The following is a 57,671-nucleotide window of genomic DNA, read 5'->3' on the forward strand; positions in this document are numbered from 1 at the left end:
GCTCGCGGTTGCCGAACAGGTCTTCGGCGTGCCGTTTCCCGCCGACGCGGTCGTGGCCGAGGACCGGCAGAGCATCAAGGACTTCGCCGGAGAGACCGACTTCTCGCTGCCGTTCCCCTCCCCGCACGACGTGCTGGAGCAAGGAGACCCCACCCGCGACAAGGATGCCGTGGACCGGCTGATGGCGGCCTTCACGCACGAAAGCGGACTGAGCCCGCAACAGCTGGGGGAAAGGCTGCGCAGCCACCGGCTGACCGCCGCCGTGCTGGAGATCCTGGACGGCAGCCCCCGCACCATGGCCGACGTACTCGAAGGGCTGCCCCGGTACGCCTACCACTGGGGCATGGCCGTCCAGCAGCGGCCCAAGGCGGCCGCCGACGCCCTCGCCCGCTACATCGCGCTGCTGTCGATGGCCCGCGACCCGAAGGATCCCGAGCGGCCCCTGCTGTCGATCGAGATCCACCACTGGGTGCGCTCCGTGTCCCGGGTCCTGCGCGGAGTCGGCCCCGCACGGGCCGAGTTCCGCTGGGACGACGAACGCATCAAGCCCCTGGGTAGGCCGGTGCCCGAATCCAGGTCCGGTACCGATTCCGGGGCGGCGCTCCCCGAACCTGCCGACGAACGGCCGACGGAACCCGGCGACGACAGTGCCCCGCCGCCCGCCCAGACCTTCCTGCCTGCCATCTTCTGCCGCGAATGCGGACGCTCCGGATGGGCGGCGCTCTCCCCGGAGGCCGACCCCGCCACCCTGGACCTGGACGCGGGCCGGATCCGCCTCGCCTCGGTGGGACGGGACAAGCGGCGGGTCCGCAACATGATCGCGGCGACCGGCGCCGAAGCGTTCAGGACTGCCTTCGCCCGGGAGCCCGTCCGCAGTGGCTCCACCGTCATGCGCTTCGAGGCGGATTCCGGGCGCCTCGTCCCGCTGTCGCCCGAGACGGACTTCGAACCCGGGCACGCTGACTCCGGCACCCCACGGCCTCCGAAGCCCCTGCACGACGCCGCCTTCGTCGTCGTCGACCTGGCCGGCGACCGGGCGGCCGAACAGGACCGCTGCCCCGCCTGCCGCACCGTCAACAGCATCCGCTACCTCGGCACCGGACTTGCCGCACTCGCCGCCGCCTCCCTCACCCAGCTCTTCACCGGCGGCGAACTCGACAAGGACCTGGGCGAGGACAAGACCCTCCTGTTCAACGACTCCGTCCAGGACGCCGCCCACCGCGCCGGATACGTCGCCAGCCGCTCGTACACCTTCTCGCTGCGCTCCCTGATCGCCCGGCGCATCGACGAGGACACCCCCGTCGCGCTGAACGACCTCGCGGCGGACATCATCGAGGAGGTCGCCGACCGGCAGGACGTACGGGCCGCCGTCATTCCGCCCGACCTCCATGTCGTCAAGGGCGTCGACACCCTGCTGTCAGGACGCAGCCGGGGCTCCAAAGCCACCTGGGAGCTGATCGCCCAACGGCTCGCCTTCGCCACCACCCTGGAGTTCGGGCTCCGTTCCCGCCAGGGCCGCACCCTCGAACTCACCCGCACCGTCGCCGCCGACGTACCCCTGCCGGACACCGACGCGGTGGCGGCCCTCGTGTGGGAAGTTCTGCGCACCACGCCCGGTGACATCGCCCTGCCCGACGGCTCCGTACCCGGACCGGAACGCCTCGTCGGCTTCGTCCGGGGCCTCCTGGAGCGGATGAGGACCCGGGGCGCGATCCGCCACCAGTGGCTCGACGGATGGATCGACCAGGCCGGAGTGCGCCGCTGGCCGATCTGGGGCGGCCGGGCCCCCGGTATGCCCGCCTTCCCGCCCGGCGTCTCCGCGCCCGCCTTCCTGCTCGGCAGCCCCAAACAGGGCAGCGACGACTTCGACGTACTGACCGGGCGGCTCGGCTGGTACCAGGACTGGGCCGTCCGTGCCCTGGGGTTGCGCCGGGAAGCGGCCGGCGACTTCCTCGTACGACTGCTGCCCGCCCTCGTCGACCTGGACGTGCTGTCCGTACGCACCGCGGTTGACGGCAGCACCCGCGTCTACGGGCTCCAGCCCGGCCATATCCAGGTCCGCAAGCTCGCCGACGACGTCGTCGCGGATGCCACCGTGCATTGCGAGGACTGCTCCTGGCAGCAGGTTGCCCACCCCGACCTGGCTGATCAATGGCACGGCCAGCCGTGCCCCCGCTACCGCTGTGGCGGAATCCTGCGCACCGGCCGCGACACCGGGGCGGGCCTGCGGCAGAGGGACTTCACCGAGGACTTCTACCGGCGGATGTACCGCGACGCCGGGGTCTTCACCATCAACACGGCCGAGCACACCGGCACCCTCGGCCGTGCCGAGCGGGAAGCCGTGGAGAAGGCGTTCCGGGCGGGCGTACGGTCCCACTACACCAATCCGCAGGTCCTTTCCTGCACGCCCACCCTCGAACTCGGCATCGACATCGGCGACCTGTCGGCCGTCGTCCTCGCCTCCCTGCCCAAGGGTCCCGCCAACTACGTGCAGCGGGTGGGCCGGGCCGGCCGCTCCACCGGTAACGCGTACCTGCTCACCATGGTCGACCGGGGACCGCGCGACCGGTACTACCTCGACGACCCGACACAGATGATCGCCGGTGACATTCAGCCCCCCGGCTGCTTCCTGTCCGCCGTCGCGATCCTGCGCCGCCAGTATCTCGCCCATCTGCTGGACCTCGCCGGTGCCGGGAGGCTGCGCACACAGGACGGGGAAGGCACGGTTCAGCCGCTGCTCCGACTGGCCACCGCCCTCTTCGGCACGTACGGGTGGCTCGACGAGTTCAAGGCTGCCGCGCTCGCCGACGGACCGCGGCTGGTCGAGACCTTCCTGGGCCTGCTGCCTCCGTACGACGAGGCGCGCGGCACCGGCGTCAGCCCCGAAGCCGCCGCCGCACTGCGCACGTTCGCCACCGGCCGCCCCGGGGACGCGACCGACGACGAAACCCTCGCCGGCGTCCTGAATGAGGCAGAGGCCCGATGGGCGGAGCGGCGCGGCGACATGCAGCGCCGTATCACCGCGATCGACCGCGCGAACGCCGAACTCGTCGCGGGCGACCCCGAACACCAGCGGCGCGCACGCGAACTGCGCGCCGAACGCCGTGCTGTCGCACGACGGGCCGGCGAAATCGCCAGGGACACCGCGCACAACGCGCTCGTCGACTTCGGCCTGCTCCCCAACTACAGCCTCGCCGACACCGTTACCGAACTCGAAGCCACCCTCACCTGGCGGGAGACAGGGGATGACGGCCAGGAGACCTACGAGAGCAAGGTGCTGCGGTACGAACGCTCAGCCAAGCTCGCCCTCACCGACCTCGCCCCCGGCAACCACTACTACATCCAGGGCTACCGCCACCACATCACCGGCCTCGACATCGGCAGCCCCGAACGTCCCGCTTGGCGCTGGTGGCGTGTCTGTCCCGACTGCGGCCACGTCCGCGACGACAACGCCCGCCAGGACACCTCGCTCTGCCCGCGCTGCCGGTCACGGGCCATCGGTGACATCGGCTGCCTCCACCGGGTCCTGGAACCCCACCGGGTCCACTCCCGCGACGCGCGCGACGACATCCGGGTCCGCGATGACACCGAGGAGCGGCGGCGTCGGCACTACACGACCGTGGCCGCCGTCGACATCCCGCGCGACAAGGTCGATCAGGCCTGGGAACACAAGAACGCCGTGTTCGGGTGGGAGTTCAGCCGGCAGGCGACCATCCGGCACATCAACGTCGGTGCCTCCCGCGTCGAACCCGGAAACGGAGCCGGGGACGCCTTCGCCGGGCAGGAAGTCCGCCTCAACCCCTTCTGGGTCTGCGAGTCCTGCGGATTCGCCGACGCCGACGGCGGACCGGCGCAGCAGGACGCCCTGGTCCCGGTGAAGACCGCCTCGTACCACCGGCCCTGGTGCCCCAGGGTTCGGGAGGCCGCGCCGGCGGGCCAGGGCAACGGGGGAGTGCGGGTGCTGCTCGCACACCGGCTGCGCACCGAGGCCTTGCGCATCCTCATCCCCGCCGTCACCGCCCACACGCAGGAGCGGCTGGTCTCCTTCAAGGCGGCTCTCCTTGCGGGTATCGCACGTAGTTACGGCGGTGACCCCGACCACCTGGCAGTCGTCACCGACTCCGTGCCCGACCGGGAAGGTGCCGACGCCGAGGTTCGGCGTCATTTCCTCGTCCTGTACGACACCCTGCCCGGCGGCACCGGCTATCTGCACCGTCTCGCCGGGCGCGACGGGCTGCGCGAGGTGCTGGCACTGGCCCGGCAGACCATCCAGACCTGCGTCTGCGTCAAGGAGAACAGGCCGGTCTGCCACCGCTGCCTGCTCCGGCACGTCGCAGACAGCGAGTACGCGATGGTCTCGCGGGACGAAGCCCTCGACATGCTCGGTGAACTCTTCGGCGAGACTGGCGGGGACTGGGTGGTCAAGAAGGCCACCACCACCCAGGAGATCAGTCTCGTCCCGCAGTTGGAGAGCGAACTCGAAGCGCTGTTCCGGCGCGGGCTGCTCGCCTGGGCCGAGAAGGTCGACGAGGTGAGTGTCCGCACCGCACACCGGCCGGACGGCGAGCACGCCACCGTGCTGCGCTTCACCGCACCCGACGGCACCGTCAGCGGGTGGCAGATGGAGACCCAGACCGACCTCGGTTTCACCCGCCCCGACGTCGTCTTTCGGTCCCTCGACGACGACAAGCGACGTGTCGCCGTCTATCTCGACGGCTACCGCTACCACGCGAGCCCCGCCCACAACGAGATCGCGGGCGACGCCGCCAAGCGCACCCGGCTGCGCGCCGCACACGGGTGGCAGGTGTTCCAGTTCACCTGGGACGACGTACAGGTATGGACGGGGCGCAGCCCGGCCCCCGCCGACCCGGTGTGGCACCCCTACCAGAACACCGCGCAGAAGACGGCGCTCGACGTTCACCGGCGACTGCACGGCGGCGATACCCGCGACCTGCCGCGCTACGTATGGGCCAACCCCGTCGAACTGCTCATCGGCTACCTGACACGCCCCCAGGCACCGCTGTGGCGCTGCTGCGCCCAGAGTGCGCTTGCGGGTTTCGCCGCCGTGTCCGCGACCAGCAGGGCGCTGGCCGACGGGCCCGCCGTCGCCGAACGCATCGGTGACGCACTCGGCGGGAAGCGGCTCTCCGGTGGAAAGGGCGCCGTCCAGATCATGGCTACCCGGGACGCCTCGGGCTGCCCGCTGACTGTCGCGCTCGACCTGCGGCAAGGACAGGCAGGGGCCGTGTGGAGCGCCCTCGCCGTCCTTGACGACAGCCCCGCCGCCCTCGGCGGCGACGAGGCCGCTCACCGCAGGCGCTGGCAGGCCTGGCTGTACTGGACAAACCTGCTGCAGTTCCTCAACGACGGGGAAGGCGACGGCATCCAGCTGGCCGCAAGTAGCCTGGACGGATTCGACCCGCTCGAACTCGCCGTCACCGGCGGCGCGGGATGGCTCACCACACAGCGCCGGGTCCACGAGTCGACAGACGGGACTCCGGCGGCCGAGACCCCGGCCGCCGTGCCCGCCTCACGCGACGAGGCATGGAACGAGGTCATCGAGTACCTCGTCGAGGCCCCCGGGCTGCCCGAACTTGCCGCTGCCCTGGCCGACAACGGCATCCCCGCACCGCAGGCCGGTTACGAACTCGGCGACGCCGCATGGCCCGCCGAACTGGCCTGGCCACACCACCGTGTCGGCGTCGTACTGGCCCATCGCACCGGCGCCGACGGTGCCGTCGACCAGGACGCCATCGACCGTGACGAGGCCTACCGGCAAGCGGGCTGGTTTGTCCGCACCGCCACCGAGTGGGACGTACGGGAACTCGGCGACATTCTGTCCGCGCCGCCCGCACATGACCCGAACCACGACGAGGAGCACGACCGATGACCAGCCCCGCCGTGCCCGCGGAAGGCGTCACCCTGCGTCTGCTCGACAAGGCGGACCGGGAGATCGCCGAGCTCGATCAGAAGACCCTCGGGGCGGTGTACGGCTTTCAGCGCGACTTCCGCAAGGACCCCCGCTCCGGGGGCTTCGACCTCAGACAGCACACGGACGACGGACGCCTGTGGTCGGCATGGGTGGACCGCCAGGACCACACCTACCGGGCGCTGCTCCTGCGCCTGACGGACAACGACTGGCTGCTCGTCTCCGTCAAGCACCGGGAGCACATCGGCGAGCATGTCGACCGGCTCGCCTACGGCATCAACCGGATCACCGGCGCGATCGACTACGTCGACCTCAAGGACGTCGCGGACGCCGTGCCCGAGGAGACAGCGCCCCACCCGGACAGCCCCCGGCCGTTGTTCGCCGACTACCGCGCCGAACAGCTCGCAGGACTCGGGGTCGCCGAGCCCCTCATCTCCATCGTCCTGAAACTGACCACCGACGACGAGGTCCGGGGCCTCGCCACATACGCCCCCCGGCACACTGCCGAGGTCCTCCTCCGACTGCGGGACGGCACGCCGTACGAGCTGGTCAGGCAACAGGTCACCGAACCCGTTGCCGTCGCCGCGTCGGATCAGGCGTTCGACGTGGACGACTGGCAGGCGGCCGGTGAACGCTCACCGGCCGTCGTCATCACCGACGACGAGTCTCTGCAGAGCATCATCGAGGAAGGCAACTTCGGTCGCTGGAAGATCTTCCTCCACCCGACCCAGCGCAAACTTGTGGACCGTACCTACAGCGGCTCCGCCAAGGTCGGCGGCGGCCCCGGCACGGGCAAGACCATCGTGGCGCTCCACCGGGTCAAGCACCTGGTCGATCAGTTGCCGTCCGGCCACACCAAGCCGGTCCTGTTCACCACTTTCAACAAGAACCTCGCCGCCGACCTTCGTGCGCGGCTGCTCTCCCTCGGCGGCCTCGACACACTGGCCCGCGTGGAGATCGTCCACGTCGACCAGCTGGCGACCCGGGTCGTACGGGAAGCCGACCCCGGCAGTGCCAAGCGGCGCATCGACGACGGCCAGGCCCTGCGCGAATGGCGGCAGATGCTGGTCGAAGCCGGCGAGAGCCGCTGGGAGGCCGAATTCCTGAGCGACGAGTGGAACCAGGTGGTCCTCGGCCAGGCCGCACACACCCGCTCCGACTACTTCCAGGCCCGCCGAGCCGGACGTGGACGCAGCGTGAATCGTGCCGAACGGGCCCAGATCTGGCAGCTCACGGAACGCTTCACTCAACGCCTCGACCTCAAGGGCCTGGAGACCCACCGGCAGGTCGCCGAACGCGCGGCTCGGCTGGAGATCGCCCGTAAGGCCAAGATCGACGAGGCCCAGCAGACGAAGGACGACAACGGTGGCCTCGGCAACATCCACGTCGAATCCGGCACCGGCGCCTGGCTGCGTTACCGCTACCGGCACATCGTCGTCGACGAGGCACAGGATCTGAGCCCCGCCCACTGGAAGATGCTGCGGGCCATGGTCCCCACCGGGCCCGACGACATCTTCCTCGTCGGCGACACCCACCAGCGCATCTACGACAACCAGGTCACCCTCGGCAGCCTCGGCATCAACATCCGTGGCAGATCGGCCAAACTCACCCTCAGCTACCGCACGACCCGCGAGATCCTGGGCTCGGCACTCGGCGTCCTGGACGGCACGGAGTACGACGACCTCGACGGCGACACCGATGAACTGTCCGGCTACCGCTCCGTGCTGCACGGCCTGCGCCCCACCCTGCGCTCCGCGCGGAGCTGGGAGGAGGAGCTGGACCTGGTGGCCGACCAGGTACTTGCCTGGCACGACGCCCCCCGCGAATCGGTGGCGGTCTGCGTCCCCACGAACGACATGGTCACCCAGGTCGCCTACCGGCTGAAGCAACGGGGCATTGAGCCGACCGAGATCACCCCGGAAGGCCCGAAGAAGCCTGAGGGAGTACATATCGGCACCATGTACCGCTTCAAGGGCCTGGAATACCAGCGCATGATCATCGCGGGCGTCTCTGAGGGCCTGGTCCCCCGGGCGTCGGTGGACCAGTGGGAACGCACCGACCGCACCCGCCACAAGCGCGAACTGCAGCGCGCCCGCTCGCTGCTCTTCGTCGCGGTGACCCGCGCGCGGGACGCCCTCGCGATCTCGTGGAACGGAGAGCCGAGCCGTTTCCTGACGCCCTTGCGGGCGGCTGCCACCGATCGGAACCAGTGACCGCCACACCGCAGGACGTTGGAGCGGGATCACGCATCGGGACGGAGCCTCCCGGCCTCGGGCGTAAAGTCCCAAAGTCTCACGGGTGTCACCGCCCCTCGGTGAAACCTGCAATTACGCTGGTCAGGTGGGGTGCAGTGGCCCTTCGGGCAGGACCCGATCAGATGTCGCGGAAGATCTCGATCTGCGCGCCCACGGAGTTGAGCCGCTCCGCCAGCTCCTCGTAACCGCGGTTGATGACATACACGTTGCGCAGTACGGACGTGCCCTCCGCCGCCATCATGGCGAGCAGCACCACCACGGCGGGCCGCAACGCGGGCGGGCACATCATCTCAGCGGCGCGCCAGCGGGTCGGGCCCTCGACGAGTACCCGGTGCGGGTCCAGGAGCTGCAGCCTGCCGCCGAGGCGGTTCAGGTCAGTGAGGTAGATGGCCCGGTTGTCGTAGACCCAGTCGTGGATGAGGGTCTGGCCCTGAGCGGAGGCGGCGATGGCCGCGAAGAAGGGCACATTGTCGATGTTGAGCCCGGGGAACGGCATGGGGTGAATCTTGTCGATCGGCGCCTCCAGTTTGGAGGGGCGGACCGTGAGGTCGACCAGCCTGGTACGGCCGTTGTCGGCGGCGTACTCCGTCGTACGGTCGCAGTCGACGCCCATCTCTTCCAGTACCGCGAGCTCGATCTCCAGGAACTCGATCGGTACCCGGCGGATCGTCAGCTCGGACTCCGTCACCACGGCGGCGGCGAGCAGACTCATCGCCTCGACCGGGTCTTCGGAGGGGGAGTAGTCGACGTCCACATCTATGTGCGGAGCGCCGTGCACGGTCAGTGTCGTCGTGCCGATGCCGTCCACGCGTATGCCCAGTGCCTCCAGGAAGAAGCACAGGTCCTGCACCATGTAGTTGGAGGATGCGTTACGGATGACGGTCGTGCCGTCGTGCCGGGCGGCGGCCAGCAGTGCGTTCTCGGTCACGGTGTCCCCGCGCTCGGTGAGCACGATGGGACGGTCGGGCGTGACCGAGTGGTCTATCTGCGCGTGGTAGAGCCCCTCGGTCGCGGCAATCTCCAGCCCGAACCGGCGCAGCGCGATCATGTGCGGCTCGATGGTCCGCGTACCGAGGTCGCAGCCGCCCGCGTACGGAAGCTTGAACGTGTCCATCCGGTGCAGCAGCGGGCCGAGGAACATGATGATGGAGCGGGTCCGGCGGGCGGCGTCCGCGTCGATGGCGTCCATGTCGAGCCGGGCGGGCGGGACGATCTCCAGATCGATCCCCTCGTTGATCCACCGGGTCCGCACGCCGATGGAGTTCAGCACCTCCAGGAGGCGGTAGACCTCCTCGATGCGGGCCACGCGGCGCAGCACCGTACGGCCCCTGTTGAGCAGTGAGGCGCAGAGCAGCGCCACGCACGCGTTCTTGCTCGTCTTGACGTCGATGGAGCCCGAGAGCCGACGCCCGCCGACCACCCGCAGGTGCATGGGCCCGGCGTAGCCGAGCGACACGATCTCGCTGTCGAGTGCTTCACCGATGCGCGCGATCATCTCAAGGCTGATGTTCTGGTTGCCGCGCTCGATGCGATTGACGGCGCTCTGACTGGTGGCGAGCGCTTCGGCGAGCTGGCTCTGTGTCCAGCCACGATGCTGACGCGCGTCACGGATGAGCTTGCCGATGCGTACGAGGTAGTCGTCTGACATGACGAAAGGTTATCTCAGATATGAGATGAGACCTGGGGCGGGGTGGGCCGTTCGGGTGACGGCCGTGTGCAGGCACGGCAATGGTCCGGCCGCGAGCGCGTGACGAACGGTGCGAGTCACGGATGTGCCGTGCGTTCCATGCTCCACCGGGCTCGTCGGGACGGCGCGCGGTGTACGTCCGTCCGGGGTGGACGTACACCGGCCTCGGCCGGCCCCCGGGTCAGCCCTCGAAGCCGCCTTCGGCCAGGATCGCGTCGTCCCGCCGCAGGCGGTGCTTTCCCGCGCCCACCGCGCGACCGCTGTGTCCGTCGGGCGACGGGAGGAGTGCGGCGGCGAGACCACCGAACGGCCCGACCGGCCGGGGCGCACAGGTCCGGCGGTCACCGGACTGACGGCCACGGAAGCCCGGACTAGGCTCGCCCTGTATCCACGATGTCCGTGATGTCGATTTCTTCGGCGGGACGTGCCGCGGGGGAGAGTCCCACTCGCGCGAGGAGCCTCCATGACCGACCGTACCCACACCGTGCTGGCAGGCCTCGACGGCATCGGCTCCGATCTGGAGGGCATCTACAAGGACCTGCACAGACACCCCGAACTCGGCTTGCGCGAGCACCGCACGGCGAAGAAGGCGGCCGACGCCTTGCGGAACTTCGGCTACGACGTCACCGAAGGCATCGGCGGAACCGGGGTGATCGGCATCCTGGTCAACGGCGAGGGCCCGATCGTCATGGCCCGCGCCGACATGGACGCCCTCCCGGTGCGCGAACAGACCGGTCTGCCCTACGCCTCCACGGCCACGGCGACCGGCGACGACGGCACCGAGCAGCCCGTGATGCACGCCTGCGGGCACGATGTGCACGTGACCTGTCTGATCGGCTGCGCACGGCTGATGGCCCAGGCCAAGGACGCCTGGCGAGGCACCTTCGTAGCGCTCTTCCAGCCCTCGGAGGAGAACGGTGACGGCGCCGACGCCATGATCGACGACGGCTTGACGTCGAAGGTCCCCCGACCCGACGTGGTACTCGCCCAACACGTCCTGCCCTATCCGGCCGGCTATGTGGGCACTCGCTCCGGATCGTTCCTGTCGGCCGCCGACAGCCTGCGCATCACCGTGCACGGCCGGGGCGCGCACGGCTCCATGCCCCAGGCCGCCGTCGACCCCGTGGTGATGGCCGCGATGGTCGTCGTGCGCCTGCAGACCATCGTCTCCCGGGAACTGGCCGCCACCACCCCGGCCGTCGTCACCGTGGGCAGCATCCATGCCGGCACCGGCCCCAACGTCATCCCCGACCGCGCGGTGATCCAGCTCAACGTCCGTACCTACGACGACACCTCGCGCACCCAGGTCCTGAACGCGATCGAGCGGATCGTCGAGGCCGAGAGCCAGGCGTCCCGATCACCGAGGGCACCCGAGATCGAGAGGACCGCCACCTTCCCTCCCACGGTCAATGACGAGGCGCCCACCCGGCGCGTCGCCGAGGCGTTCGCCGCCCACTTCGGCGACGACGCGCACACCATCGACCTGCAGACCGCCAGCGAGGACATGAGTGAGATCCCCAAGGCGTTCGGCGCACCGTTCACCTACTGGGGCATCGGAGGCATCGACCCCGACCTGTACGCCGAGGCCGCCGGGCACGGGACCGTCGCCCAGGACATCCCGGTCAACCACAGCCCCGCCTTTGCCCCTGTCGTCCAGCCGACCCTGGACACCGGTGTCAGCGCGCTGACGGTCGCCGCCCTCGCGTGGCTCGGCAGGTGACCCGGTGGCCGGCGCCCCGCCGCGAATGGCGGTCGGCCGCGGTTGACCTGTCGCAGTGAAGGTTGAGCGATTCTCATCGAAGGCTGAGTGAGTGTGCGGCGGCTGGTTCGGCCTCTGGTGAACGTCGCGTTCGTGAGGGCGGTCTCTCGCTATGTTTCGCGCATGACTGATCACCGCTCGGTTGACGTTGCAGGGGTCCGGCTTGCTTATCAGGTCTCGGGGCCGCCGGATGCTCCGCCGCTCCTCCTGTTGCATGCTCTGGGGGAGGATGCTGCGGACTGGGACGTCGTTGCGCCGGTCTTCGCCGGTGGTTGGCGGGTCTATGCCCTTGATCTTCGTGGCCATGGCCGAAGTGATTGGCCGGGGGAATACTCGCTGCAATTGATGCGGGATGACGTACTCGGCTTTCTGGATGCGCTGGCTCTTGGCCGGGTGGATCTGATAGGGCACTCGATGGGTGGGATCGTTGCCTATTTGTTCGCCGAGGAGCATCCGCAGCGCGTGGGCAGGCTCGTCCTGGAGGACGTTGGGGTGCCGCGGCCCCGAAAGCAGTCCACTCCGACCAGGCCGGATGGAAAGCTGACGTTCGACTGGGAGATGGTGCTGGCAGTCAGGAGGCAGGTCGACACGCCCGATCCGGAGTGGTTGGAGCGACTCAGCGAGATCACGGCGGAAACCCTGGTTGTGGCCGGCGGTCAGGGAAGCCATGTCCCCCAGGCGGGGATCGCTGAGTTGGCGGGCCGTGTTGCTCAGGGGCGAGTCATCACAATTCCAGCCGGGCATCTTGTCCACCATGCCGAGCCGGAAGCATTCGCGGAGGTGGTTCTGAAGTTCCTGCGGCCATCGGGAGATGGCTGTAATGATCTCAAACCTGAGACAAAATATGCTGGTTGGGCCAACCTTCCGAATGGGAAGCAAAGGGTCGTCATCGAGGACTGTTGACGGAAAAGGTGCTGAATCGTCGTTAGTGAAAAGCAGCCTGCCTCATCGCGGACACTTGCTGCTTCACAAGATCCAGCGGCCAGCTCGGTCCCTTGCCCCGGCATGGCAACTACCTTGTTTCGGGTGCGCCTTTGTCGCTCGAATGCTGGTGGAGCCGTGCTTGTTTGCGCATGTGGTAGAGCTTGGTGCAGCAGGAGGGGGAGCAGGTCAGACGTATTTGGTTCATGCGGCCCGGTTTTAGAAGTCATCTCAATTGGTTAGTGCGCCTCGACGAGTGAGAGCCAGGTGCTGTTCGGTCCAGGCGCAATGGCTTGACCGTGATGTGAGACTTGCAGCATGGATATGGGGCGTGAGTCGCGGTGGGAAAAGGACGCAATGACGGTGGAGATCGTTTTTGCTCTGGTGACTGCCGTCGTGCTGGCTGCGGCGGTCTTTGCCGTCGCTCTGGCTCTCGCACTAGCTTTTGGCGTCTCCGGTCCAGCGTGGAAGGGCGCGTTGGTGGGGGGTGCGCTGCTCGGAGCGGCGGCCGGAGTGTGGCGTCTGGTGCGGGTGCTGCGTCGGTTCGACGCACAGCGCCGTAGAGGTCACTGACTGCGGGCCTCCTCCTTGGGGTCGGTAGCCTGCCGGCGTGGGGATTGTTCAGCGGCTGGTGCCGGATGAGTTGTGGGAGTTGTTCCAGCGTGTGGTGCCGGAGGCACCCTCGCGGCCTCAGGGTGGCGGTCGGCGTCGGCATGGCGACCGTGAGGTGCTGGCGGCGATCGTGTTCGTGGCAACCCCTGGGTGCACGTGGCAGCAGCTGCCCGCCGCGTCGTTCGGGCCGTCCGGGGCTACGGCGCACCGCCGGTTCACTGAGTGGTCGAAGGCCAGGGTATGGGCGAAGCTGCATCGTCTGGTCCTCGACGAACTCGGCTCGTCACCGCCCGAGCGGACACTGCGAGCACCGCCCGCACTTGTCCGGCGAACCGGACCAGATCGCCCACTCCGATCGCAGCCGGCCTCGACAGCCTGCGCATCTGGCTCCCTTCACCGCGGGTGCCCGGCCGCGGACGCAGCAGCAAGCCGGGGCTCCGACTCTCCGACTGAGGCCCGGTGGCAGTTCCATCCGATGTGTGCACCACCGTGCCACCGGCCAGCAAGGCCCCGCCGAGGTCAGCGCGTAGTACCCCGGTCCACATCAGGTGGAACAGCGCCGGCAGGACACGCAGGACGTCCCCGGCCTCCCTGGCTCCTGCCCGCAGCCCATGAGGCTGCCGGAAGACCTCCACCAGACGCTCGACGACGTCGGTCTCACGGCCGCACCGCCCGTGCCGGTAGCGGGCCAGCCACCGCAGATTCGCCATGAACACCGGATCCGGGACACCGACGTGCGCAAACTCCCAACCCACCGCCGAACAGGCCCGCTCGGTCGCGGCGAACGCTTCCGCGGTCCGCTCGTCGACATCGTCCTCGGCACGGACATCGGCCACCCGGGCGCGTCCGTCGGCCGGCCGTACGAAGTAGTCAGGCGCGTGCCGCCGCTTCTCTTCCTCCTCGCGCCAGTGCAGCCAAAACGGCTGTGTGGCGATCTCCACCACGTCCGGGGCGAAGTCCAGCAGGATCAGCCGGTCCCGCTCCAGTCACGACTCGTAGCCCACATGGCCGCCGGTGGTCACCGCGTAGTACCAGCCCGCGAAGCTGCGGTCACCTTTGTTCCACCGGTAACCCGCGTACGGGCGCTACGTCCTCGAACCGGACACCCCACTCGGAGCCCAACACGGTGCGACGACGCCGACCGCTGTCGAAGAAGTCCAGGTCAAAGGCGCCCAGCACAGGATCGACGTACGCGCGTACCGGTTCCCCCACCGTCTCCCCAGACAGTCAGCCTTAAACGATCACTCAACCTTCGGTGAGAAAACCCAGCGGTCACCAACCTTCGGTGACGACGCTCAACCTTCGCTGCGAGAGATCAGCGGTGCCCGCACATGACCGCGCTACGGTGATGTACTAGAGTTATCTCGACATCGAGATATATGCCGAAGGCGCACCGCAGTCCGCCACGAGGTAAGGGTTGCCTAACTAAGCCTTGCCTCAGCGGATGGTCGAGGGGCCGTAGGCGGCACCACGCGGCGCCCGCCGTAATGAGGCGCGGCGCGGAGTACGCGCACATTGATGAAGGAGACTGTCGTGTCGGCGAACAGCTTCGACGCCCGCAGCACGCTGCGCGTGGGCGACGAGTCGTACGAGATCTTCAAGCTGGACAAGGTCGAGGGCTCCGCGCGCCTCCCTTACAGCCTGAAGGTGCTGCTGGAGAACCTGCTCCGCACCGAGGACGGCGCGAACATCACCGCCGACCACATCCGGGCGCTCGGCGGCTGGGACTCCCAGGCGCAGCCCAGCCAGGAGATCCAGTTCACGCCGGCCCGCGTGATCATGCAGGACTTCACCGGTGTGCCGTGTGTCGTGGACCTCGCCACCATGCGTGAGGCCGTCAAGGAGCTGGGCGGTGACCCGGCCAAGATCAACCCCCTCGCCCCGGCCGAGCTGGTCATCGACCACTCCGTCATCGCCGACAAGTTCGGCACCAACGACGCGTTCGCGCAGAACGTCGAGCTGGAGTACGGCCGCAACAAGGAGCGCTACCAGTTCCTGCGCTGGGGCCAGACCGCCTTCGACGAGTTCAAGGTCGTCCCCCCGGGCACCGGCATCGTCCACCAGGTCAACATCGAGCACCTGGCCCGTACGGTCATGGTCCGGGGTGGCCAGGCGTACCCCGACACCCTCGTCGGCACCGACTCGCACACCACCATGGTCAACGGCCTCGGTGTGCTGGGCTGGGGCGTCGGTGGCATCGAGGCCGAGGCCGCGATGCTCGGCCAGCCGGTCTCCATGCTCATCCCGCGCGTCGTCGGCTTCAAGCTGACCGGCGAGCTGAAGCCCGGCACCACCGCCACCGACCTCGTGCTGACCATCACCGAGATGCTCCGCAAGCACGGCGTCGTCGGCAAGTTCGTCGAGTTCTACGGAGAGGGCGTCGCCGCCACCTCCCTCGCGAACCGCGCCACCATCGGCAACATGTCGCCGGAGTTCGGCTCCACCGCCGCGATCTTCCCGATCGACGACGAGACGCTGAAGTACCTGCGTCTGACCGGCCGTGACGAGCAGCAGGTCGCGCTCGTCGAGGCGTACGCCAAGGAGCAGGGCCTCTGGCTCGACCCGGCCGCCGAGCCGGACTTCTCCGAGAAGCTGGAGCTGGACCTGTCGACGGTCGTCCCGTCGATCGCCGGCCCGAAGCGCCCGCAGGACCGCATCGTCCTCGCGAACGCCAAGGAGCAGTTCGCCCAGGACGTGCGCAACTACGTCTCCGAGGACGAGGAGTCGGGCAAGGAGTCCTTCCCGGCCTCCGACGCCCCGGCCTCCTCCAACGGTGTCCCGACGCGCCCGACCACGGTCACGGCCCCCGACGGCACGACGTACGAGATCGACCACGGCGCCGTCACCGTCGCCGCGATCACCTCCTGCACCAACACCTCGAACCCGTACGTCATGGTCGCCGCGGCGCTCGTGGCGAAGAAGGCGGTCGAGAAGGGCCTGACCCGCAAGCCGTGGGTCAAGACCACCCTCGCCCCGGGCTCGAAGGTCGTCACCGACTACTTCGACAAGGCGGGCCTGACCCCGTACCTCGACAAGGTCGGCTTCAACCTCGTCGGCTACGGCTGCACCACCTGCATCGGCAACTCCGGCCCGCTGCCGGAGGAGGTCTCCAAGGCGGTCAACGAGCACGATCTGGCCGTGACCTCGGTGCTCTCCGGCAACCGTAACTTCGAGGGCCGGATCAACCCCGACGTCAAGATGAACTACCTGGCCTCCCCGCCGCTGGTCGTCGCGTACGCCCTCGCCGGTTCGATGAAGGTCGACATCACCAAGGACGCCCTGGGCATCGACCAGGACGGCAAGCCGGTCTACCTCGCGGACATCTGGCCCTCCGAGGCCGAGGTCAACGACGTCGTCGCCAACTCCATCGGCGAGGACATGTTCAACAAGTCCTACCGGGACGTCTTCGCGGGCGACGCCCAGTGGCAGGCGCTGTCGATCCCGACCGGCAACACCTTCGAGTGGGACTCGCAGTCCACCTACGTGCGCAAGCCCCCGTACTTCGAGGGCATGACGATGGAGACGACCCCGGTCGAGAACATCTCCGGCGCCCGGGTGCTCGCCAAGCTGGGCGACTCGGTGACCACCGACCACATCTCCCCGGCCGGTGCGATCAAGGCCGACACCCCGGCCGGCAAGTACCTCACGGAGCACGGCGTCGAGCGCCGTGACTTCAACTCCTACGGCTCGCGCCGTGGTAACCACGAGGTCATGATTCGCGGCACCTTCGCGAACATCCGCCTGCGCAACCAGATCGCCCCGGGCACCGAGGGTGGCTTCACCCGCGACTTCACCCAGGCGGACGCTCCGGTGTCGTTCATCTACGACGCCTCGCAGAACTACCAGGCCGCGGGCATCCCGCTCGTCATCCTGGCGGGCAAGGAGTACGGCTCCGGCTCGTCCCGCGACTGGGCCGCCAAGGGCACCGCGCTCCTCGGCGTCAAGGCCGTCATCGCCGAGTCCTACGAGCGCATCCACCGCTCGAACCTCATCGGCATGGGCGTCCTCCCGCTCCAGTTCCCGGAGGGCGCGACCGCCGAGGCCCTCGGTCTGACCGGCGAGGAGACCTTCTCCTTCACCGGCGTCACCGAGCTGAACAACGGCACCACGCCGCGCACGGTCAAGGTCACCACCGACACCGGTGTGGAGTTCGACGCGGTCGTCCGCATCGACACCCCCGGTGAGGCGGACTACTACCGCAACGGCGGCATCATGCAGTACGTGCTCCGCAGCCTGATCCGCAAGTAGACGATCCGGCAGGGCAGTGGGCCGCACCTCTTCGCAGGACGAAGGGGTGCGGCCCTTTCCCGTACCGGCTCACCGTTGCGCGGTCACCGTCAGAGCGACTTGGGCGAGGTGTAGCCGACGACGTACGATGCCACCGCCGACTGCTTGGTGTTCTTGTAGTTGAGCTTCTCGCTGGAGTTGCCCTCGACGGAGAAGTACGCCTTGTACTTGGTGCTGTACGCGGTGAGGACACCGACGTGGTCGATGACACCGTTCCTGTCCCAGTCGTAGCTGACGACATCGCCCTTCTTGGGCACGTAGCCGCCCTTTTTTGCCACGTCGGCGCGAGAGTGCCAGGTGTGGTTGGTACGCCCGTAGTCGCGGAAGGAAGCGGCGGACGCGTTGAGCCCCGTGACCTTCGCGCCGCCCCAGTACCAGGTGTACTTCGCGAAGTCGGAGCACCAGGCGCGGGACTTCCACTTCACGGGGGTCCAGGTCTTGACCCAGGTCTTGTTTTTCTTGACATACATGTAGCCCTTGCTCGTGCCGCAGGTGGCGCGGTTGGTACCGGTGCGCGAGGCGCTCGTGCCGTCGAAGCGGCGGTTGCGCGAGTCGGTCCAGAAGCCGGTGTAGAAGTTGCAGTTGTTCTTGGCGTTGGCGCCGTTGGCCGCGCCCTCGAACTTGCGCTTCTTCACCTCGGCGTTGGTGCTGGTGTACTGGCCGAGCGCCTGCGCGGCTATCTTGTTGCCGACCGTGCTGGCGGTGCCGACCGTGCCGGCGGTGCCGGCCTGGACCGCGGTCGCGGGGTACGTCGCGACCCCCAGGGTGAGCGCGGTGCTGAGACCCGCCGTCGCCAGGGCATGGCGAATACGCATGTGTGCTCCTTGAGTTCGGAATGTCGTCCTGCTCCTCGGCAGGCGGGTCCTCGGCTGCCGGCTTCGCTGTCTCCTCCGGCAGCCCGTCACCGAACCTGTCCGACGGGATGACCACCACCGTGCTCGGCCGACCCTGTCCCAACCTTGGAAAGAGCTTGAAACAGCTGCTCGGAGCCCTCGGCCTCGGTCTAGGATCGCGCCGGGGGGTGGGTGGCGTGGCCGTGGAGTTCCGCGTGCTGGGAGGGGTCGAGGCCCGGGTCGACGGCCAACGGCTGGACCTGGGGCCCGCACAGCAGCAGCGCGTTCTGGCCGTGCTGCTGCTCGAAGCCGACCAAGTGGTCACGGCGGACGAACTCGTGGACCGGGTCTGGGGAGAGCGAGCCCCGCAACGCGCCCGGCCGACGCTGTACAGCTACCTCTCCAGGCTGCGCCAGGCGTTACGCGCCGCGGGCCAGGACGCGCGGATCGCGCGGCGGTCGGGAGGATACGTACTGACCGTCGCCGCCACGACTGCCGACCTGCACCGCTTCCAGGCCCTCTCCGCCAGGGCCAGGACCACCGCGCAGGCGGGGGACAAGACAGCGGCGGCGCGCCTCTTCGAGGAGGCTCTCGCTACCTGGCAGGGCGACCTGTGCCCCGGCATGGACACCCCGTGGTTCAACTCCCGGCGCGAGGCGGCGCAGGTCGAACGCCTCGCGGCCGTGCTGGACTGGAGCGATCTCCAGCTGCGCCGCGGGCTCCACACCGAGCTGGTGACCGTGCTGGCCGGCCTCGCCGAGGACAACCCTCTGGACGAACGGCTTGCCGGACAGCTGATGCTCGCCCTCTACCGCGGCGGACGCCCCGCCGACGCCCTCAACCACTACCAGGACCTGCGTCGTCGTCTCGTCGAGGAGTTGGGCATCGACCCGGCGCCGCCGCTGCGGAGCCTGCACCAGCAGATCCTGATCTCGGATCCGCGGCTCGCCCCGCCGACGCGCGACGCCGCGTCCGACCCGGTGCACACCACCACGACACACCCCAGACAACTGCCCGCTCCGCCGCCTCTGCTGGCCGGCCGGGACAGTGAACTGGTGCGCCTGGACAAACTGTTGGCACCGCAAGGCGAGCCGCACAGCGGGACCGTGCTGATCGCCGCGATCTGCGGCACCGGCGGCGTCGGTAAGACCTCGCTGGCACTGCGCTGGGCCCATGGCTGGCAAGAGCGCTTCCCCGACGGTCAGCTGTTCGCCGATCTGCGGGGCTTCACCCCCTCCGGTGAACCGGCCGACCCGTACACGGTCATGCGCGGTTTCCTGGAAGCCCTCGGCGTCGATCCCGGGAGCCTTCCCGCCACCCCCCAGTCCCAGGCCGCGCTGTACCGAAGCCTCACGGCAGGCCGGCGCCTGCTCATCATGCTCGACAACGTCCGTGACACCGACCAGGTGGTGCCCCTGTTACCGGGCAGCCCCACCTGCACGGTCCTGATCACGAGCCGACACCGGCTTCCCGGCCTGGCCGCCTCCCACGGCGCCGTCCAGCTCACCTTGGAGACGCTCGACCGCGCCGAGGCGCGCGACCTGCTCGTCCGCCGCATCGGTGCCGACCGGATCGCCGCGGAACCCGCGGCGGCGACGGAACTCCTCCACCACTGCGCCGGGCTCCCCATCGCCATCAGCGTCCTCGCCGCCCGCCTCACCACGAACCCGATGCTCACCCTGACCGCCCTGGCGTCCGAACTCCGGGAAGCGGAGACCCCGCTGGACGCCCTGGAGACGGGCGAGGCGAACGGTGACATACGGATCGTCTTCGCCTCCTCCTATCTCGCACTCGACACCGATTCCGCCCGGGTGTTCCGGCAGATCGCCCAGGCACCCGGGGCGGACATCGGCCTGCCCGCCACCGCCAGTCTCACCGGCCTGCCGCTTCCCCGCCTCCGTACCCGGCTGCACCGCCTCCAGGCCCACCACCTCGTCCAGGAACGCGTCCCCGGCCGCTTCACCTGCCACGACCTGTTGCGGGCGTATGCCCTGGAGCTGGCGGAGACCGTCGCCCCCGCCGGTGAAGCGGATGCGGCACTCACCCGCGTTCTCGACCACTACGCGCATACCGCGTACGCGGCCGACCGGCTCCTGCTGCCCTACCGCGACCCGCTCGCGCCGGCGGCGCCGGCGGACGGCACGCGCCTTGAGGAATTCGCCGACGCCGAGCAGGCCATGGCGTGGTTCGCGCGCGAGCACACCGTGCTGACAGTGGCCGTCAACCACGCGGTACGCGCCGGACGCGATGCCCAGGCATGGCGGATGGCATGGGCGATCACCACCTTTCTCGCCCGCCGGGCGTGGTGGGCCGACGTCACCGCCGTGCACAGCACCGCGCTCGCCGCCGCGGTTCGCCTCGGGGATCCGGCCGCCCAGGCGGAGTCCCGTCGCGCGCTCGCCTGGGCCTGCACGGAGACTGGGCGCTACGCGGAAGCCCACCAGGAACTGGCCCACGCGCTGGCCCTCGCGGAGACGAACGGCGATCTCCTCTCTGCCGCCCACACCCACCTCGCCCTGGGCTGGCTGTACGAGCGCGACGGTGACCAGCTCGCCGCTCTGCGGCACGATCAGAGAGCCGTCGAACAGTTCACCTCGATCGGAAACCTCCCTGGACGGGCCCGCGCTCTGAACGCGGTGGCCTGGGACCACACCCAGCTCGGGGACCATACCGCGTCGGTACGCCGCTGCCAGGAGGCGCTGGCCATCCAGCGGGAGCTGGGCGACGAGCGAGGCCAGGCCAACACCTGGGACACCCTTGGCTACGCCTACCACCAACTCGGCGAACACACGAAGGCCATCGACTGCTACCAGCACAGCCTGGACCTCAACCGTGCACTGGAGCACCGCTACAACGAGGCCTTGACACTGGTCCACCTGGGCCAGACCTACCGTGCGACGGAAGCCGTCGAAACGGCCAGGGGCGCCTTGCGCGAGGCCCTCGGCATCTACCTTGAAATCAACGCTCCCCATCCCGAAGTGAACCAAGTCCGTGCACTCCTGCGCGAACTCGACGGTCCACCGGATCCGGACGGTCCGGACAGCCCTTAGCCTCGCTGTTCGGCCACGATGACGTGGTGTCGGAAATGAGTTGACCGGCGAGGCCCCGGGCCGATCGTATGAACCCCGGCCGGCGACCGTCGCCACTTCGGCCCCGGGCACGCCGTCGTGCGGCGAGTGCCCCATGGGGTCGTCACCTGCTTTCCCGAAGGGTGCTCATGCAGCGGTTCCGCGAATTCCTCGCCGACGACGGATCCGCGTTGTGAGTACGGCCCTTCGCGTCGGGCGCAGCGGCTGAGGTTGCCGCTCTAGCGCTTGAGGCTCTGCACGAAGGCCGCCCAGACCGGTGCACGGAAGGGCAGGACCGGGCTGTTGGTCAGTTTGGTGTCGCGCACGGGGACGAAGCCGGGGACGTTGTCGGCGACCTCGACGCAGCTTCCGCCATCTCCGTTGCTGTAGGACGAAGTTCGCCAAGCGGCACGGCTGAGGTCGGGCGTGCTGTTCATCGGTCGCAGTCCTCCGCCGCCGAGGCGATCAGTGCCAGGGACGCCTCCGGCGACAGTGCGACGGCCCTGGCCAGATCGTATGCCGATCGATACTGCGCCACCAGAGCCGCATCTTCGAACAGCCCGATGTACGTACCCGAGCAGAACACCTTGTCGCCCAGCTCGCTCCGGGACATCCCGGCGGCCTCACGCAAGCGGCGCAACTCGGAACCGTAGAAGGAACGGGCGTCGGTGTACGGGTCGAGATACTTGGGCTGCGGCATAGGCCGCAATGCAGCGGCGCGCGGATGCATCGCACCGGGAAACCTGGAAGGCGCCACCCGCAGGTGTCCACCGCTGCCCGGGCCCCGAGGGCGAGCCGCACCCGTCGCCGGCCCGGTGGAATGCGATCGTGGGCCCGCGGGTTCACGACAGCGACAGCGGCATCGGCACAGAAAGAGCGGAACCATCATGGGCGAGTTGATCCTGATCCGGCACGGTGAGACCGAGTGGTCACGGTCCGGGCAGCACACGAGCCACACCGATCTGCCCCTGACCCCCTTCGGCGAACATCAGGCCCGCGCCCTGGCCCCGCTGCTCGCCGACCGGCAGATCGCGCTCACCCTGGTCAGTCCCTCGGTACGCGCCCGGCGCACCGCGGAGCTCGCCGGGCTCACCGCGCCCCGCATCACACCCGAGCTGCGTGAGTGGGACTACGGCGGCTACGAAGGGGTGACCACCGAGGAGATCCGCCGCACCCGCCCCGAGTGGAATCTGTGGACCGACGGGGTCGCCCCCGGCCCCGAGGCGCATCCCGGCGAGACACCCGCCGAAGTCGGTGCGCGTGCCGACCGGGTGCTGGCGGAGGTCGTGCGGGACGCGAGCCGCGATACGGACGAGGACATCGCGCTCGTCGCCCACTCCCACTTCCTGCGCGTGCTCACCGCCCGCTATCTCGGCCTGACCCCGGCCGAGGGCACGCTGTTCCAGCTCGCGACGGGGGCGGTCTCGCGGCTCGGCACCGAGCACGGCAGGCCGGTTCTGACGGCGTGGAATGTGACATTGCCCGAGAGCTTCTTCCCTCGGGCCGTTCCGGAAGGCCCGGAGCGGGACTGAGCGGAGCCCGGCCGTGCCGTCGCGCGGCTGCCCCACGAGCAGGCCGACGGCCGGTACCTCGGGGTGAGGTACCGGCCGTCGGCCGTGACGCGGGCAGACCACCCGGGTCAGGAGAGCAACTCCACCTCCGCGAGCGTCCCTTCACCGGCGAATACCAGGCGGTAGTGCGCGTACGAGCCCGGCGCGCCCACCGAGAACACCCTCGTCTGCCTGTCCCAGGCGAACGACTGGCCCGACCGCTTGTCGAGGTCCTTCCATGTCGTGCCGTCCGACGAGCCCTGGAGGACCCAGCCCGTCGGGGCCCTGTCCGCCGCGCTCGATGTCAGCGTGTACTGGGCCGCGTCCGTGGCCGAGGCCACCGGCAGATCCACCGAGGTGACCGTCGCCGACGTGGCCGACGTGTTGTCGAACAGGGCGCCCTCGCCCTTCAGTACGTCCGCCTTCGGCGTCGCCACCTTGTCGTCCGTGGTGATCGAAGTCGGCGCCGCGTCCTTGCCGGTGCCCCACGACGACGGCTCGGCGCCCATGTCGAAGTCCAGCACACCGCCCTTGGCCAGCAGGTCGTGCGGCAGTGAAGTGGAGGTCCACTTCTTGCCGTTGACCTTCAGGCCCTGCACATAGATGTTCTTCGCGCTGTTCTTCGGCGCCCTGACGACCAGGTCGTGGCCGTTCTCCAGATGGACCGTGGTCTTCTTGAAGAGCGGGGAGCCGATCGCGTACTCGCCGCTGCCCATGACGAGCGGGTAGAAGCCGAGCGAGGAGAAGAGGTACCAGGCCGACTGCTCGCCGTTGTCCTCGTCGCCGTGGTACCCCTGCCCGATCTCGCTGCCGGTGTAGAGGCGGCCCAGGACCTCGCGGACCTTCTCCTGCGTCTTCCAGGGCTGCGAAGCCGCGTCGTACATGTAGGTGACATGGTGCGCGACCTGGTTGCTGTGGCCGTACTGCCCCATCCGTACGTCACGCGCCTCGGTCATCTCGTGGATGACACCGCCGTACGAGCCGACGAACTCGGGGCCGGCCGTCTCCGGCGTGGCGAAGTACGTGTCGAGCTTCTTCGCCAGGCCGGCGCGCCCGCCGTACAGGTTCGCCAGGCCCCGGCTGTCCTGCGGCGCCGTGAAGGCGTAGCCCCAGCCGTTCGTCTCCGTGTAGTCGTAGCCCCAGACCCGCGGGTCGTACCGGTCCGACGGGAGCCGCCAGTCGCCCTTGACGTCCCTGCCCTGGAAGAAGCCGGCCCTGCTGTCGAAGAGTCCGACGTAGTTGCGGGCGCGGTTCAGGAAGTACGCGGACTCCTCCTTGTACCGGTCCTTCTTCGTCTTCTTGTAGAGCGCCCGGCCCATCTGCGCGATGCCGTAGTCGTTGAGGTAGCCCTCCAGCGACCAGGAGAGGCCCTCGTGCGTGGCGGTGTTCGCGTAGCCGACGAACGGGGACGTCGCCATGCCCTTGCGGCCGACGCCCGAGGACGGCGGGACCACGGTGGCGTTCTTCAGCGCCGCGTCGTACGCCGCCTCGGCATCGAACTTCACGCCCTTGACGTACGCGTCGGCGAACGCGACGTCCGAGGAGGTGCCGGTCATCAGGTCGGCGTAGCCGGGGGAGGACCAGCGGGAGATCCAGCCGCCGTCCTTGTACTGCTGGACGAAGCCGTCCACCATCTCACCGGCCCTGCCCGGTGTCAGGAGGGAGTACGCGGGCCACGTCGTCCGGTAGGTGTCCCAGAAGCCGTTGTTGACGTACACCTTGCCGTCGACGATCTTCGCACCCGTGTGGGTCGGGGTGTCGGAGCCGGCCTGCGGCGAGAAGGGGCTGGCGTACTTGTCCTTGCCGCCGACCTTCTCGAAGCCCGAGTTCGGGTACAGGTACAGCCGGTACAGGCTGGAGTACAGGGTGGTCAGCTGGTCGGCCGTGGCGCCCTCGACCTCCACCTTGCCCAGGATGCCGTCCCAGGCCCGCTGTGCCCGGTCCTCGACCGCGCCGAAGGAGCGGGCGGCGGGGATCTCGGCGGCGAGGTTCTGCTTCGCCTGGTCGATGCTGATGAGTGAGGTCGCCAGGCGCAGGCCGACCGTGCGGTCCTTGCCCGCGTCGAAGCGGAGGTACCCCGTGACATCGTCACCGCCGCCGCCGGACAGCTTGCCGCTCGCGGTGACCGGCGCGTCGAAGACGCCGTAGACGAAGAGCCGGGTCGCGCCGGTCGAGCCGCCGCTCTTCACGTCGGAGAAGCCGGTGAAGGAGCTGGTGTCCGGATCGAGGGTGAGGCCACCGTCGTTGGAGACGTTGTCGAAGACGACGCTCGCGTCGTCGCCGGGGTAGGTGAACCTCATCCGGGCCGCGTGGTCGGTCGGTGTCATCTCGGCCTTGAGGCCGTTGTCGAAGGTCACACCGTAGTAGTGCGGCTTCGCCGTCTCGTTCTCGTGGTGGAACGGCAGCGCACGCGCCTTGCGCGAGGCGTCCGGAGTGCCGGAGACCGCCGACGGCATCAGCTGGAAGGTCTGCCGGTCGCCCATCCAGGGGCTCGGCTCATGGCTGGCGCTGAACGCCTGGAGCGTGGGCAGGTTGTCGTCGTTGTTACCGCGCGCGTAGTCGTACAGCCAACTGGTCGACCCGGCGTTGGTGACCGGCGTCCAGAAGTTGAAGCCGTTCGGGACCGCGGTGGCGGGGAAGTTGTTGCCGCGCGAGAAACCACCACTGGAGTTGGTGCCACGGACCGTCGACGCGTAGTCGGAGAGGTGCGGGCGGCGCTTCTCGGGTGCCTTCGGGGCGATCTTGATGTCGTCGATCCAACCCTGGAACTTCGCCGGACCCTTGGGGGAGTCGTACGCCACCAGAATCCGGTCGACGGTCTTGCCCGCCGCGACGGTGCCGATCACCGAGTCGACCTTGTTCCACTGGTTGACGTACAGCCGCTTGGCATCGGCCTGGCCCTGCGGGGTCAGCGGGCCGCCGTTGCTGTCGGTCGCCCGCAGATCGCTCAGGTACGTGCCGTCCGTGAACGCCAGGTCCACCGAGACATGCGTCGCCGGGTACGAGAGGTCGGTCTCGCCCATCTGGGGATAGATCAAATATGACAGTGAGGTGTCACGGGTGACAGCCGTGTTTACATCGAAGATCTTGTTGTACGAGTAGGCCCGGCCGTCCGCCTTGTGCGTACCGGCGTACCGCAGGGCCTTCTTGCCGGTGAAGCCCGCGCCCGCCTTGGCGGTGGGGGAGCCGGACGGGCCGCGGTCGGCCTGGCTGCGCATCGAGTCGGGGGCCGGGGCCGAGGTGTCGCCGTCGGAGAACTGGACGTCCGCGAGCTGGGTCGCGTCGGAGGCGCCATTGTTCTTCGTGATCTGCAGGCGGTAGTGCTGGTATGCCGTGTCGGATGTGACATCGTACGACTTTGTCTGGAACCGCTCGGTGAAGGTCTCGCCGGTCCGGGAGTCCACGTCCTTCCACGTCTTGCCGTCGGCGGAGCCCTGCAGGGTCCAGTCCTTCGGGTCGCGCTCGGCGTGGTCATTGGCCGACGTCAGCGCGTATGTGACGACCTTGACCGGTTCGACGAGATCGAACTCGACCCAGCCGGTGGGCTCGAAGGTCAGCCACTTGGTGCCGGGCTCCCCGTCGATCAGGTTCTCCTTCACCTCCCCGCCGCCGGTGTTCTCGCCGCCGGCGCGGACGTCTGTCACCTTGTCGGTCACATTGCCCGGTATTCCAGCGGAGAAGCCGCCATCGACACCCGATGACCGCTTCTTTCCGTCCGGGCCTTCTTCGACGGTGTTGCGCCAGTCCGGCTGCTTTTCATCCGCTTCGAAAGAAGAACTGAATGTCCGTTCCCCCAAGGCGCTTTGGTCCTTTTCTCCTGTCCGTGCCGACTGCGCGGCGGCCGCGGTGGGGGCTGTCACGACCAGAACCAGTGAAGCCGCGATCAGCGCGGCCGTACGGCTTTGTCTCTTGCGAGAACCATGTCGGGGCTGCATGCCGAGCCATTCCTCCCGAGGAAGTACGCTTGGACAACGTTGTCACCGAGTTGCGCAAGGTCCAGTAGGGAGCCAAGTGCCGTGATGTGTCAAGAGCGTTGGGCGTGAATCGCCAGCGGAATCGACCGTAATGCGGAAATCGTTACACCCGGATCGGGACGCACGGGGTCCAGGTATCCGCGAGGTCTCAACTCGGGAAAGACTGCTGCTCAAACTTGCATTCGATCTTGCTCAGTTGGTCGCAAGTGGACTATACCTGTCGGCGTCTGCACCGCCGTTTCCGGCGACGCGGACAGGGGGACACGGGGGAACGACCGAGGACGGCACGACACGTGCGATCCGATGTCCGAACTCCCTCACCCCCCACTGCACATGGCTAGCCTGAAATCAGCACTACCCAAGCGCAACTGACCGCGGTGGCGGGGCCCTTCGCCTGTCTGGCGAATATCGACGGGCGACCGGTACACACCGCCTGAGTCCTGGAGAAGGCGAGGACTTGAGCATGGGATCCACCTCCGCCCACAAGAATGAGGGCCTTGGCCGTCGCGATGTGATCAAGCGATCTGCCGCACTCGGTCTGATCACCGTTCCGACAATGAGCTTCCTGTCGGCGTGTGCGAGCAGCGACAGCAGCGGCGACAAGAAGGTCGAGAAGGGCAAGACCAGCAAGACGAACCCGCTCGGCGTCAACGAGACGGCTCCCCTCGAAGTCGTCATCTTCAACGGCGGCTTCGGCGAGCAGTACGCGATCGACGCGGAGAAGAAGTACAACGCGGCGTTCCCGAAGGCTCCGAAGGTCAAGCACGTCGTGACCCAGAAGATCGCGACGCAGCTGCAGCCGCGCTTCAACGGTGGCACCCCGCCGGACCTGATCGACAACTCGGGTGCCGAGCAGATGGACATGGGTGTCCTGGTCGGCAAGAAGCAGCTGTTCGACCTCACGCCGCTGATGGACGCCCCGTCCGTCGACGACCCCAGCAAGAAGGTCCGCGACACGCTGCGCCCGGGTGTCCTGGAGATGGGCCAGTTCGACGGTGACCCGGTCTGGGTCATGTACTACGCGTACACGGTGTATGGCGTCTGGTACTCGCAGACCGCGCTCGACAACCTCGACGCGCAGTACCCCGAGAACTGGGACGACATGCTCGCCCTCTGCGCCAAGGCGAAGAAGAAGGGCATCGCCGGCTGGACGTACCCCGGCAAGTACCCGTACTACCTGCCGTTCTCGCTCTACCCGTTCATCGCCAAGATCGGTGGCCGGGAGGTTCTCGACAAGATCGACAACCTGGAGCCGAACGCCTGGAAGGACCCCGCGGTCAAGGCGGCGTTCGAGGCGTACTACGAGCTGTACCAGAAGGGGTACGTCCTCAAGGGCACCCCCGGCCTGACCCACATCCAGTCGCAGACCGAGTGGACCAAGGGCAAGGCGCTCTTCATCCCGAACGGTTCGTGGGTGGAGAACGAGGCGGCGCCGACCACGCCCAAGGACTTCAAGATGATGGTCGCGCCGCCGTCCAGCCTGGACTCGTCCGACAAGCTCCCGTTCGGCACCATCTGGGCGTCCGGCGGTGAGCCCTTCATCGTCCCGGCGAAGGCGAAGAACCCCGAGGGCGGCATGGAGCAGCTGCGCATCATGCTCTCCGAGGAGTCCTCGAAGAGCTTCACCAAGCAGGTCAAGTCGCTCACCGCCTTCAACGGCGGTACCGACGGTCTGACCCTGTCGACCGCCATGCAGGCCGGTGTCGACTCGCTGAAGAAGGCCGGCGACAACGTGGTGAACCCGCGTCTGGAGGGCTGGTACGCGAAGCTCCAGAAGGAGCAGATCGGCATCGCCGGCATCGGCGAGATGATGGCCGGCCGCGCGACCCCGGCGGAAACCATCAAGAAGATCCAGGCCTTCGCCGACGCGACGGCCAAGGACCAGTCCATCAAGCACTACAAGCACCAGTGAGCAACCGTCACCAGCGGCGGCACCCGCGGAAAGATCGGGGTCGGTAAACGATGCAGCATGGCAAGTACCGTTTCATCGTGGGGTTCCTGGCAGTCCCACTGGCGTTGTACGCGGTCTTCGTCATTTGGCCGTTCATCCAGTCCATTTACTACTCGTTCACGGACTGGACCGGCCTGAGCCCGGACTTCAAGATGGTCGGGTTCGACAACTACACGAGGATGCTGAAGGACGACATCTTCTGGAAGTCGTTGCAGCACAGCGTGTTGCTTGTGCTGCTGCTGCCGCTGGTGACGCTGGGCCTGGCGCTCTTCTTCGCCTTCATGCTCAATGTCGGAGGCCGGCGGCGCAAGAACGCCGCGGTCTCCGGCGTGCGGGGCTCGTCCTTCTACAAGATCGCCTATTTCTTCCCGCAGGTGCTCTCGATCGTCATCGTCGCCCTGCTCTTCCAGTTCGCTTTCAACCCCACCAGCGGGATGCTGAATTCGACGCTGAAGGCGATCGGTCTGGGATCCATCCAGCCGGACTGGCTGGGCGATCCGAGTCTCGCGCTCATCTGCGTCATGTCGGTGCTGGTCTGGTCGACGGTCGGATTCTTCGTCGTCCTGTTCTCCGCGGGAATGGCGTCCATCCCCAAGGACTTCTACGAGGCGGCGCTCCTCGACGGCGCCAACCGCTTCACCACGTTCTTCCGCATCACGCTTCCGCTGCTCTGGGACACGGTGCAGTCGGGCTGGGTGTACATGGGGATCCTGGCTCTCGGCGTGGAGGCGTTCACCGCCGTACAGGTCATGACCGTGGGCCCCGGGGGTCCCGACTACTCGACCACGGTCCTGCCGCTGTACGTGTACCAGACGGCCTTCCGCGACGGGCAGGCCGGATACGCGACAACGATCGGTGTCGGACTGCTCATCGTCACCATGGCCTTCGCCGCCATCGTGATGCGACTGGGCCGGCGCGAGCGGCTGGAGTTCTGATGCTGCGACTGACGGGGGCCGGCCCCCGGATCACCGGCAGGCACCACAGGTCGGTCTCCGCGTCCGGCTCGAAAGTACGAGGTGAGTACACGTGAAGACGACTGACACCCCTCCCGCGGCACCGGCGGCCGACCCGGCCCCGGTGGCCAAGGCGCCCGCGCCCGCCGCCAAGAAGAAGAGCAGCGAGGGCCAGGTCCTCAATGTCTTCTCGCACGGTGTGCTGATCATCTGGGCGATCCTGGTCGTCCTGCCGCTGCTCTGGGCGGTGATGGCGTCCTTCAAGACGGACGACTCGATCCTGTCGACGCCGTGGGCACTGCCCGACAAGCTGCACTTCGACAACTGGTCGCGCGCCTGGAACCAGGCGCACATGAGCGACTACTTCTTCAACACCGTCGTGGTGGTGGGCTGCTCGCTCGTCGGAACCCTGCTGCTCGGGTCGATGGCGGCGTACGTACTGGCGCGGTTCGACTTCCCCGGCAACCGCTTCCTCTACTACCTGTTCATCGGCGGGATGAGCTTCCCGATCATCCTGGCGCTGGTCCCGCTGTTCTTCGTCATGAACAACATGGGCCTGCTGAACACGCGGCACGGACTGATCATGGTCTACATCGCGTATTCGCTGCCATTCACCGTCTTCTTCCTCACCTCGTTCTTCCGGACACTGCCGAGCTCGGTGGCGGAAGCGGCGATGATCGACGGGGCCTCGCACACCCGGACGTTCTTCCAGGTGATGCTGCCGATGGCGAAGCCCGGCCTGATCAGCGTCGGTATCTTCAACTTCCTCGGGCAGTGGAACCAGTACATGCTGCCGACGGTGCTCAACACCGATCCGAACCACCGGGTGCTCTCCCAGGGCCTGATCGAACTGGCCACCAGCCAGGGGTACAAGGGTGACTGGTCCGGTCTCTTCGCCGGTCTGGTGATGGCGATGCTGCCGGTCCTCGCGGCCTACATCATCTTCCAGCGCCAGGTCGTCGCCGGGCTCACCGCGGGTGCGGTGAAGTAACCCCGGAGAACGTCCGTACACCCCGCACACACGAACCGCCCGCCGGCCCTGCGCCGGCGGGCGGTTCGTGTGTGCGGGACGGGCGCCCCAGGCGCGGGCGTGGTGCTCATCCGAGGCTTCGCATGCTCAAGGTCTTGACGGGGAGTACCTCAAAACGCTCAGCTTAGAGTTCACATGTTAGAGAAATCGGTAGGAGTGAGAGAGTCGATGGAGACTCCGGGTTCGCAGACATCTCTGCATCGCGCCAACCTTGAGCGGGTGGTGCGCGCGGTACGCATGGCGGGCTCGCTCACCCAGGCGGAGATCGCACGGAGCACCGGCCTGTCAGCGGCCACCGTCTCCAACATCGTTCGCGAACTGAAGGATGGCGGCACGGTCGAGGTGACCCCCACCTCGGCGGGCGGCCGACGGGCCCGCAGCGTCTCGCTCAGCGGTGACGCCGGCATTGTGATCGGCGTCGACTTCGGTCATACGCATCTGCGGGTGGCGATCGGCAACCTCGCGCACCAGGTGCTCGCCGAGGAGTCCGAGCCGATGGATGTCGACGCCTCGGCGGCGGAGGGGTTCGGACGGGCGGAGCGCCTGGTCAAACGGCTCATCGAGACGACCGGGATCAGCCCGGACAAGGTGATCGGGGTGGGTCTCGGTGTTCCCGGCCCGATCGACGTCGAGTCCGGCACGCTGGGCTCCACGTCGATCCTGCCGGGCTGGACGGGCATCAACCCCAGCGAGGAGCTCGCGGGCCGGCTCGGCGTGCCGGTGTACGTCGACAACGACGCCAACCTCGGCGCGCTCGGCGAGCTGGTCTGGGGAAGCGGCCGCGGGGTCAACGACCTCGCGTACATCAAGGTCGCCAGCGGTGTCGGCGCCGGTCTGGTGATCGACGGGCACATCTACCGGGGGCCGGGCGGTACGGCCGGCGAGATCGGGCACATCACGCTCGACGAATCGGGCCCGGTCTGCCGCTGCGGCAACCGCGGATGCCTGGAGACGTTCACCGCCGCGCGTTACGTCCTGCCGCTGCTCCAGCCCAGTCACGGGCCCGATCTCACCATGGAGCGGGTGGTCCAGCTGGCCCGCGAGGGCGATCCGGGCTGCCGCCGGGTGATCGCGGACGTCGGGCGCCACATCGGCAGCGGGGTGGCCAACCTCTGCAATCTGCTCAACCCCAGCCGGGTGGTGCTCGGCGGTTCGCTGGCCGAGGCGGGCGAGTTGGTGCTCGCTCCGATCCGCGACTCGGTCTCGCGCTACGCCATTCCCAGCGCCGCCCGGCAGCTCTCGGTGCTGCCGGGGGCGCTCGGCAGCCGGGCCGAAGTGCTGGGTGCGCTGGCCCTGGTGCTGAGCGAGATGGGGGATTCAACCCTTTTGGGAAGCGCCCTGTCGTCGAACGCCCCCGCCTTCACTTAGATAACGAATGGCACCGTTGTCATCTCGTTAAGGATTTACTCCTTGACGCTGACGTCGCAGCCGAGTTGACTTCCTGCCACCTCGGCCGCACCGTCGCGGCCTCGTCAGGGAGGCAACCCCACATGAACGCAACGACGCGACGCATTGTCGTAGGCACGGCCGCTCTTTCCATGGCCGTCTCCCTCGCCGCCTGTGGCAAGGCGGGCGACGACAACAAGGGTGGCAGCGGCGGCGACAGCAAGGCCATCGGCCTGCTGCTGCCGGAGAACAAGACCACCCGTTACGAGACGTTCGACCGCCCCATCATCGAGGCGAAGATCAAGCAGCTGTGCAGTGACTGCAAGGTCAAGTACAGCAACGCCGCGGGGGAGAGCGATACCCAGAAGAAGCAGTTCGACGGGCTCATCACCCAGGGTGTGAAGGTCATCATCGTGGACTCCGTCAACTACGAGGCCACCAAGTCCTGGGTGGAGCAGGCGGCCAAGAAGGGCGTCAAGGTCGTCGCGTACGACCGCCTCGCCGAGGGCCCGGTCTCCGCGTACGTGTCGTACGACAACGAGAAGATCGGCCGCCTTCAGGGGGAGGCCATGGTCAAGGCGCTCGGCGCCAAGGCCAAGGAGAGCAACGTTGTCATGATCAACGGCTCGCCGCTCGACCCGAACGCCCCGTTCTTCAAGAAGGGTGCGCACAGCGTCCTGGACACCCAGGTCAAGAAGGTCGTCTACGAGCAGGACATCCCGGACTGGTCGCCTGACGAGGCCAACAAGAAGATGGGCGCGGCCATCGACTCCCTGGGCAAGGACGGCTTCCAGGGCGTCTACTCCGCCAACGACGGCATGGCCGGCGGCATCATCACGGCCCTGAACAAGCAGGGCATCAAGGTCCCGGTCGGCGGTCAGGACTCCGAGCTCGCCGGGCTGCAGCGCATCCTCAAGGGCGACCAGGCCTTCACGGTCTACAAGCAGATCAAGCCGGAGGCGGAGACCACCGCCGAGATCGCGGTCAGGCTCCTCAAGGGCGAGAAGTTCGACGACCTGACCCCGACCAAGGTCGACAGCGTCTCCGGCGCGATCAAGGGCATCCCGGCCAAGCTGTACGACGCGCAGGTCGTGACCAAGGAGAACGTCGCCGGCACGATCATCGCCGACAAGGTCTACAAGGCCTCGGAGATCTGCACGCCCGAGTACAAGGCGGCTTGCGAAGCAGCCGGTATCAAGTAGCCCCTCGGGCCGTGCCTCCGGGCACCCCTTGCCGGTCCGGCGCCCGCTCCGTCAACGCCCCGCAGGCGGGGGCGGGCGCCGGACTTCTCTCGCACCCCCCCTGTGCTCAGCACCACCATCCCCGCCGGTCAGGCGGCGAAGGAGATGATTCACGTGTCCGCTACGCCCGTGCTGGCGTTGCGCGGAGTCTCCAAGCGGTTCGGCGCCGTCCAGGCGCTCACCGATGTGGACCTGGAGATTCACCCCGGCGAGGTCGTCGCCCTGGTCGGCGACAACGGCGCCGGCAAGTCGACGCTCGTCAAGACCATTTCGGGTGTCCACCCGATCGATGAAGGCGTCATCGAGTGGGAGGGCGAGGCGGTCCGGATCAACCGGCCGAACAACGCCCAGGATCTCGGAATCGCCACCGTCTACCAGGACTTGGCGCTCTGCGACAACCTCGATGTCGTCGCCAACCTCTTCCTCGGCAGCGAACTGCGCAAGGTCTCCGTCCTCGACGAGATCGCGATGGAGAAGCGCGCCAAGGAATTGCTGGACACCCTCTCCATCCGGATCCCCAGCGTCCGCATCCCGGTCGCCGCGCTCTCGGGCGGTCAGCGTCAAGTCGTGGCCATCGCACGTGCGTTGATCGGTGACCCCAAGATCGTCATCCTGGACGAACCGACCGCGGCACTCGGCGTCGAGCAGACCGCCCAGGTCCTCGACCTGGTCGAGCGGCTGCGCGAGCGGGGCCACGGCGTCATCCTCATCAGCCACAACATGGCCGACGTGCGCGCCGTCGCGGACCGGGTGGCGGTGCTCCGCCTGGGCCGCAACAACGGTGTGTTCGATGTGGCGGGCACCTCCCACGAAGAGATCATCGCCGCGATCACCGGCGCCACGGACAATGCCGTCACGCGTCGCCAAGCACGCACGGCCACGAAGGAGGACGCGAAGTGAGCGACCTCGCCAAGACCCCCGGGACCTCCACCGAGAAGCCCGCCCCGCAGCCACCGGCCACCGAGCAGTCGGCAGCCCCCGTACCCGCCGTCGACCCGCGTCTGCTCCTCCGCGAGGAGGGCTTCAAGGGCTACTGGTCGGAGTTCACCCGCAAGGTGCGCGGCGGTGAGCTCGGCTCGCTGCCCGTCTTCGTCGGCCTGATCGTCATCGCGGTCGTCTTCCAGTTCCAGAACAGCAATTTCCTCTCCGCGAGCTCCGTCGCCAACATCGCCGTCTACAGCTCCGGCATCGGCATCATGGCGGTCGGCATCGTGTTCGTCCTGCTGCTCGGCGAGATCGACCTCTCGGTCGGCTCCGTCGCGGGCGTCGGCGCGGCCGTCTGGGCCGTGCTCAACGTCAACCATGGCTGGAACGAGTGGCTCGCGATCATCGTCGCCGTTCTCTCCGGAATGGCTCTCGGCGCGCTGCACGGCTTCTTCTTCGCCAAGATCGGCGTACCGGCGTTCGTCGTCACCCTGGCGGGCTTCCTCGGCTGGAGCGGTCTGCAGGACTGGATGATGGGCGGGGAAGGCTCGATCAACACGCCGTCCGGCAGCGCCGTCGAGAACCTGACCAACTACTTCTTCGAGGACAAGGCCGTCGGCTACGGACTCGCCCTGGTCGCCGTCCTCGCGTACGGCGCCTCGCTCCTGATGGACAGCAGGCGCCGCAAGGCGGCGGGTCTGCCCGCCCGCCCGACCGGCGAGGTCGTGCTGCGCACCGCGGTCGTCGCGATCCTGTGCTTCGTCGTCGCGTACGTCCTGAACGAGCCCGCGGGCGCCCGTGGCCTGCCGCTCGCCCTGGTGCTCTTCCTCGCCGTCCTGGTCGTCGCGGACTTCGTCGCCCGGCGTACGAGCTTCGGCCGTCAGGTCTTCGCGGTCGGCGGCAACCCGGAGGCCGCGCGCCGTGCCGGTATCGACGTCGACCGGGTCCGGATCACCGTCTTCGCCCTGTCCGGCACGCTGGGCGCCTTCGGCGGCCTCTTCATCGCCAGCCTCTCCGGCGGCGCCACGAAGAGCGTCGGGGGCGGAAACACGCTGATGCTGGTCATCGCCGCCGCCGTCATCGGTGGCACCAGTCTCTTCGGAGGCCGCGGCAAGGTCTGGTCCGCGCTGCTCGGCATGATCGTGATCCAGTCGATCCAGCAGGGCCTGAACATGATCGGTATGGCCAACGCCATTCAGTACATGATCACCGGCGCTGTTCTGCTGGCCGCCGTGGTCATCGACTCGGTCTCCCGCCGCACCCAGAAGACCGCAGGTCGCGCCTGACATCGCGCCCGCCCCACCCAGTGCCCGGCGCCCCGGTCGGGGCGCCGGGCACTGTCGGCTGCGGGGCGGGGGTCGGGCAGCACACCCCTGCCCGCTGTCTGCCAGGACAGGCGGAACACTAGACTCACCGGATCGGCATGCTCGACCAGCTCAACGCAAGGAGGAACGGGTGGCTCTGCTGACCCGCATCGGTGGACCGCGCGACCTGGACCGGCTCACTCCCGAGCAGCTGGACCAGCTCGCCGAAGAGATCCGGACCTTCCTCGTCGACGCCGTTTCGAAGACCGGCGGACACCTCGGCCCCAACCTGGGCGTGGTCGAGCTGACCATCGCCCTGCACCGGGTCTTCGACTCGCCGAAGGACAAGGTGCTGTTCGACACCGGTCACCAGAGCTATGTGCACAAGCTCCTCACCGGCCGGCAGGACTTCTCGAAGCTCAAGAGCAAGGGCGGCCTCTCCGGCTACCCCTCCCGCGCGGAGTCCGAGCACGACATCATCGAGAACTCGCACGCCTCCACCGTGCTCGGCTGGGCCGACGGCCTCGCCAAGGCCAATGAGGTACTGGGCAAGGACGACCACGTCGTCGCGGTCATCGGCGACGGTGCGCTCACCGGCGGTATGGCCTGGGAGGCGCTGAACAACATCGCCGCCGCCAAGGACCGCCCGCTCGTCATCGTCGTCAACGACAACGAGCGCTCCTACGCGCCGACCATCGGCGGTCTCGCCAACCACCTCGCCACGCTGCGCACCACCGACGGCTACGAGCGCTTCCTGGCCCGCGGCAAGGACCTCCTGGAGCGCACCCCCGTCGTCGGCAAGCCGCTGTACGAGACGCTGCACGGTGCCAAGAAGGGGCTGAAGGACTTCATCGCCCCGCAGGGCATGTTCGAGGACCTCGGCCTGAAGTACGTCGGCCCGATCGACGGCCACGACATCGCGGCCCTGGAGTCCGCGCTCCAGCGCGCCAAGCGCTTCGGCGGGCCCGTCATCGTGCACTGCCTCACCGAGAAAGGCCGCGGCTACACCCCCGCCCTGCTCGACGAGGCCGACCGCTTCCACGCCGTCGGCAAGATCCACCCCGACACCGGCCTCCCCGTCGCCACCTCGGGCCTCGACTGGACCTCCGTCTTCGGCGAGGAGATGGTCAAGCTCGGCAGGGAGCGCAAGGACATCGTCGCGATCACCGCGGCCATGCTCCAGCCGGTCGGCCTGACCAAGTTCGAGAAGGCGTTCCCGGACCGGATCTACGACGTCGGCATCGCCGAGCAGCACGGCGCGGTCTCCGCGGCGGGCCTCGCCACCGGCGGACTGCACCCCGTCTTCGCGGTGTACGCCACCTTCCTCAACCGCGCCTTCGACCAGGTCCTGATGGATGTCGCGCTGCACAAGTGCGGTGTGACCTTCGTCCTGGACCGGGCCGGCGTCACCGGCACCGACGGCGCCTCGCACAACGGCATGTGGGACATGTCGATCCTGCAGTGCGTGCCCACGCTCCGGATCGCCGCCCCGCGCGACGCCGACCAGGTCCGCGCCCAGCTGCGCGAGGCCGTCGAGGTCGACGACGCGCCGACCGTGGTCCGGTTCTCCAAGGGCGCGGTCGGCCCGGCGGTCAAGGCCGTCGGCCGGGTCGGCGGCATGGACGTCCTGCGTGAGCCCGGCACCACCCGGCCGGACGTCCTCCTCGTCTCCGTCGGCGCGCTCGCCCCGATGTGCCTGGAGATCGCCGGTCTGCTGGACGCCCAGGGCATCTCGACGACCGTCGTCGACCCGCGCTGGGTCAAGCCGGTCGACGAGGCCATGGCCCCGCTCGCCGAGCGGCACCGGGTCGTCGTCACCGTCGAGGACAACAGCAGGGCCGGCGGCGTCGGCTCCGCCGTCGCCCAGGCACTGCGCGACGCCGGGGTCGACCTACCGCTGCGCGACTTCGGCATCCCGCCGCGCTTCCTCGACCACGCCTCCCGCAAGGAGGTCATGGCCGAGATCGGGCTGACCGCCCCGGACATCGCCCGCCAGGTCACCGGCCTGGTCGCCAAGCTGGGCGGCCGCTACGAGACGGGCGCGGACGACGCCTCCGTCGCCGCCGAGCCCGTCCGCGACTGAGCTGCGGGCCAGGGTCTTTCGTTTGGATCAGGCCGGATCAGGGAGCGGCCCGCCGCGGAGCGGCTGATGTCACCGTGGTGCCGTGCATCGCAAGGCGGAGGAAAGAGCCATCGCGGAGCCCGGTGGGGTCTCCCCTGCTCGAGCGGAGCCGAGAGCTTGGGGAAGACCGACGACAACGCGGCGAGGTGCGGTGCCGGGGCACGCGAGCCCGGCGTGATCCAAACGAGAGGCCCTATGGGCACGGGCGGCCTCCGGACCGCGGTGCCACGGGGCCGTACGAGCGAACCGCGATACGGCCGATGGGCCGGTCGGAGCACCCTGTACGGGTGGTTCGACCGGCCCATTCGCGTGAAATCGCCCGGTCCGGAGCCCTCCGCGGCAGGCGCGGTCCCAATCATGGCGTACACGACGAGTGCGTGGAGGTACGCCGGTGACTGCCCAGCAGGACACACCACCCAGCAGTGATGGACTGTTCCGGACCAAGACGGTCGAACAGTCCATCCGCGATACCGAGGAGCCGGAGCACGCGCTCAAGAAGTCCCTCTCCGCGCTGGACCTCACGGTCTTCGGAGTGGGCGTCATCATCGGCACCGGCATCTTCGTGCTCACCGGCAAGGTCGCCAAGGAGACCGCCGGCCCCGCGACCGCACTCGCCTTCGTCGCCGCGGCCGTCGTCTGCGCCCTGGCCGCGCTCTGCTACGCCGAGTTCGCCTCCTCCGTCCCCGTCGCCGGCTCCGCGTACACCTTCTCCTACGCCTCGCTCGGCGAACTCGTCGCCTGGATCATCGGCTGGGACCTGGTGCTGGAGTTCGCGCTCGGCACGGCGGTGGTGGCGGTCGGCTGGTCCGGCTATGTCCGCTCGCTGCTGGACAACTTCGGCTGGACCATGCCCGATGCGCTCTCCGGAACCGATGTGGCGAAAGGGTTCGGCTTCGACATCCTGGCCTTCGTGCTGGTGCTCGTCCTGACCGTCGTCCTGGTGCTCGGCATGAAGCTCTCGGCCCGGATCACGACGATCGTCGTCGCCATCAAGGTCGCCGTGGTGCTGATCGTGATCATCGCCGGACTGTTCTTCATCAAGGCCGCCAACTACTCGCCCTTCATCCCCGAGGCACAGCCACAGCCCTCCGGTTCCGGACTGACTGCGCCGCTGATCCAGCTGATGTTCGGTTACGCGCCCACGAACTTCGGCGTCATGGGCATCTTCACCGCCGCCTCCGTCGTCTTCTTCGCCTTCATCGGATTCGACGTGGTGGCCACTGCCGCCGAGGAGACGAAGGTTCCGCAACGTGACATGCCACGTGGCATCCTCGCCTCGCTCTTCATCTGCACCCTGCTCTATGTCGCCGTTTCGCTGGTGGTCACGGGCATGGAGCACTACACCGAACTGTCCGTCGAAGCCCCGCTGGCCGATGCCTTCAAGGCCATCGGCCATCCCGTCTACGCCGGGTTCATCAGCTTCGGCGCCGCGATCGGCCTCACCACGGTCTGTCTGATCCTGCTGCTCGGACAGACCCGGGTGTTCTTCGCGATGAGCCGCGACGGACTGCTCCCGCGGTTCTTCTCCGTGACACATCCGCGCTACCGCACCCCGTACCGCCCGACCATCCTGCTCGGCGTGATCATCGCGATCGTCGCGGGGTTCACGAGCATCAACGAACTGGCGACGCTGGTGAACATCGGCACGCTCTTCGCCTTCGTCGTCGTCGCCCTCGGCGTCATGGTGCTGCGCCGCACCCGCCCCGATCTGCACCGTGCGTTCCGCACCCCGTGGGTGCCGCTGGTCCCGATCCTCTCGGTGGCCGCCTCGGTGTGGCTGATGCTCAATCTGCCGGCCGAGACCTGGCTGCGGTTTGCCATCTGGATGATCATCGGCGTGATCATCTACTTCGCGTACGGGCGCAGCCACAGCAGGCTGGCGCGGGGCGATGCGCGGTAGCGGCGCGTCCGGCATGCCCTGTCTCGCGGATACTATGACCGTATGACTTGGCTGATCACGGGTGGTGCGGGTTTCATCGGGGCGCACGTCGTAAGGGCGATGCTCGACGCGGGCGAACAGGTCGTCGTGTACGACGACTTGTCCACGGGTGACCCGAACCGGGTGCCCGGGGGCGTGCCCTTCGTCAAGGGTTCGACGCTCGACCGTGACGCCCTGGACCGGACCCTCGCGGAGTTCGGCATCGACGGAGTCGTCCACCTCGCCGCGAAGAAGCAGGTCGCCGAGTCCGTGGCCCGCCCGCTCCACTACTACCGGGAGAACGTGCACGGGCTGCAGAACCTCCTCGAAGCCGTCACGGCGGCCGGCGCGCGCCGTTTCCTCTTCTCCTCGTCCGCCGCCGTGTACGGCCTCCCCGACGTCGACCTGGTCGGCGAGGACACTCCGTGTGCTCCGATCAATCCGTACGGCGAGACCAAACTCGTCGGTGAGTGGATGGTGCGCGCGGCGGGTGCCGCCCACGGCATGGCGACCGCTTCGCTCCGTTACTTCAACGTCGCGGGCGCGGCCGGACCGCAGCTGGCCGACACGGGCGTCTTCAACCTGATCCCGATGGTGTTCGAGAAGCTCACCGAGGGCCGTGCTCCGATGGTCTTCGGCGACGACTACGCGACTCCGGACGGTACCTGCGTCCGCGACTTCATCCACGTCGAGGACCTGGCCTCCGCCCACGTCACCGTGGCGCGCGCCCTGGGGGAGCGCGGTGACGGGACCGACCTGACGGTCAACATCGGCCTGGGCGAGGGGGTTTCGGTGCGCGAGATGATCTCGCTGATCGGCGAGGTCACGGGATACGGGCCGGCGGCGGAACCGACCGTGTCCCCCCGGCGCCCCGGTGACCCGGCCCGGGTCGTGGCCTCGGCCGGCCGTATGCGGGAGGAACTGGGCTGGACGGCCCGGCACGACGTGCGCGAGATGGTCGCGTCGGCCTGGGAGGGCTGGTGCCTGTACCACCCCGAGGCACGCCGCTGAGAGCGGCCCGGAACGGCTGATGCGGCGATGCCCCGGGGTGCTTTCACCCCGGGGCATCGCCGCATCACATACAGGCGGAACGGGTCATCAACCGCCGGTGGCGGGCGACTTCTTGGCGGACTCCGGAATGGTGGCGTCCTTCCGGATCGCCTTCCACAGCTGACCGGCCTGCGGCTCCGCCGCCACGACCCGGTTGGGGTCCTGCTTGTCGTACGCCACGGGCAGCATGATGGTTTCCATCGAGCCCGGGTCGACACCGTTCATCGAACGGGCGAACTCGCCGAGCGACGTCAGCGAGGCCAGCCCGGAGTCGGTGGTCAGCGATTTGGTGACCGAGTCGGCGATCTTGTACGAGTTCGTCGGACTGCCCAGCAGATCCTGGGACTTCACCTCGCTCAGCAGGGCCAGCAGGAACTGCTGCTGGAGCCCGATGCGGCCGAGGTCGCTGCCGTCACCGATGCCGTGCCGGGTACGGACGTAGGCGAGGGACTCGGTGCCGTCGAGCTTGTGCGGACCGGCGGTGAGGTTCAGCCCGGAGGACTTGTCGTGGATGTCCTGCGGTACGTCGACCGTGACGCCGCCGATCGCGTCGACCAGGTCCTTGAACCCGGCGAAGTTGATCTCCATGTAGTGGTCGATGCGCACCCCTGACATGCTCTCCACGGTCTTGACCACGCAGGCCGGACCGGCCAGTGAGTAGACGCCGTTGAACATCGCCCGCTTCTCGGAGGGCAACGTCGAGCCGTCGGCCTTGGTGCACTCGGGCCGGGTCACCAGGGTGTCGCGGGGTATGGACACCGCGACGGCCTTCGTCCGGCCCTCGGGTATGTGGATCACCATCGCGGTGTCGGAGCGCGCGCCACTGACATTGCCGCCGCCGCCCAGTTCCTTGTTCTCCGCACCGGCCCGCGAGTCCGAACCGAGGACCAGGAGGTTCTGGCCGCTGGTGGGGAGCTTCTCGGGACGGTCGTCGCCGAGCGCCTTGTCGATGTCGACGCCCGTGATGTTCCCGTCGAGCCGGCTGTACAGCCAGTAGACGGTGCCACCTCCGGCCACCACGAGCGCGAGCAGGGTGATGAGGATGCCGCGCCTGATGCGCTGCCCGCGCGTGCGCACCTTCCCGGCCTTTCGGCTCCTGGGCTTGCGGCGGGAATGCAGATCGGAGTCGTCAGACATACACACAGCTCGTCATCGTCTGGGCCCCTGGGTCAGTGGGGTAACCACTGAGGCGAGTCGGCCCCTCCCTGTCGACCGGCTGCCGGAGCCGGAGGAGGGGGGATGGTACGGGTCCGCCGACCGCGTCTTCGGGGCGTCCCGGACGACGGAATCACAGGCGGGCATCAGCCGATCGCACAAGTGACGATCGAGCGGATGCTGGAGCACTATAGACAGATTTCCCGACGGGAAGGGAGAGTGCATATCTTCTTGGAAGCCGGGAGTTGTCTGAATCCCCGGTTCCACTTCAGAGGGGATCATCGGGCGGATGGCACGCAGAAGGGACCGCCGAGGGGGGCGTGGCACGGCTGCGCCGGACCGTGCGGGAACGGCGCCGGCCGACGGCCGGGGAGGTGTGGCGATCGTGGTCGCGACGCCCGGAGATGCCCTGGCACTGCTGGCGACGGAGGCCCACGGCTCGGTGGTCGACATCGTCTGCGCCCAGCCGGGCACGGCCGACGAGCGCGCGGCGCTCGACCGCGCCGCGGCGGACTGCGGCCGGCGGGGCGTCCGGGTGGCGAGCGAACCCTGGGTGATCGACGCGGAGGTGGGAAAGATCACAGCGTTGGTGCTCGACGCGCTGCACGAGCTGCGCCCCCTGACGGTGCGAACCCTCGATCCCGATCCCGTGCATGTCTCGTTCGACGCGGAGGCCAAGCGACCGGTGATCGCCGAGCCGCCGCTGCGGGGCAGCGTGGCGCGGGCCACCGTCGCCGCGGCCCGCAGGTACCAGCGGGAGTGCGGCTTCCCGGTCTTCGTGAACTGTCATCGGGCCGGGACGGACCCGCGGCTCGGTGCGCAGGCGTGCACGCGTTATCCGCTGCCGGGCCGCTGGCTCGTCCGGGGTGCGGACGGCCGGCTCACCGCCTATCTCCCCTCCGCGGCGGGTGTGCTCCGCTGGACCGAGGGGGCGCCGGGGGCCGACGAGTGGAACGGGCCGGAGCTGTTGGAGGGCCCGGATCTCCTTCCCGGCATCACCGTGGTGCAGGACGCCAACGGGTACGCGCACCTGCTCGGTCTGCGTCGCAGGAAGCGCGCGGACGGCAAGGAGCACGTCGATCTGGTGCACACGACGCAGTACCAGACCGGGCGCCCCATGGGCCCCTGGCACTCGGTGGGCAACCCGAACGCCAACGACCGGTCCAAGGCGCGCGAGGTCGGCTTCCCCGCGGCGGTCTTCGACGCCGCGGGGAACCTGCATGTCTTCGTACGCAACTTCGGTCACGGGGTCAGCACCCGCCGGCAGTCGCCGGACGGGCGGTGGAGCGGCTGGCAGCATCTGCGGGGCGCGGCCGTCGCCGATGAGCTGATCGCGCTGCCCGGAAGGTCCGGCGGAGCCCAGGTCTGGGCCCGGGGCAGGGACTCGGCGTCCGCGGTCCGCTGGTACCAGGAGGCGCCCGGCGGGGAGTGGACGCTGGACCCCGCGACCCAGGTGAGCCCCTATCCCGGCACCTTGTCGGCGGCGCCGGAGGCGGGGACGATCCGCTACCGGTACTCCGGTACCAACGAGGTCTGCGTGGAGGTCCCGGGGGTGGGCCCGGTCAGTCTCGGAGGCGCGGACGGAGCCGGGCCGCTGGCCGCGGTTCCCGGAGTGGAGATCCAGGGCTGGGGCTGTACGGTGCTGGCCAGATCGGGGCACGCGGGAGCGTGCGCCGTGGGGGCCCACGAGGACGGCCGGCCGGAGAGCGGCGTGTGGTGGTTCGACGCGGGGGAGACCTCGCTGGTGCCGCCGGCCGTGGCGGTGGACGGCAGCGGCCGGGCGGTCATCGCGCTGCTGGGAACCGACGGCCGGCTGAGAGTCGCACGTCAGGAGCCCGGTGCGGGCGGGCTGGCCTTCACGCAGTGGGTCACCGCGTAGGCGTGCGTCACCGCACGGTCAAAAATGGACGTACCGCCGCAAAGATCTCACTTGTCGCTCCCAAGGCAACATTTGCCAGTTTTGGTTTGCCTTTGAACTTGCTATGGTCGCGTCCTGCCTTTACACGGATCACAGGTGAACTTTCTGTGTCCAGTATGTGTACGCCCCTTGATCGCGCGTTCTCGCAGGCCGCTGGGGCCGCGTTGTTCACGGTATGTCGGGTCTGAGGGGTTATGGGGAAGCTGTCGCTGCGGGCTGTTCAGAAGCTGACATGCAAGAAGCGTGACGCCTGGTGGACAGTCCTGCTGGTCGACCCCGTGGCGACCCGCATGCTGATCGTGATGGCCAGGTTCAAGTTCATCACGCCGAACAGGGTCACGTGGTCGGCGCTCTTCGTCGGCCTCGGCTCCGCCTACTTCTTCCTCAAGGGTGATACCTGGTCCCTCGTCATCGGGGCCGCCCTCTACCACCTGAGCTTCATTCTCGACTGCATCGACGGCAAGCTGGCGCGCCTCAAGGGTAACGGCACCGTGTTCGGCGGCTGGCTCGACTACGTCTTCGACCGCATCCGGGTGCTCTTCTGCGCGCTGGCCCTGATGGGCGGCCAGTATCTCCGCACCCACAACGAGTTCTACCTGCTCGCCGCCCTGGCCGTCGTCTTCCTCGACATGCTCCGGTACGTCGACGCTCTGCAGATCTACAAGATGCGCATGTCCATGCGCATGAAGATCGAGAAGGTCACGCTGGAGCGCAAGGCGCTGGAGGACGAGCAGGCCGAGCGGGAGGCGTCCGCCGCCGCGCAGCGTGCGCAGTCCGAGCCCGAGCAGCCCAAGGTGGTCTTCATCGAGGACCTGCTCCGGGAGAACCCCGGAGTGGAGGCCGAGGTCCTGAAGCAGCAGAGCGGCGACGTGGTCGACCTGCACGCCCAGTTCCGGCACCGTTTTCCCTGGTACACCCGGTTCCGCCAAGCGCTGCTGCGCAGCCGTATCCGGCCCCACCTCATCAGCGGCATCGAGTTCCAGATGTTCATCTTCATCGTGGCGCCGCTGATCGGCCAGATCCTGTGGACCACGGCGATCTCGGCCTTGGCGCTCGGCCTCTTCGAGCTCGTGATCATGTACAAGTTCTGGCTGTCCACCCGTGACTTCACCCGGCTCATGGAGAAGCTCGCGCCCACGCCGTCCACCGCGGGGGTCATCGCCGACCATCTGCACAAGGGCCGCCATCGCCGCGGGCCCGACGCCGTGGAGGAGCAGCGGGCGGTCCTGGCCCAGCAGTTCCCGCTGCCCGAGCAGGACGACGACCTGGGCTTCCAGCCGTATCCCCAGCCGTATTCGCACCGGCCTCAGGACATTGAGACGCAGCAGCTCAGGACGCTGCCTTACTGGGCGGGAAATGAAGGGTCCGTACGATGAGTTCGCCTGTCGACCCGTCTCTCTTCACCGTTTCGGTGGTCGTTCCGACCTACAACGCGAGTGCCACTCTCGGCCGGGCCCTGCGGTCCGCTCTCGCGCAGACGCACCGCAACATCGAGGTGATCGTCGTCGACGACGCCTCCGTCGACGGGACCCTCGCCGTCGCCCGGGAATTCGCGGTTGGTGACCGCCGCGTACAGATCATCGAGCGCCCGCAGAACAGTGGCGGCGTCGGCGCTCCGCGCAACAACGGCATCATGGCCGCCACCGGCCAGTACGTCATGTTCCTCGACGCGGATGACGAGCTGCCGCTCAAGGCGTGCGAGGAACTGCTGGCCTCGGCGGTGACCACGGGTTCGGACATCACGGCGGGCCGGGCGCTGCGGGTCAACCTCAACACCAAGGAAACGACGGTCTGGCAGCCCCAGCTGTACACCACGGAGCGCACCGTGACGGGGCTGCGCGCGCTGCCTCAGCTCTTCGACGACCCCATCGCGGCCGGCAAGCTCTACCGGCTGGACTTCCTGCACAACAACGGGGTCCGGTTTCCCGAGGGCGTCTACTACGAGGACACCTACTTCTCGACACTCGCCAACTACCGGGCCGCCTCGATCACCTTCCTCACGGTGCCCGTCTACCGCTGGATGTGGGAGCGGGAGTCCGCGGCCCCCTCGATCACCAACCGGCGCGGTGAGCTGCGCAGCATCCAGGACCGGGTCGCCGTCCATCAGTACACCGACGCTTTCCTGCGCCAGGTGGGCGAGCAGGAACTTCTGGCCCACAAGGCGGTGAAGTTCCTCTCGCACGACCTCCACCTGTACGCACGCGAGTTGCGTGCCGGGGACGAGCGGTACCGCCAGGGTTTCGCCGCCGCTGTCGCACCGTATCTGCGCTCGCTCGAACCCTCCGTCTACGACCTGTGCGGAGTGATGGAGCGGGTCCGCGCCTTCTGCCTCATTCACGAGCGGGTGGATCTCGCGCTGTCCGTCTCGGACTACGCACAGCGGCGCAGCGTGCTCAGCTCGGACCTGGTCGAGAGCGACGAACGCGTCTACTGGTCCGAGTCGCTCCTGCACTTCCCGCAGGCGAAACGATTCCTCGATGTCACCGACCTGGATCTCGCGGACAAGCCGCTGGCCGACGCCCGGCTGTTCAACCAGGCGACCGAGCTGGAGATCAGGGGCAGCAAGCTCCATCTGTCCGGGTACATCCTGAATCAGTTCGGGCGTTTCTCCCGCGGCGGCAAGGTCGAGCTCAAGGCGGTGCTCCGCCTGCGCAGCACCAAGAGCGACCATGTCTTCCCGGTCAGCGCGGTCGAGACCGACGACCACCGGGTCCACTACCGGGCGACTCTGGACCTCGCGTCCAGCACCGGCGCGGCCGCGAACGACGGAGTGTGGAACCTCTTCGTCCAGGTGCGCCACGCCGGTGAACGGGCGACCACGACGGTGGCGGTCCACGGAATCGACGTCTCCCGTGAGCGCTACGAGAGCCCGTCCGGACCGGTCGAGATGTACGAGACGGTCAGCGGCAATGTCGCGCTGCGTCCCGAGACCAGCGAACGCACCCAGCAGGAGGACCGCCGGGGCACCCCCTGGCACTGGTGGCAGGGCAGCGAGGGCCCCGCACCGCTGCCCGCCCTCGGGTCGTACCGGGCCGCCGTCGTCGTGCACTGCCACAACGACGAGCACCATCTGTTCGAATTCCTGCACTCCCTCGCGGCGCAGACCCTGTTCGCCGAGACGCAGGTCGTGTTCGCAGACGACGGTTCCACGGACCGAACGGCCGAACTGCTGGACAACTTCGCCGCGTTCTACCGGAACGCGACCGTGCTTCGGCTCCCCGCCCACGGCGCGGCGGTCGCCTACGAAGAGGGCCTCGCTCAGGTCGTGGCGCCGTACGTGCTGTTCGCGCGGGGCCGGGACATCCTCGGCGCCGACTGCCTGCGGCAGCTCACCGAGTCCGCGGTGAAGCACGACGTCGATGTGGCCATCGGCAACTACGACACGTTTCCGGGGCCGCGGCGCAACTCCGACGAACCGTGGAAACGGTACTTCGGCAAGGGCGCGAAGGGCCTGACCGACCTGGTCAGGAAGGCGCCCCACATGGTCTTCTCGGCCGACCTCGGCAACAAGCTCTTCCGCGTCTCCCTCCTGCGGGGGAACGGACTGAGGCCCACGGACGGAGGCATGTTCGCCGATATCTGGCTGAGCGTGATGGCCATGCTGACCGCGCGCGGCTTCAGCATGGTCGACCGCTACGTGTACTTCGACCGTGATCCGGCCCAGAACGACTCGCTCTTCGACGTCGACTGGAACGATCCGGCCAAGGCCCGGCAACGGCTGCGGCTCAACCGCTTCCTGCTGGACTTCGCCGACCGGATCGAGGCACCGTCGGCCCGGCTGATTCACCGGTTCGTGGTGCGCTCGTACCAGCCGTACCTGCGCAACTACCACCGCATCATGAACCGGGCCGAGATCGCCCAGGCCTTCGACGAGCTCTGCGACGTCTACGCCAGGGTTCCCGAGGAGGTCCTCCTCCAGTACGTCGTCCACTCCGTGTCCCGGGTGCAGCACCACGCCGTGCGGACCCGGAACTTCGAGCTCTTCTGCGACCCGTTCGGCGACGCCGAGTACGAGCCGAGGGTCCGGCTGGACGAGCAGGGGATGTACCGGAAGCTCGCCGCCGACCCGGTGGACTCCAGGCTGATCCGTGTGGAGCGGCAGCGGGGCGTGCTGGAAAGCGTCCGGTACCGCGACGGTGAGCTGCAGTTCGAAGGCGTGATGACGCTCACGGGCGTGGACATCGCCCAGCTCTTCACCAGCCGCTTCGAACTCGTCTGCACGGACGGAAAGCGGTCCGTCGCCATCCCCGCGGAGCAGGTCTACCGCCGGGACCGCTGGCGGGTCCGCAAGGAACGCGACTGGTTCGGCGGCTGGCGCGCCTGTGCGGACCCCAAGGTCCTCGCCCCGCTCTCCGGCCGCGACCTCACGGTCACCCTGCGGTTCCACGACGGCGAGCGCCATGTGGACGCGCAGATCGGCGCACGGCTCATGCTGCACCGCTTCAAGGGCATGCGCCGCATCGGCAGGGACCGGCTGTGGCTCACGGTGCACAACGACGACTCCGTGGTCCTGCGCTACTTCACCGGCGCGGGACAGAAGCTCCGCGGCCGGCTGTGGCACCTGCTGCGGCAGGCCCGCGCCGCACTGCCCGGCCGCCCCGGCTGGCGCACCCGGCTCGCCTACCTGCTGAGCTATCCGCGACTGCACCGCAAGAACATCTGGATCATCGGAGAGCGGGCGGACACCGCGCAGGACAACGCGTACCACCTGTTCCGCTGGATCAGGGAGAACCACCCGCGCCGCAAGGTCTACTACGCGATCAACGGTGACGCCAAGGACCGGGCCAAGGTGGCCCCGTACGGTCATGTCCTGGACCGGACGTCCCGCAAGTACCGGATGTACCTGCTGCACGCCAAGAGGCTCATCAATCCCTACGACCTGGAGGCGTACCTCGGCTTCCCCGAGCTGAGCAAGAGTTCCTTCCTGCGCGGCTACGGCGATCTGCTGAACTATCGCCGGGTCTTCCTCCAGCACGGGGTCACCTACAACGACGTGGCCCCCTCGGTGCACCACCAGGTCACCAGCGTGGACCTGCTGCTGACGGTGGGGCAGGCGGAACGGTCGTACTTCGCCGAGCACTGCGGCTACGGCTACGCACGGGTCGCCGCCGCGGGGTTCCCCCGCTTCGACGCGCTGAAGCCGGTACGCTCCGAGCGCCCCCGGATCCTGCTGATGCCCACGTGGCGGCGGGACATCGTGGCGCCGTCGTACGACAAGGCCGCCAAGGCGAAGATCCCGTTCGCGGCGTCGGAGTACTTCCGCTTCTTCTCCACCCTGCTGCGCGACGAGCGCCTGCTGAACGTGCTCGAAGTGTGCGGTGTGGAGCTGGAGTTCATGCCGCACTACGAGATCCGCCCGTACCTGCACCACTTCCGTATCGACCACCCCTCGGTGACGGTCACCGGAGACGGCCGTGATGTGCAGCTGGCGATGCGCGAGTGCTCGCTCCTGGTCACCGACTACTCATCGGTCTTCTTCGACGTCGCGTACATGGGCACCCCCATCGTGTACACGCCGTTCGACGAGGAGGACTTCTACGGCAACCACTACAAGCGCGGCTACTACGAGTTCGAGCGGGACGGCTTCGGCCCGGTCTGCCGGGACGTCGATTCCACCGTTCGGGAGATCATCGACACCGTGCAGCGGAACTTCGCCGTGGAGCCGCAGTACCGGGCCCGGGTCGACGAGTTCTTCGGCCGCCGGGACACCAACAACTCGCAACGCGTCTTCCGCGCGATCGACGAGCTGGAGTCGGCCGTCGACAGCAGCCAGGCGTCCGACGTACCGACGGCGCGACAGTCCTTGGACACCCCGGGACAGCACTTCCGCGACCAGAACTCCCGTAAGGAGTGGGCTTGATGGGCCGCCCGCTGCGCAGGGTGTTCCTGGCCGGGGACTCCAGTGTCACCAGCCGTCAGCGCAGCTTCGCGCCGATGGCGGGCTGGGGCCAGGCGCTTCCGCTCTTCGTCCGGGGCGCCGAGGTCATCAACTGTGCACGGGCGGGCGCGAGTTCGCGCAGCTTCGTGGAACGCGGCAGGCTGGCCTGGATTCTGCGTGAGGCCCGGCCGGGCGATCTGGTGCTGTTCTCCTTCGGACTCATCGACATGAAGCCGGGGAAGGGCCGCTACACGGAGCCGTTCAAGGAGTACCAGGGCTATCTGCGTCGCTGTGTGGACGGCGTACGCGAACGGGGCGCCCACCCGATCCTGGTCACCAGCCACGAGCGCCGGGTCTTCGACACGCAGGGCAATCTCCGCCGGCTACTGGGCGTCTATCCGCTGGCGATGAAGGAGATCGCGGCCGAGAAGTCCGTGCCGCTGATCGACCTGAACGAATGGAGCGTGCGGTGGTGGCGCCGGGCAGGGCCGCAAGGAACGCACGAGATCTTCCTCTACCTCGCCCCCGATGAGCATCCCAACTACCCCGACGGAGTGGCCGACAACACCCATCTCAGGGTGGCCGGCGCGATCGAGTGCGCGCGCTTCATCGCCTGCGAGATGCGGGAGAGCGCGATGCTGGAGCCCGGCTGCTTCGCCGATCTTGAGCGCGCCCGGTTTCCCGAGGACGCCATCGAATGGCTGGAGGACCACGTCTTCGACGAACTGACGCGAACCCGGACCCTGGAGGTGGTCAAATGAGTGGCTGGTATCTGTTGGCGCGCATCCAGGTCGCGCACCCCGAGCGCACCGCTGTGTCGGCGGTGCTGGAACTGCACGCCGACGCGGACCCCGCGATCGCGGCCGTGCCCGGACAGGAGATCACGCTGCACCTGAGCGTGCTGCCCTCCGGCGGGCCCTACCGCGCGTACGGCTACATATTCGACGACGTCGTCGCCGAACACGCCACGATGACCGACCTCCAGGGCCTGGGCCACCTCCCCAACGGACGCTTCGCGACCTACGCCCGCGGCGACGAGCAGCGCGCCGTGACCGCGATCCTCAAGGTCAACGACGACGCACCGGAAGGCGCGGTCCTGCTGCCCAAGGTGTGCGTCGGAGTGATGTCGTACGCCGGTGAGAAGCTGGTGTCCTCCGCGCAGGTCACCGAGGCGGGCTACCGGGTCAGACGGGCCTGGGTGCCGGGCCGCAGCCTGGCCATTCCGCCCGGCGGCTACGCGGTCGTCGGCCCCGACCCGGCCGCCGCCCAGACGGGCCTGCGGGTGGTCGGTGTGGGCCTCGCCCAGTACGGCGCGGTCAGCGCGGTGCCGGACGGAAGCGTCACGTACACGGGAATTCCGGGAGCGACCGGATACGACCGGTTCTCCATCTGCTACGAGAACCAGGCGGGCCACCGCAATTGGTCCGAGGTGACCGTGTACGCGGGAGACGTCGACAACATCCCCGGGGTGCTGCCCGACGCGCGCACGAGATGAGACGTCGGCGGTTCCTCGCCGTGGGAGCCGGCACGGGCGCCTGGGCGCTGGCCGGGTGCAGCACGGGAGACGACGCCGGCCGGGCCCCGGCCCGGGCCCCGGCGGCTCCGCGCTCGCCGGAACCCATCGGCCCACTGCCGGCAGGTGTCACCTTTCACCAGCACACCACCCGGCTGCGGGCGGCAGGCCCCCTCCGCCATCAGGTGCTGTCCGTCTCGCCGTCCGCGCGGGCACGGGTGAGCGCGGTCCACGGGTCCCGGCTGGACACTGCGGAGACCGTACGGGCCATGGCGAACCGGGTCGGGGCGGTGGCCGCCGTCAACGCGTCCTTCTTCGACATCGCCACCAGCGTCGTGTTCAGCGGGTACGACGGCGATCCGCTCGGGCTGTACGTGGAGAACAACGCCATGCTCAGCGAAGCCGCGAACGGCCGCACCGCGCTGGTGCTCGGCGAGGACGGCGGCACCACGCGCATCGTCGAAGCCCGGTCGGCCGGCACTGTGACGGACAGTCACGGCGCCCGACGGACGATCGACGGGGTCAACCGGATGCCGGGGCGCATCGTCGGATGCGGTGGTGTGGGCGGGGACGTGCTCCGCGGCACCCGGGGAGTGCGGACCGCCCCTGCCCACAACAAACTGTGCGAGGACCACGACGAGCTGGTCCTGTTCACGCGTCAGTGGGGACCCGCCGCGGCGGCTGCGGGACCGGGTTCCACAGAAGCCGTGATCGCCTCGGACGGCCGCGTCGTCCAGCTCCGCTCCCCCGGAGGAGGACCGATACCCGCGAGATGCAGGGTCCTGACAGGCATCGGCGAGGGGGCGGCCTGGCTGCGCCACCACGCCCGCACCGGCGCCACCCTGAGGATCACCTCCCAGGTGCACGACGGGGCGGGACACCGCGTTTCGGGGAGGGGGCTGACGGTTGTCCAGGCCGGGCCGCGGCTGCTGCGCGACGGCGCTCTGGACATCGACATCGAGGCCAACGGGATGCCCGCCACCGCCCTGACCCAGCGCCACCCCCGCACCCTGACGGGCATCACGGACGACGGCACACTTCTGCTGGTGACCGTCGACGGTCGTGATCCGGGCGCGAGCGTCGGGGTGACGCTTCCAGAGGCCGCGGAACTGATGCGCTCGCTGGGGGCGCGGGATGCCATGAACCTCGACGGCGGAGGCTCCACGACGATGGTCGTGAACGGCCGGCTCCGAAACCGCCCGCGGGGCGCGGCCGGGGCGCCGGTCCGTGAGCGACCGGTGGCCAACGCCCTGGTCGTCCTGCCCCGTTGAGCCGCCGCCACCCGCGCGCACAGCACGGACGGGCCCTACCGGAATGAACCGATAGGGCCCGTCCGCGTATCGGCGAAGAACGTTACGCCGGAACGCTCGCCACGCCCTGCGCCAGGAACTTCCTTCCGTTCACCCGCTCCGAGACGCCCTCACGGTCCAGGTACGGCGTGATGCCGCCCAGGTGGAAGGGCCAGCCCGCGCCGGTGATCAGGCAGAGGTCGATGTCCTGGGCCTCGGCGACGACGCCCTCGTCCAGCATCAGACCGATCTCCTGCGCCACCGCGTCCAGGACCCGGTCGCGGACCTGCTCCTCGGACAGGACGACATCGCCCTGCTTGAGGAGCGCGGCGACCTCCGGGTCCAACTCCGGCTTGCCGGAGTCGTAGACGTAGAAGCCGCGCTTGCCGGCCTTGACGACGGCGGCCAGGTTCTCGGAGACGGTGAACCGGTCCGGGAAGGCTCGGTTCAGGGTCTCCGACACGTGCAGGCCGATCGCCGGGCCGACCAGCTCCAGCAGCACCAGCGGGGACATCGGCAGCCCGAGCGGCTCGATGGCCTTCTCGGCGGTCTCGACCGGGGTGCCCTCGTCGATGACGTTCTGGATCTCGCCCATGAAGCGGGTGAGGATGCGGTTGACGACGAACGCCGGGGCGTCCTTCACCAGCACCGCGGTCTTCTTCAGCTTCTTCGCCACACCGAACGCCGTGGCCAGCGAGGCGTCGTCGGTCCGCTCGCCGCGGACGATCTCCAGCAGCGGGAGGATCGCGACCGGGTTGAAGAAGTGGAAGCCGACGACCCGCTCGGGGTGCTGCAGCTTCGACGCCATCTCGGTGACCGAGAGGGACGAGGTGTTGGTGGCGAGGATCGCGTGCGCCGGGGCGACCGCCTCGACCTCCGCGAAGACCTGCTGCTTGACGCCGATCTCCTCGAAGACCGCCTCGATGATGAAGTCGGCGTCGGAGAAGCCCTCCGCCTTGTCCAGCACACCGGAGACCAGGGCCTTGAGGCGGTTGGCCTTGTCCTGGTTGATGCGGCCCTTGCCGAGCAGCTTCTCGATCTCGGCGTGGACATAGCCCACACCCTTGTCGACCCGCTCCTGGTCGATGTCGGTCAGGACGACCGGCACCTCCAGGCGGCGCAGGAACAGCAGCGCCAGCTGCGAGGCCATCAGACCGGCACCGACGACGCCGACCTTGGTGACCGGGCGGGCCAGGTTCTTGTCCGGGGCACCGGCCGGGCGCTTGGCGCGCTTCTGGACCAGGTTGAACGCGTAGATCCCGGAGCGCAGCTCGCCGCCCATGATCAGGTCCGCGAGTGCCTGGTCCTCGGCGTCGAAGCCGGCGCCCAGGTCGCCGTTCTTCGCCGCGGCGATGATCTCCAGCGCGCGGTACGCGGCCGGGGCGGCGCCGTGCACCTTGGAGTCGGCGACGGCCCTGCCGCGCGCGACGGCCTGGTCCCAGGCGTCACCGCGGTCGACGTCCGGGCGCTCCACCGTGATCGTGCCGTTCAGCACGGAAGCGGTCCAGATCAGCGACTGCTCCAGGAAGTCCGCGCCCTCGAAGAGGGCGTCGGCGATCCCGAGCTCGAAGACCTGCTTGCCCTTGAGCTGGCGGTTCTGGTTCAGCGAGTTCTCGATGATCACGGAGACCGCGCGGTCGGCGCCGATCAGGTTGGGCAGCAGCGCACAGCCGCCCCACCCCGGAACCAGACCGAGGAAGACCTCGGGCAGCGAGAACGCGGGCAGCGCCTTGGAGACGGTGCGGTACGAGCAGTGCAGACCGACCTCGACGCCGCCGCCCATCGCCGCGCCGTTGTAGTACGCGAACGTCGGGACGGCGAGGCCGGAGAGACGGCGGAAGACGTCGTGACCGCCCTTGCCGATGGCCAGCGCGTCCTTGTGCTCCTTGAGCAGCTCGACGCCCTTGAGGTCGGCGCCGACCGCGAAGATGAACGGCTTGCCGGTGATGCCGATACCGACGATCGCGCCCTCGGCGGCCTCCTTCTCGACCTGGTCGATCGCGGCGTCCAGGTTCGCCAGCGACTGCGGTCCGAAGGTGGTCGGCTTGGTGTGGTCCAGGCCGTTGTCCAGCGTGATGAGGGCGAAGCGCCCCGCACCCGCCGGAAGGTCGAGGTGGCGTACGTGCGCCTGGGTGACGACCTCGCCGGGGAACAGCTCGGCTGCGCCCTTCAGAAGCTCAGTGGTGGAGCTCATTTGTTGTCTCCGTCTGCCGTGTCGAAGTGCGGGTTCTCCCAGACGACCGTCGCGCCCATGCCGAAGCCGACGCACATGGTGGTCAGGCCGTAGCGGACCTCCGGCTGCTCCTCGAACTGGCGGGCCAGCTGCGTCATCAGACGCACACCGGAGGAGGCGAGCGGGTGACCGTAGGCGATCGCGCCGCCGTACTGGTTGACGCGGGCGTCGTCGTCGGCGATGCCGTAGTGGTCGAGGAAGGCGAGCACCTGGACGGCGAACGCCTCGTTGATCTCGAACAGACCGATGTCGTCGATGGTCAGCCCGGCCTTGGCGAGGGCCTTCTCGGTCGCCGGGATCGGGCCGTAGCCCATCACCTCGGGCTCGACACCTACGAAGGCGTACGACACGAGGCGCATCTTGACGGGCAGGCCCAGTTCGCGGGCGACGTCCTCGGCGGCGAGCAGCGAGGCGGTGGCGCCGTCGTTGAGCCCCGCGGCGTTACCGGCGGTGACCCGGCCGTGGGGGCGGAACGGGGTCTTCAGACCCGCGAGGGACTCCAGGGTGGTGCCCGGGCGCATCGGCTCGTCGGCGGTGACCAGGCCCCAGCCGGTCTCGCCGCCCTCCGGATTGGTGCGACGCACCGAGATCGGTACCAGGTCCTGCTGGATCTTGCCGTCGGCGTACGCCTTGGCGGCCTTCTCCTGCGAGCGGACCGCGTACGCGTCGGCACGGTCCTTGGTGATCTGCGGGTACCGGTCGTGCAGGTTCTCCGCGGTCATGCCCATGAACAGGGCGGACTCGTCGACCAGCTTCTCCGACACGAAGCGCGGGTTCGGGTCCACGCCCTCGCCCATCGGGTGGCGGCCCATGTGCTCGACGCCACCGGCGACGACGACGTCGTACGCGCCGAAGGCGATGGAGCCGGCCGTCGACGTGACGGCGGTCAGGGCGCCCGCACACATGCGGTCGATGGAGTAACCGGGGACGGACTGCGGCAGCCCGGCCAGAATTCCGGCGGTACGGCCCAGCGTCAGACCCTGGTCACCGATCTGGGTGGTCGCTGCGATGGCGACCTCGTCGATCCTGGCGGGGTCGAGGTCCGGGTTGCGGCGCAGCAGCTCCCGGATGGCCTTCACGACGAGATCGTCGGCGCGGGTCTCGTGGTAGATGCCCTTGGGGCCCGCTTTGCCGAACGGGGTGCGGACGCCGTCGACGAAGACGACGTCCCGGATGGTACGAGGCACGGTGGCTCTCCTCCAGGGTGCGGGATGGCACTGCTGCGGGGCACGCCCACAGGCGCGCCGCTTCCCCCATGCTACTTGCGGGTAACCAGACTGCCCACCCCTTGCGGCGGGAGCGGCGAAGGTCACACGCGGACAGGTCGGCCGCGAGGACCGTTTCATCCTCAAACGCCGGACGTCCTCGAAGTGCCGCCCGCCGGGTGCGTGGCAGCGGCGCCCCCCGGAACGGCCCGGAGAACCGGTCACGCGTCACGCCGAAAACGACAGATCGCCGGACGGGGCGGAGAGAACAGCCCGTCCGGCGATCGAGGACACGGTGCGACCCGAGGCCCGCGCAACCTGGCGTGAATACGACCCTCTACGGCGATCCCTCAAGCTGCGGACGTCAGCGAGCGGACCAGAAGCGGGGTCACCTGTTGGATCTGCCAGCGTCGTGCCCCGTAACCGATGAGCGCGGACTCGATCGCGTCCAGGGTCGGATTCTTGGGCGGCTCCCAGCAGACCCGGCGCACGGTGTCCGGCGTGATCAGGTTCTCCTGCGGCATGTGCAGCCGCTCGGCGAGCTCCGAGACCGCGGCGCGGGCGGCCGCGAGCCGGGCCGCTGCCGCCGGGTCCTTGTCCGCCCAGGCGCGGGGCGGCGGCGGACCGGCGAGGGTCTGGCCGGGCTGCGGCAGCTCCGAATCGGGCAGCGCCTTGGCCCGGTCGATGGCCGCCTGCCACTGCTCCAGCTGCCGGCGCCCCATGCGGTGGCCGAAGCCGGGCAGGGCGGTCAGCGCATGTGCGTTCGGCGGGAGGGCGAGCGCGGCCTCGACGATCGCGGCATCGCCCAGCACCTTGCCGGGCGAGATGTCCCGGCGCCGGGCCACCTGGTCACGGACGGTCCACAGCTCCCGTACCACCGCCATCTGACGGCGGCGGCGGACCTTGTGCATGCCGGAGGTGCGGCGCCAGGGGTCCTTGCGCGGGGGAGCGGGCGGCGCCGAGGCGATCGCGTCGAACTCCTCCCGCGCCCACTCCAGCTTGCCCTGCCGGTCGAGCTCGTCCTCCAGGGCGTTGCGCAGATCGATCAGCAGTTCGACATCGAGCGCCGCGTAGCGCAGCCAGGGGTCGGGCAGCGGACGGGTGGACCAGTCGACGGCGGAGTGGCCCTTCTCCAGCGAGTATCCGAGCACGCTCTCGACCATGGCGCCGAGGCCGACCCGTGGGAAGCCGGCCAGCCGTCCGGCCAGCTCCGTATCGAAGAGCCCGGTGGGAGTCATCCCTATTTCGCGCAGACAGGGCAGGTCCTGAGTGGCGGCGTGCAGGATCCACTCGCTGCCGTGCAGCGCGTCTCCGAGCCCCGAGAGGTCGGGGCAGCCGACCGGGTCGATCAGCGCGCTGCCCGCACCGTCTCGGCGCAGCTGCACGAGGTAGGCGCGCTGGCCGTAGCGGTAGCCGGAGGCGCGCTCGGCATCGACGGCGACCGGTCCGGAGCCTGCGGCGAAGGCGGCGACCACCCGGGCGAGGGCGTCATCGGATGCCACCACCGGGGGAATGCCCTCGCGAGGTTCGAGCAAGGGGATCGGCGCCGGGGCGACGTCGTCCGGGGGAGCGCCCCCGGTGGTTCGCAGTGAAGTGTCTGCTGCGGTCTCTTGGGCGTCGGTCACGTGTCAAGGGTATCTGTGTATGTACGGCGCCCGTCGACGGAACGTTCCGTCGACGGGCGCCGATGAATGCAAACCAGCCGGTCCGTATCGCTGCGCGGACC

Annotated in this window: 34 protein-coding genes and 1 pseudogene (1 of these 35 running past the window's edge); 25 read left to right on the top strand and 10 right to left on the bottom strand. The window is 68.7% G+C overall.

What is annotated here, in order from left to right; translation table 11 throughout:
- Positions 1 to 5,890: the 3' portion of a DEAD/DEAH box helicase gene (locus ACFVV1_RS09595; RefSeq protein WP_389987028.1), read on the top strand. 863 nt of this gene lie to the left of the window's left edge; only the last 5,890 of its 6,753 coding nucleotides appear in the window; its start codon lies off the left edge, out of view; the stop codon is at positions 5,888 to 5,890.
- Positions 5,891 to 5,901: 11 nt separating this feature from the next.
- Entirely contained in the window at positions 5,902 to 8,142 is a 2,241-nt protein-coding gene (locus tag ACFVV1_RS09600) for a UvrD-helicase domain-containing protein (RefSeq protein ID WP_389987329.1), read from the top strand.
- 160 nt (positions 8,143 to 8,302) lie between these two features.
- Here ACFVV1_RS09600 and ACFVV1_RS09605 read toward each other — a convergent pair whose 3' ends face one another.
- Positions 8,303 to 9,832: a helix-turn-helix domain-containing protein gene (locus tag ACFVV1_RS09605; protein WP_389987030.1), complete on the bottom strand. Its 1,530-nt coding sequence runs from the start codon at positions 9,830 to 9,832 to the stop codon at positions 8,303 to 8,305.
- A 502-nt stretch (positions 9,833 to 10,334) separates the two neighbouring features.
- Here ACFVV1_RS09605 and ACFVV1_RS09610 point away from each other — a divergent pair.
- From ACFVV1_RS09610 to ACFVV1_RS09625, 4 genes and pseudogenes are all read left to right on the top strand, one after another.
- Complete coding sequence (locus ACFVV1_RS09610) at positions 10,335 to 11,591, top strand: amidohydrolase (RefSeq protein WP_389987033.1); 1,257 nt, start codon at positions 10,335 to 10,337, stop codon at positions 11,589 to 11,591.
- A gap of 162 nt (positions 11,592 to 11,753) precedes the next feature.
- On the top strand, positions 11,754 to 12,533 hold the full coding sequence (locus ACFVV1_RS09615; RefSeq protein WP_389987036.1) for an alpha/beta fold hydrolase: 780 nt from the start codon (positions 11,754 to 11,756) through the stop codon (positions 12,531 to 12,533).
- Between the two features lie 336 nt (positions 12,534 to 12,869).
- Positions 12,870 to 13,124 carry a DUF6332 family protein gene (locus ACFVV1_RS09620; protein WP_389987039.1) on the top strand — a complete coding sequence of 85 codons (255 nt, stop codon included), beginning with the start codon at positions 12,870 to 12,872 and terminating at the stop codon, positions 13,122 to 13,124.
- Between the two features lie 37 nt (positions 13,125 to 13,161).
- A pseudogene (locus tag ACFVV1_RS09625) lies at positions 13,162 to 13,446 on the top strand (transposase); the annotation flags it as partial.
- Here ACFVV1_RS09625 and ACFVV1_RS09630 read toward each other — a convergent pair.
- The gene (locus tag ACFVV1_RS09630; RefSeq protein WP_389987042.1) at positions 13,379 to 14,107 is read right to left on the bottom strand and encodes a TnsA-like heteromeric transposase endonuclease subunit; all 729 of its coding nucleotides are present in this window, start codon (positions 14,105 to 14,107) and stop codon (positions 13,379 to 13,381) included. The pseudogene ACFVV1_RS09625 and the gene ACFVV1_RS09630 sit on opposite strands and share 68 nt — an antisense overlap.
- A gap of 589 nt (positions 14,108 to 14,696) precedes the next feature.
- Here ACFVV1_RS09630 and acnA point away from each other — a divergent pair.
- On the top strand, positions 14,697 to 17,411 hold the full coding sequence (acnA, locus tag ACFVV1_RS09635; RefSeq protein ID WP_389987045.1) for an aconitate hydratase AcnA: 2,715 nt from the start codon (positions 14,697 to 14,699) through the stop codon (positions 17,409 to 17,411).
- A gap of 89 nt (positions 17,412 to 17,500) precedes the next feature.
- On the opposite strand, the gene ACFVV1_RS09640 is transcribed toward acnA, so the two are convergent.
- Positions 17,501 to 18,265 (bottom strand): CHAP domain-containing protein, encoded by a 765-nt coding sequence (locus tag ACFVV1_RS09640; RefSeq protein ID WP_389987048.1) that lies wholly within the window; start codon positions 18,263 to 18,265, stop codon positions 17,501 to 17,503.
- 215 nt (positions 18,266 to 18,480) lie between these two features.
- On the opposite strand from ACFVV1_RS09640, the gene ACFVV1_RS09645 reads away from it, so the two are divergent.
- Positions 18,481 to 21,333, top strand: coding sequence for a BTAD domain-containing putative transcriptional regulator (locus ACFVV1_RS09645; RefSeq protein ID WP_389987051.1), 2,853 nt, complete (start codon positions 18,481 to 18,483; stop codon positions 21,331 to 21,333).
- Positions 21,334 to 21,590: 257 nt separating this feature from the next.
- Here ACFVV1_RS09645 and ACFVV1_RS09650 read toward each other — a convergent pair whose 3' ends face one another.
- Positions 21,591 to 21,788, bottom strand: coding sequence for a DUF397 domain-containing protein (locus ACFVV1_RS09650; RefSeq protein WP_389987054.1), 198 nt, complete (start codon positions 21,786 to 21,788; stop codon positions 21,591 to 21,593).
- Positions 21,785 to 22,051 (bottom strand): multiprotein-bridging factor 1 family protein, encoded by a 267-nt coding sequence (locus tag ACFVV1_RS09655; protein WP_389987058.1) that lies wholly within the window; start codon positions 22,049 to 22,051, stop codon positions 21,785 to 21,787. Before ACFVV1_RS09655 ends, ACFVV1_RS09650 begins: the two co-directional genes overlap by 4 nt.
- 187 nt (positions 22,052 to 22,238) lie before the next feature.
- Here ACFVV1_RS09655 and ACFVV1_RS09660 point away from each other — a divergent pair, with 187 nt between their 5' ends.
- Positions 22,239 to 22,883, top strand: a complete 645-nt coding sequence (locus ACFVV1_RS09660) for a histidine phosphatase family protein (protein WP_389987061.1) — start codon at positions 22,239 to 22,241, stop codon at positions 22,881 to 22,883.
- A gap of 107 nt (positions 22,884 to 22,990) precedes the next feature.
- On the opposite strand, the gene ACFVV1_RS09665 is transcribed toward ACFVV1_RS09660, so the two are convergent.
- Positions 22,991 to 26,836, bottom strand: a complete 3,846-nt coding sequence (locus ACFVV1_RS09665; RefSeq protein ID WP_389987064.1) for a GH92 family glycosyl hydrolase — start codon at positions 26,834 to 26,836, stop codon at positions 22,991 to 22,993.
- Positions 26,837 to 27,338: 502 nt separating this feature from the next.
- Here ACFVV1_RS09665 and ngcE point away from each other — a divergent pair.
- From ngcE to galE, 10 genes are all read left to right on the top strand, one after another.
- Complete coding sequence (gene ngcE / locus ACFVV1_RS09670; protein ID WP_389987067.1) at positions 27,339 to 28,787, top strand: N-acetylglucosamine/diacetylchitobiose ABC transporter substrate-binding protein; 1,449 nt, start codon at positions 27,339 to 27,341, stop codon at positions 28,785 to 28,787.
- Between the two features lie 50 nt (positions 28,788 to 28,837).
- Entirely contained in the window at positions 28,838 to 29,761 is a 924-nt protein-coding gene (locus tag ACFVV1_RS09675; RefSeq protein WP_389987070.1) for a carbohydrate ABC transporter permease, read from the top strand.
- A gap of 91 nt (positions 29,762 to 29,852) precedes the next feature.
- Entirely contained in the window at positions 29,853 to 30,770 is a 918-nt protein-coding gene (locus tag ACFVV1_RS09680) for a carbohydrate ABC transporter permease (protein WP_389987073.1), read from the top strand.
- Positions 30,771 to 30,977: 207 nt separating this feature from the next.
- Entirely contained in the window at positions 30,978 to 32,177 is a 1,200-nt protein-coding gene (locus ACFVV1_RS09685; protein WP_389987076.1) for an ROK family protein, read from the top strand.
- 122 nt (positions 32,178 to 32,299) lie between these two features.
- The gene (locus ACFVV1_RS09690) at positions 32,300 to 33,397 is read left to right on the top strand and encodes a sugar ABC transporter substrate-binding protein (protein WP_389987079.1); all 1,098 of its coding nucleotides are present in this window, start codon (positions 32,300 to 32,302) and stop codon (positions 33,395 to 33,397) included.
- Positions 33,398 to 33,541: 144 nt separating this feature from the next.
- The gene (locus ACFVV1_RS09695) at positions 33,542 to 34,336 is read left to right on the top strand and encodes an ATP-binding cassette domain-containing protein (RefSeq protein WP_389987332.1); all 795 of its coding nucleotides are present in this window, start codon (positions 33,542 to 33,544) and stop codon (positions 34,334 to 34,336) included.
- Positions 34,333 to 35,646 (top strand): sugar ABC transporter permease, encoded by a 1,314-nt coding sequence (locus ACFVV1_RS09700; protein ID WP_389987082.1) that lies wholly within the window; start codon positions 34,333 to 34,335, stop codon positions 35,644 to 35,646. The genes ACFVV1_RS09695 and ACFVV1_RS09700 overlap by 4 nt, the downstream gene beginning before the upstream one ends.
- 169 nt (positions 35,647 to 35,815) lie before the next feature.
- Positions 35,816 to 37,747, top strand: a complete 1,932-nt coding sequence (gene dxs, locus ACFVV1_RS09705) for a 1-deoxy-D-xylulose-5-phosphate synthase (RefSeq protein ID WP_389987085.1) — start codon at positions 35,816 to 35,818, stop codon at positions 37,745 to 37,747.
- Positions 37,748 to 38,177: 430 nt separating this feature from the next.
- Positions 38,178 to 39,686: an amino acid permease gene (locus tag ACFVV1_RS09710; RefSeq protein ID WP_389987089.1), complete on the top strand. Its 1,509-nt coding sequence runs from the start codon at positions 38,178 to 38,180 to the stop codon at positions 39,684 to 39,686.
- A 42-nt stretch (positions 39,687 to 39,728) separates the two neighbouring features.
- Positions 39,729 to 40,715: a UDP-glucose 4-epimerase GalE gene (gene galE / locus ACFVV1_RS09715; protein ID WP_389987092.1), complete on the top strand. Its 987-nt coding sequence runs from the start codon at positions 39,729 to 39,731 to the stop codon at positions 40,713 to 40,715.
- Between the two features lie 87 nt (positions 40,716 to 40,802).
- Here galE and ACFVV1_RS09720 read toward each other — a convergent pair whose 3' ends face one another.
- A complete protein-coding gene (locus ACFVV1_RS09720) occupies positions 40,803 to 41,891 on the bottom strand; it encodes an LCP family protein (RefSeq protein WP_389987095.1) in 1,089 nt (362 codons plus the stop codon).
- 403 nt (positions 41,892 to 42,294) lie between these two features.
- Here ACFVV1_RS09720 and ACFVV1_RS09725 point away from each other — a divergent pair, with 403 nt between their 5' ends.
- The 6 genes from ACFVV1_RS09725 (at position 42,295) to ACFVV1_RS09750 (ending at position 52,489) form a co-directional block, all read left to right on the top strand.
- Positions 42,295 to 43,788: a hypothetical protein gene (locus tag ACFVV1_RS09725; RefSeq protein WP_389987098.1), complete on the top strand. Its 1,494-nt coding sequence runs from the start codon at positions 42,295 to 42,297 to the stop codon at positions 43,786 to 43,788.
- 233 nt (positions 43,789 to 44,021) lie between these two features.
- The gene (locus ACFVV1_RS09730) at positions 44,022 to 45,203 is read left to right on the top strand and encodes a CDP-alcohol phosphatidyltransferase family protein (protein WP_389987101.1); all 1,182 of its coding nucleotides are present in this window, start codon (positions 44,022 to 44,024) and stop codon (positions 45,201 to 45,203) included.
- The gene (locus ACFVV1_RS09735; RefSeq protein WP_389987105.1) at positions 45,200 to 49,687 is read left to right on the top strand and encodes a glycosyltransferase; all 4,488 of its coding nucleotides are present in this window, start codon (positions 45,200 to 45,202) and stop codon (positions 49,685 to 49,687) included. Before ACFVV1_RS09730 ends, ACFVV1_RS09735 begins: the two co-directional genes overlap by 4 nt.
- A complete protein-coding gene (locus tag ACFVV1_RS09740; RefSeq protein WP_389987108.1) occupies positions 49,687 to 50,466 on the top strand; it encodes a rhamnogalacturonan acetylesterase in 780 nt (259 codons plus the stop codon). Before ACFVV1_RS09735 ends, ACFVV1_RS09740 begins: the two co-directional genes overlap by 1 nt.
- Entirely contained in the window at positions 50,463 to 51,200 is a 738-nt protein-coding gene (locus ACFVV1_RS09745; protein ID WP_389987111.1) for an Ig-like domain-containing protein, read from the top strand. Before ACFVV1_RS09740 ends, ACFVV1_RS09745 begins: the two co-directional genes overlap by 4 nt.
- Entirely contained in the window at positions 51,197 to 52,489 is a 1,293-nt protein-coding gene (locus tag ACFVV1_RS09750; RefSeq protein WP_389987114.1) for a phosphodiester glycosidase family protein, read from the top strand. The genes ACFVV1_RS09745 and ACFVV1_RS09750 overlap by 4 nt, the downstream gene beginning before the upstream one ends.
- 82 nt (positions 52,490 to 52,571) lie before the next feature.
- Here ACFVV1_RS09750 and ACFVV1_RS09755 read toward each other — a convergent pair whose 3' ends face one another.
- From ACFVV1_RS09755 to ACFVV1_RS09765, 3 genes are all read right to left on the bottom strand, one after another.
- Positions 52,572 to 54,701, bottom strand: coding sequence for a 3-hydroxyacyl-CoA dehydrogenase NAD-binding domain-containing protein (locus ACFVV1_RS09755; protein WP_389987117.1), 2,130 nt, complete (start codon positions 54,699 to 54,701; stop codon positions 52,572 to 52,574).
- Complete coding sequence (locus ACFVV1_RS09760; protein ID WP_389987120.1) at positions 54,698 to 55,927, bottom strand: thiolase family protein; 1,230 nt, start codon at positions 55,925 to 55,927, stop codon at positions 54,698 to 54,700. The genes ACFVV1_RS09755 and ACFVV1_RS09760 overlap by 4 nt, the downstream gene beginning before the upstream one ends.
- 368 nt (positions 55,928 to 56,295) lie before the next feature.
- Positions 56,296 to 57,570 (bottom strand): HRDC domain-containing protein, encoded by a 1,275-nt coding sequence (locus ACFVV1_RS09765; RefSeq protein WP_389987123.1) that lies wholly within the window; start codon positions 57,568 to 57,570, stop codon positions 56,296 to 56,298.
- Positions 57,571 to 57,671: the final 101 nt, after the last annotated feature.

The sequence above is a fragment of the Streptomyces sp. NPDC058092 genome (assembly GCF_042884935.1).
Classification (GTDB): Bacteria; Actinomycetota; Actinomycetes; order Streptomycetales; family Streptomycetaceae; genus Streptomyces.

Coding starts and splice junctions, on each gene's coding strand:
- ACFVV1_RS09605 (WP_389987030.1), bottom strand. CDS start 9,832: ATGTCAGACGACTACCTCGTACGCATCGGCAAGCTCATCCGTGACGCG.
- ACFVV1_RS09610 (WP_389987033.1), top strand. CDS start 10,335: ATGACCGACCGTACCCACACCGTGCTGGCAGGCCTCGACGGCATCGGC.
- ACFVV1_RS09615 (WP_389987036.1), top strand. CDS start 11,754: ATGACTGATCACCGCTCGGTTGACGTTGCAGGGGTCCGGCTTGCTTAT.
- ACFVV1_RS09620 (WP_389987039.1), top strand. CDS start 12,870: ATGGATATGGGGCGTGAGTCGCGGTGGGAAAAGGACGCAATGACGGTG.
- ACFVV1_RS09640 (WP_389987048.1), bottom strand. CDS start 18,265: ATGCGTATTCGCCATGCCCTGGCGACGGCGGGTCTCAGCACCGCGCTC.
- ACFVV1_RS09650 (WP_389987054.1), bottom strand. CDS start 21,788: ATGAACAGCACGCCCGACCTCAGCCGTGCCGCTTGGCGAACTTCGTCC.
- ACFVV1_RS09655 (WP_389987058.1), bottom strand. CDS start 22,051: ATGCCGCAGCCCAAGTATCTCGACCCGTACACCGACGCCCGTTCCTTC.
- ACFVV1_RS09660 (WP_389987061.1), top strand. CDS start 22,239: ATGGGCGAGTTGATCCTGATCCGGCACGGTGAGACCGAGTGGTCACGG.
- ACFVV1_RS09665 (WP_389987064.1), bottom strand. CDS start 26,836: ATGCAGCCCCGACATGGTTCTCGCAAGAGACAAAGCCGTACGGCCGCG.
- ngcE (WP_389987067.1), top strand. CDS start 27,339: ATGGGATCCACCTCCGCCCACAAGAATGAGGGCCTTGGCCGTCGCGAT.
- ACFVV1_RS09675 (WP_389987070.1), top strand. CDS start 28,838: ATGCAGCATGGCAAGTACCGTTTCATCGTGGGGTTCCTGGCAGTCCCA.
- ACFVV1_RS09685 (WP_389987076.1), top strand. CDS start 30,978: ATGGAGACTCCGGGTTCGCAGACATCTCTGCATCGCGCCAACCTTGAG.
- ACFVV1_RS09690 (WP_389987079.1), top strand. CDS start 32,300: ATGAACGCAACGACGCGACGCATTGTCGTAGGCACGGCCGCTCTTTCC.
- ACFVV1_RS09695 (WP_389987332.1), top strand. CDS start 33,542: ATGATTCACGTGTCCGCTACGCCCGTGCTGGCGTTGCGCGGAGTCTCC.
- galE (WP_389987092.1), top strand. CDS start 39,729: ATGACTTGGCTGATCACGGGTGGTGCGGGTTTCATCGGGGCGCACGTC.
- ACFVV1_RS09720 (WP_389987095.1), bottom strand. CDS start 41,891: ATGTCTGACGACTCCGATCTGCATTCCCGCCGCAAGCCCAGGAGCCGA.
- ACFVV1_RS09730 (WP_389987101.1), top strand. CDS start 44,022: ATGGGGAAGCTGTCGCTGCGGGCTGTTCAGAAGCTGACATGCAAGAAG.
- ACFVV1_RS09735 (WP_389987105.1), top strand. CDS start 45,200: ATGAGTTCGCCTGTCGACCCGTCTCTCTTCACCGTTTCGGTGGTCGTT.
- ACFVV1_RS09740 (WP_389987108.1), top strand. CDS start 49,687: ATGGGCCGCCCGCTGCGCAGGGTGTTCCTGGCCGGGGACTCCAGTGTC.
- ACFVV1_RS09745 (WP_389987111.1), top strand. CDS start 50,463: ATGAGTGGCTGGTATCTGTTGGCGCGCATCCAGGTCGCGCACCCCGAG.
- ACFVV1_RS09750 (WP_389987114.1), top strand. CDS start 51,197: ATGAGACGTCGGCGGTTCCTCGCCGTGGGAGCCGGCACGGGCGCCTGG.
- ACFVV1_RS09755 (WP_389987117.1), bottom strand. CDS start 54,701: ATGAGCTCCACCACTGAGCTTCTGAAGGGCGCAGCCGAGCTGTTCCCC.